Annotated in this window: 52 protein-coding genes and 1 tRNA gene; 23 read left to right on the top strand and 30 right to left on the bottom strand. The window is 46.3% G+C overall.

Features of this window, described 5'->3' with window-relative positions:
• Nucleotides 1-230: 230 nt before the first annotated feature.
• The gene (locus tag JNC77_RS13425) at nt 231-698 is read right to left on the bottom strand and encodes an OsmC family protein (RefSeq protein ID WP_374833334.1); all 468 of its coding nucleotides are present in this window, start codon (nt 696-698) and stop codon (nt 231-233) included.
• A 346-nt stretch (nt 699-1,044) separates the two neighbouring features.
• Between JNC77_RS13425 and uvrA the strand changes: the two genes are divergently transcribed.
• On the top strand, nt 1,045-3,966 hold the full coding sequence (gene uvrA, locus JNC77_RS13420) for an excinuclease ABC subunit UvrA (protein WP_374833332.1): 2,922 nt from the start codon (nt 1,045-1,047) through the stop codon (nt 3,964-3,966).
• A 1-nt stretch (nt 3,967) separates the two neighbouring features.
• Here the strand turns inward: uvrA and JNC77_RS13415 are convergent, their stop codons facing one another.
• Nucleotides 3,968-4,828 carry an NAD(P)H-hydrate dehydratase gene (locus JNC77_RS13415; protein WP_374833330.1) on the bottom strand — a complete coding sequence of 287 codons (861 nt, stop codon included), beginning with the start codon at nt 4,826-4,828 and terminating at the stop codon, nt 3,968-3,970.
• 228 nt (nt 4,829-5,056) lie between these two features.
• Between JNC77_RS13415 and JNC77_RS13410 the strand changes: the two genes are divergently transcribed.
• A complete protein-coding gene (locus JNC77_RS13410) occupies nt 5,057-5,395 on the top strand; it encodes a P-II family nitrogen regulator (protein ID WP_374833328.1) in 339 nt (112 codons plus the stop codon).
• Nucleotides 5,396-5,442: 47 nt separating this feature from the next.
• On the top strand, nt 5,443-6,852 hold the full coding sequence (glnA, locus tag JNC77_RS13405; protein WP_374833326.1) for a type I glutamate--ammonia ligase: 1,410 nt from the start codon (nt 5,443-5,445) through the stop codon (nt 6,850-6,852).
• 73 nt (nt 6,853-6,925) lie between these two features.
• Here the strand turns inward: glnA and JNC77_RS13400 are convergent, their stop codons facing one another.
• From JNC77_RS13400 to JNC77_RS13390, 3 genes are read right to left on the bottom strand one after another with little or no spacing between them, the layout of a single operon-like run.
• Entirely contained in the window at nt 6,926-7,711 is a 786-nt protein-coding gene (locus JNC77_RS13400; protein WP_374833324.1) for an ATP12 family chaperone protein, read from the bottom strand.
• Nucleotides 7,712-7,764: 53 nt separating this feature from the next.
• Nucleotides 7,765-8,667: a DMT family transporter gene (locus JNC77_RS13395; RefSeq protein WP_374833322.1), complete on the bottom strand. Its 903-nt coding sequence runs from the start codon at nt 8,665-8,667 to the stop codon at nt 7,765-7,767.
• Between the two features lie 47 nt (nt 8,668-8,714).
• On the bottom strand, nt 8,715-9,698 hold the full coding sequence (locus JNC77_RS13390) for an RluA family pseudouridine synthase (RefSeq protein WP_374833320.1): 984 nt from the start codon (nt 9,696-9,698) through the stop codon (nt 8,715-8,717).
• Nucleotides 9,699-10,053: 355 nt separating this feature from the next.
• Between JNC77_RS13390 and JNC77_RS13385 the strand changes: the two genes are divergently transcribed.
• The gene (locus JNC77_RS13385; RefSeq protein ID WP_374833318.1) at nt 10,054-11,853 is read left to right on the top strand and encodes a glucan ABC transporter ATP-binding protein/ permease; all 1,800 of its coding nucleotides are present in this window, start codon (nt 10,054-10,056) and stop codon (nt 11,851-11,853) included.
• A gap of 46 nt (nt 11,854-11,899) precedes the next feature.
• Here JNC77_RS13385 and JNC77_RS13380 read toward each other — a convergent pair whose 3' ends face one another.
• The 11 genes from JNC77_RS13380 to cckA form a co-directional block, all read right to left on the bottom strand.
• Nucleotides 11,900-12,721, bottom strand: a complete 822-nt coding sequence (locus JNC77_RS13380) for an MBL fold metallo-hydrolase (RefSeq protein ID WP_374833316.1) — start codon at nt 12,719-12,721, stop codon at nt 11,900-11,902.
• A gap of 18 nt (nt 12,722-12,739) precedes the next feature.
• The gene (locus JNC77_RS13375) at nt 12,740-13,525 is read right to left on the bottom strand and encodes a TatD family hydrolase (RefSeq protein ID WP_374833346.1); all 786 of its coding nucleotides are present in this window, start codon (nt 13,523-13,525) and stop codon (nt 12,740-12,742) included.
• Between the two features lie 49 nt (nt 13,526-13,574).
• On the bottom strand, nt 13,575-15,122 hold the full coding sequence (gene metG / locus JNC77_RS13370; RefSeq protein WP_374833314.1) for a methionine--tRNA ligase: 1,548 nt from the start codon (nt 15,120-15,122) through the stop codon (nt 13,575-13,577).
• Between the two features lie 91 nt (nt 15,123-15,213).
• The gene (locus JNC77_RS13365) at nt 15,214-16,296 is read right to left on the bottom strand and encodes a DNA polymerase III subunit delta' (protein WP_374833312.1); all 1,083 of its coding nucleotides are present in this window, start codon (nt 16,294-16,296) and stop codon (nt 15,214-15,216) included.
• Nucleotides 16,286-16,948, bottom strand: a complete 663-nt coding sequence (gene tmk, locus JNC77_RS13360; RefSeq protein ID WP_374833310.1) for a dTMP kinase — start codon at nt 16,946-16,948, stop codon at nt 16,286-16,288. The genes JNC77_RS13365 and tmk overlap by 11 nt, the downstream gene beginning before the upstream one ends.
• A gap of 83 nt (nt 16,949-17,031) precedes the next feature.
• The gene (locus JNC77_RS13355; RefSeq protein WP_374833308.1) at nt 17,032-18,258 is read right to left on the bottom strand and encodes a D-alanyl-D-alanine carboxypeptidase family protein; all 1,227 of its coding nucleotides are present in this window, start codon (nt 18,256-18,258) and stop codon (nt 17,032-17,034) included.
• Complete coding sequence (locus JNC77_RS13350; protein ID WP_374833306.1) at nt 18,233-19,486, bottom strand: septal ring lytic transglycosylase RlpA family protein; 1,254 nt, start codon at nt 19,484-19,486, stop codon at nt 18,233-18,235. Before JNC77_RS13350 ends, JNC77_RS13355 begins: the two co-directional genes overlap by 26 nt.
• Before the next feature lie 190 nt (nt 19,487-19,676).
• Entirely contained in the window at nt 19,677-19,925 is a 249-nt protein-coding gene (locus JNC77_RS13345; protein WP_374833304.1) for a helix-turn-helix domain-containing protein, read from the bottom strand.
• A gap of 313 nt (nt 19,926-20,238) precedes the next feature.
• Entirely contained in the window at nt 20,239-20,775 is a 537-nt protein-coding gene (locus JNC77_RS13340; protein WP_374833302.1) for a BA14K family protein, read from the bottom strand.
• Between the two features lie 150 nt (nt 20,776-20,925).
• A complete protein-coding gene (locus JNC77_RS13335) occupies nt 20,926-22,167 on the bottom strand; it encodes a TIGR03862 family flavoprotein (RefSeq protein ID WP_374833300.1) in 1,242 nt (413 codons plus the stop codon).
• Nucleotides 22,167-24,755 (bottom strand): cell cycle histidine kinase CckA, encoded by a 2,589-nt coding sequence (gene cckA, locus JNC77_RS13330; protein WP_374833298.1) that lies wholly within the window; start codon nt 24,753-24,755, stop codon nt 22,167-22,169. The genes JNC77_RS13335 and cckA overlap by 1 nt, the downstream gene beginning before the upstream one ends.
• A 510-nt stretch (nt 24,756-25,265) precedes the next feature.
• On the opposite strand from cckA, the gene JNC77_RS13325 reads away from it, so the two are divergent.
• Nucleotides 25,266-26,564, top strand: coding sequence for a hypothetical protein (locus JNC77_RS13325; protein ID WP_374833296.1), 1,299 nt, complete (start codon nt 25,266-25,268; stop codon nt 26,562-26,564).
• A gap of 72 nt (nt 26,565-26,636) precedes the next feature.
• On the opposite strand, the gene dksA is transcribed toward JNC77_RS13325, so the two are convergent.
• Nucleotides 26,637-27,053 (bottom strand): RNA polymerase-binding protein DksA, encoded by a 417-nt coding sequence (dksA, locus tag JNC77_RS13320; RefSeq protein WP_184223117.1) that lies wholly within the window; start codon nt 27,051-27,053, stop codon nt 26,637-26,639.
• Between the two features lie 329 nt (nt 27,054-27,382).
• On the opposite strand from dksA, the gene JNC77_RS13315 reads away from it, so the two are divergent.
• From JNC77_RS13315 to JNC77_RS13300, 4 genes are all read left to right on the top strand, one after another.
• Nucleotides 27,383-27,907 carry a SixA phosphatase family protein gene (locus JNC77_RS13315; protein WP_374833294.1) on the top strand — a complete coding sequence of 175 codons (525 nt, stop codon included), beginning with the start codon at nt 27,383-27,385 and terminating at the stop codon, nt 27,905-27,907.
• A 104-nt stretch (nt 27,908-28,011) separates the two neighbouring features.
• The gene (locus JNC77_RS13310) at nt 28,012-29,475 is read left to right on the top strand and encodes a YcjX family GTP-binding protein (RefSeq protein ID WP_374833292.1); all 1,464 of its coding nucleotides are present in this window, start codon (nt 28,012-28,014) and stop codon (nt 29,473-29,475) included.
• Nucleotides 29,472-30,548 (top strand): YcjF family protein, encoded by a 1,077-nt coding sequence (locus JNC77_RS13305; protein WP_374833290.1) that lies wholly within the window; start codon nt 29,472-29,474, stop codon nt 30,546-30,548. Before JNC77_RS13310 ends, JNC77_RS13305 begins: the two co-directional genes overlap by 4 nt.
• 144 nt (nt 30,549-30,692) lie before the next feature.
• Nucleotides 30,693-31,226, top strand: coding sequence for a hypothetical protein (locus JNC77_RS13300; RefSeq protein ID WP_374833288.1), 534 nt, complete (start codon nt 30,693-30,695; stop codon nt 31,224-31,226).
• Nucleotides 31,227-31,296: 70 nt separating this feature from the next.
• Here JNC77_RS13300 and folK read toward each other — a convergent pair whose 3' ends face one another.
• The 3 genes from folK to folP all read right to left on the bottom strand — a co-directional run bounded on the left by folK (nt 31,297) and on the right by folP (nt 33,101).
• Nucleotides 31,297-31,761, bottom strand: a complete 465-nt coding sequence (gene folK, locus JNC77_RS13295) for a 2-amino-4-hydroxy-6-hydroxymethyldihydropteridine diphosphokinase (RefSeq protein WP_374833344.1) — start codon at nt 31,759-31,761, stop codon at nt 31,297-31,299.
• Nucleotides 31,762-31,829: 68 nt separating this feature from the next.
• Complete coding sequence (gene folB / locus JNC77_RS13290; RefSeq protein WP_374833286.1) at nt 31,830-32,189, bottom strand: dihydroneopterin aldolase; 360 nt, start codon at nt 32,187-32,189, stop codon at nt 31,830-31,832.
• A gap of 69 nt (nt 32,190-32,258) precedes the next feature.
• Nucleotides 32,259-33,101 carry a dihydropteroate synthase gene (gene folP / locus JNC77_RS13285; RefSeq protein ID WP_374833284.1) on the bottom strand — a complete coding sequence of 281 codons (843 nt, stop codon included), beginning with the start codon at nt 33,099-33,101 and terminating at the stop codon, nt 32,259-32,261.
• Between the two features lie 207 nt (nt 33,102-33,308).
• Here folP and JNC77_RS13280 point away from each other — a divergent pair, with 207 nt between their 5' ends.
• Nucleotides 33,309-33,926: a DUF922 domain-containing Zn-dependent protease gene (locus tag JNC77_RS13280; RefSeq protein WP_374833282.1), complete on the top strand. Its 618-nt coding sequence runs from the start codon at nt 33,309-33,311 to the stop codon at nt 33,924-33,926.
• A 66-nt stretch (nt 33,927-33,992) separates the two neighbouring features.
• Here JNC77_RS13280 and JNC77_RS13275 read toward each other — a convergent pair whose 3' ends face one another.
• Entirely contained in the window at nt 33,993-35,276 is a 1,284-nt protein-coding gene (locus JNC77_RS13275; protein ID WP_374833280.1) for an O-acetylhomoserine aminocarboxypropyltransferase, read from the bottom strand.
• 177 nt (nt 35,277-35,453) lie between these two features.
• Entirely contained in the window at nt 35,454-35,885 is a 432-nt protein-coding gene (locus JNC77_RS13270) for a CoA-binding protein (RefSeq protein ID WP_374833278.1), read from the bottom strand.
• A gap of 101 nt (nt 35,886-35,986) precedes the next feature.
• Here JNC77_RS13270 and JNC77_RS13265 point away from each other — a divergent pair, with 101 nt between their 5' ends.
• The 5 genes from JNC77_RS13265 (at nt 35,987) to JNC77_RS13245 (ending at nt 39,635) form a co-directional block, all read left to right on the top strand.
• Nucleotides 35,987-36,400: a PaaI family thioesterase gene (locus tag JNC77_RS13265; protein WP_374833342.1), complete on the top strand. Its 414-nt coding sequence runs from the start codon at nt 35,987-35,989 to the stop codon at nt 36,398-36,400.
• 234 nt (nt 36,401-36,634) lie between these two features.
• A complete protein-coding gene (gene rplM / locus JNC77_RS13260) occupies nt 36,635-37,099 on the top strand; it encodes a 50S ribosomal protein L13 (RefSeq protein WP_184223136.1) in 465 nt (154 codons plus the stop codon).
• Between the two features lie 2 nt (nt 37,100-37,101).
• Complete coding sequence (gene rpsI, locus JNC77_RS13255) at nt 37,102-37,575, top strand: 30S ribosomal protein S9 (protein WP_374833276.1); 474 nt, start codon at nt 37,102-37,104, stop codon at nt 37,573-37,575.
• Nucleotides 37,576-37,850: 275 nt separating this feature from the next.
• Nucleotides 37,851-38,780, top strand: a complete 930-nt coding sequence (gene argC, locus JNC77_RS13250) for an N-acetyl-gamma-glutamyl-phosphate reductase (RefSeq protein WP_374833274.1) — start codon at nt 37,851-37,853, stop codon at nt 38,778-38,780.
• Nucleotides 38,781-39,635 carry an aminoglycoside phosphotransferase family protein gene (locus JNC77_RS13245; protein WP_374833272.1) on the top strand — a complete coding sequence of 285 codons (855 nt, stop codon included), beginning with the start codon at nt 38,781-38,783 and terminating at the stop codon, nt 39,633-39,635. It begins immediately after the preceding gene.
• Nucleotides 39,636-39,639: 4 nt separating this feature from the next.
• Here the strand turns inward: JNC77_RS13245 and JNC77_RS13240 are convergent, their stop codons facing one another.
• Nucleotides 39,640-40,701 carry a COX15/CtaA family protein gene (locus tag JNC77_RS13240; RefSeq protein WP_374833340.1) on the bottom strand — a complete coding sequence of 354 codons (1,062 nt, stop codon included), beginning with the start codon at nt 40,699-40,701 and terminating at the stop codon, nt 39,640-39,642.
• 285 nt (nt 40,702-40,986) lie between these two features.
• Here JNC77_RS13240 and JNC77_RS13235 point away from each other — a divergent pair, with 285 nt between their 5' ends.
• Nucleotides 40,987-41,208, top strand: a complete 222-nt coding sequence (locus JNC77_RS13235) for a DUF2842 domain-containing protein (RefSeq protein WP_374833270.1) — start codon at nt 40,987-40,989, stop codon at nt 41,206-41,208.
• Here the strand turns inward: JNC77_RS13235 and JNC77_RS13230 are convergent.
• Nucleotides 41,162-42,214, bottom strand: coding sequence for a tyrosine-protein kinase family protein (locus tag JNC77_RS13230; protein WP_374833268.1), 1,053 nt, complete (start codon nt 42,212-42,214; stop codon nt 41,162-41,164). The two genes, JNC77_RS13235 and JNC77_RS13230, sit on opposite strands and share 47 nt — an antisense overlap.
• Before the next feature lie 279 nt (nt 42,215-42,493).
• On the opposite strand from JNC77_RS13230, the gene JNC77_RS13225 reads away from it, so the two are divergent.
• Both JNC77_RS13225 and JNC77_RS13220 read left to right on the top strand, forming a co-directional pair.
• Entirely contained in the window at nt 42,494-43,084 is a 591-nt protein-coding gene (locus JNC77_RS13225; protein WP_374833266.1) for a polysaccharide biosynthesis/export family protein, read from the top strand.
• Nucleotides 43,085-43,225: 141 nt separating this feature from the next.
• The gene (locus JNC77_RS13220; protein ID WP_374833264.1) at nt 43,226-44,722 is read left to right on the top strand and encodes an undecaprenyl-phosphate glucose phosphotransferase; all 1,497 of its coding nucleotides are present in this window, start codon (nt 43,226-43,228) and stop codon (nt 44,720-44,722) included.
• 65 nt (nt 44,723-44,787) lie between these two features.
• Here the strand turns inward: JNC77_RS13220 and JNC77_RS13215 are convergent, their stop codons facing one another.
• Nucleotides 44,788-45,762 carry a quinone oxidoreductase family protein gene (locus tag JNC77_RS13215; RefSeq protein WP_374833338.1) on the bottom strand — a complete coding sequence of 325 codons (975 nt, stop codon included), beginning with the start codon at nt 45,760-45,762 and terminating at the stop codon, nt 44,788-44,790.
• Entirely contained in the window at nt 45,762-46,526 is a 765-nt protein-coding gene (gene pcsA, locus JNC77_RS13210) for a phosphatidylcholine synthase (protein ID WP_374833262.1), read from the bottom strand. Before pcsA ends, JNC77_RS13215 begins: the two co-directional genes overlap by 1 nt.
• A 227-nt stretch (nt 46,527-46,753) precedes the next feature.
• On the opposite strand from pcsA, the gene JNC77_RS13205 reads away from it, so the two are divergent.
• The gene (locus JNC77_RS13205; protein ID WP_374833260.1) at nt 46,754-47,962 is read left to right on the top strand and encodes a UbiH/UbiF family hydroxylase; all 1,209 of its coding nucleotides are present in this window, start codon (nt 46,754-46,756) and stop codon (nt 47,960-47,962) included.
• 78 nt (nt 47,963-48,040) lie between these two features.
• On the opposite strand, the gene JNC77_RS13200 is transcribed toward JNC77_RS13205, so the two are convergent.
• Nucleotides 48,041-49,591 carry a DEAD/DEAH box helicase gene (locus JNC77_RS13200; protein WP_374833258.1) on the bottom strand — a complete coding sequence of 517 codons (1,551 nt, stop codon included), beginning with the start codon at nt 49,589-49,591 and terminating at the stop codon, nt 48,041-48,043.
• A gap of 308 nt (nt 49,592-49,899) precedes the next feature.
• A complete protein-coding gene (locus JNC77_RS13195; RefSeq protein ID WP_374833256.1) occupies nt 49,900-50,676 on the bottom strand; it encodes an NAD kinase in 777 nt (258 codons plus the stop codon).
• A 156-nt stretch (nt 50,677-50,832) separates the two neighbouring features.
• Here JNC77_RS13195 and JNC77_RS13190 point away from each other — a divergent pair.
• The 4 genes from JNC77_RS13190 to JNC77_RS13175 all read left to right on the top strand — a co-directional run bounded on the left by JNC77_RS13190 (nt 50,833) and on the right by JNC77_RS13175 (nt 54,031).
• Nucleotides 50,833-50,908, top strand: a tRNA-Thr gene (locus JNC77_RS13190).
• Between the two features lie 511 nt (nt 50,909-51,419).
• Nucleotides 51,420-51,686 (top strand): hypothetical protein, encoded by a 267-nt coding sequence (locus tag JNC77_RS13185; protein ID WP_374833254.1) that lies wholly within the window; start codon nt 51,420-51,422, stop codon nt 51,684-51,686.
• A 332-nt stretch (nt 51,687-52,018) separates the two neighbouring features.
• Nucleotides 52,019-52,786: a hypothetical protein gene (locus JNC77_RS13180; RefSeq protein WP_374833252.1), complete on the top strand. Its 768-nt coding sequence runs from the start codon at nt 52,019-52,021 to the stop codon at nt 52,784-52,786.
• 750 nt (nt 52,787-53,536) lie between these two features.
• A complete protein-coding gene (locus tag JNC77_RS13175) occupies nt 53,537-54,031 on the top strand; it encodes a DUF2165 family protein (RefSeq protein WP_374833250.1) in 495 nt (164 codons plus the stop codon).
• A gap of 76 nt (nt 54,032-54,107) precedes the next feature.
• On the opposite strand, the gene JNC77_RS13170 is transcribed toward JNC77_RS13175, so the two are convergent.
• Both JNC77_RS13170 and JNC77_RS13165 read right to left on the bottom strand, forming a co-directional pair.
• Nucleotides 54,108-54,581: an OsmC family protein gene (locus JNC77_RS13170; protein ID WP_374833248.1), complete on the bottom strand. Its 474-nt coding sequence runs from the start codon at nt 54,579-54,581 to the stop codon at nt 54,108-54,110.
• 262 nt (nt 54,582-54,843) lie between these two features.
• Nucleotides 54,844-55,578, bottom strand: a complete 735-nt coding sequence (locus JNC77_RS13165; protein WP_374833246.1) for a GGDEF domain-containing protein — start codon at nt 55,576-55,578, stop codon at nt 54,844-54,846.
• Nucleotides 55,579-55,839 lie beyond the last annotated feature (261 nt).

Here is a 55,839-nt window from a genome sequence, read left to right as displayed (position 1 = left end):
GCTGCAAAATCTGTCGCATCTCTAATTTGCCCAAGTGTCGCATCTCTATATAGCTGTTATAAATATGAATTTGATAATCCATCTTATGGAACATATATATTTATTAAACCCTTTGGCAATAAAAGGATATTATTCATTTCAAGCTGTTTTGTAAGGAAGATAATCCTTATAAATATTGCACTTGATGCCGTAGTTGATTCGGTGAACCTACGGCATCATGCATCTCTGCATCAGTTATGCTGTTTGACAACTTGAATGTCAGTTTTGACAGAATTGGCAATAAAGCATTGCTCATGTGCCAAATGATGCAGCTGCGCTTCCAGTTCAGCACTTGGCTTATCTCCATCATAAGTGATGAGCGGTTTTAACTCGACACGGCTTACGAGGATCTTGCCATCAATCTTTTCCATTATGCCCACGGCCTTATCGGTATAGCTTTCAACAACGATACGTTTAGCAGCTGCAACACCAAGAAATGTCAGCATATGGCAACTGGAAATAGCCGCGATATAAGCCTCCTCCGGATCAACATTGGCTTCGACGGAATAAGGCAGCGGAATGACATGCGGAGATGATGAGGCCAGAACAACCTGACCACCATCAAAGCGCCAAATATGCCCGCGGCTATATTTCTTATCCGTAAAAACAGCGCCTTCACGTTCCCAATGCACTTCCACAGACATTTCCATAATGTCCATAATGCGTGTCCTTTATATGGTCATCTGCTCGTCATATTATGCCAGCCGCGTTGATAGAGCCAGTATGAAGCAGAGAAAAATATATACTCGAAAATCTAAGCTAATATCGTATTAGAGTTTTCATAGTTTAAAAACGTGTGAGGATGAAAAATAGACTTGTTCGATCTTTGTTCTCATGTTAATCCAGAGAAATAAAGCTGTCACTGCTCTTAAAACTATGGCTGCGCAGTTCCATATAAACGAGCAGTATGAAGCAAGAAAGTAACCGGACACCATGATGACCCTGCCCGCAAGCAGCGTTCATGCAAGCTGGTTTGGCATGATTTTAAGCAGGCAGAACGCAAAAATGAGTGAGCATAAATTCATCTCCATCCGTGGCGCACGGGAGCATAACCTCAAAAATATCGATCTGGATCTGCCCAGGGACAAGCTGATCGTCATGACGGGGCTATCCGGTTCCGGCAAATCCTCATTGGCTTTTGATACGATTTATGCTGAAGGTCAGCGTCGTTATGTTGAAAGCCTTTCAGCCTATGCACGCCAGTTTCTGGAGATGATGCAAAAACCGGATGTCGATCAGATTGACGGTCTTTCGCCTGCCATCTCGATTGAGCAAAAAACCACCAGCCGTAATCCGCGTTCGACTGTTGGTACGGTTACAGAGATTTATGATTATTTGCGTTTGTTGTTTGCGCGCGTAGGGGTGCCCTACTCGCCAGCCACCGGATTGCCAATTGAAAGCCAGACTGTCAGCCAGATGGTTGACCGTGTTTTGATGATGGAAGAAGGCACACGTCTTTATATCTTGGCGCCGATCGTGCGTGGCCGTAAAGGTGAATATCGCAAAGAACTGCTGGAATTGCAGAAAAAAGGCTTTCAGCGTGTCAAAATTGACGGCGAGTTTTATGAAGTCGCCGATGTGCCGCCGCTTGATAAGAAATATAAGCACGATATTGATGTCGTTGTTGATCGCCTTGTGGTGCGCTCTGATATCGGCTCGCGTTTGGCGGATAGTCTGGAAACCAGCCTGCAACTGGCAGAAGGTTTGGCGATTGCCGAATATGCCGACAGGCCTTTGCCGGATTCCGAAAAAGCTGGACAGTCTGCTAATAAATCAAAGAATGAAACGCATGAGCGCGTGATGTTCTCGGAAAAATTTGCTTGTCCGGTTTCCGGCTTTACCATTTCCGAGATCGAGCCACGTTTGTTTTCCTTCAACAATCCTTTTGGTGCCTGCCCGACTTGCGATGGTTTGGGTACACAGCAAGCGATTGATCCGAATTTAATTATTCCGGATGCTGGTCTGGCGTTGAAAAATGGTGCTGTGGCACCATGGGCGCGTTCTTCATCACCCTATTATAATCAAACGCTTGAAGCATTGGCGCAAGCATATGATTTTGCAATGTCTGATAAGTGGAGCGAATTGCCGGAAATTGCAAAAAAAGCCATTCTTTATGGTACAGCCGGGCGCGAAATTACCTTCTCTTATAATGATGGTACACGTTCTTATCAGACGACCAAAAGTTTCGAAGGTGTCATTCCCAATCTGGAGCGTCGCTGGAAGGAAACAGATTCTGCCTGGTCACGTGAAGAAATTGAGCGCTTCATGTCTTCAAGTCCCTGCCCTTCTTGTAAAGGCTATCGTTTGAAGCCAGAGGCACTGGCTGTAAAAATCGGTGATCTGCATATTGGTCAAATTACAGAACAGTCCATTCGCGTGGCAGATGAGTGGTTTAAGAATGTCGATGCCGTTTTCAATGATAAACAGCGCGAAATTGCAGCACGTATTTTAAAAGAAATCCGCGAGCGTCTGCGCTTTTTGAATGATGTCGGGCTGGAATATCTGACTTTGTCGCGCAACTCCGGCACATTGTCGGGCGGTGAAAGCCAGCGTATCCGTTTGGCATCGCAGATTGGTTCCGGTTTGACCGGTGTGCTTTATGTGCTGGATGAGCCGTCAATCGGTTTACATCAGCGTGACAATGCCCGTCTGCTTGATACGCTGCGTCATTTACGTGATCTCGGTAATACCGTGATCGTTGTCGAGCATGATGAAGATGCAATTTTAACCGCTGATTATGTGGTTGACATCGGGCCTGCCGCCGGTGTGCATGGTGGGCAGATCATTGCGCAGGGCACACCGCAGCAGATAATGCAGAGCAAGGATTCATTGACCGGTCAATATTTATCAGGTTCATTGAATGTTGAGGTGCCCGCCGAGCGACGTCCTTTGTCGGATACAAAACGCCTTAAAGTGATTGGTGCGCGTGGCAATAATCTTAAAAATATCTCGGCAGAAATTCCACTTGGTACTTTTACGGCGGTGACAGGTGTTTCAGGTGGTGGTAAATCTACCTTCCTGATTGAAACCTTGTTTAAAGCGGCATCACGTAAAATTATGGGCTCGCGTGAACATCCGGCCGACCATGACCGGATTGAAGGTTTGGAATTTCTCGATAAAGTGATTGATATTGATCAGTCGCCTATCGGCCGTACGCCAAGGTCAAACCCTGCCACTTATACCGGTGCTTTCACCCCTATTCGTGATTGGTTTGCAGGTCTTCCGGAGGCAAAAGCACGCGGTTATCAAGCTGGGCGTTTCTCGTTCAACGTCAAAGGCGGGCGTTGCGAGGCTTGTCAGGGTGATGGCCTGATCAAAATTGAAATGCACTTCCTGCCCGATGTCTATGTCACTTGTGATGTGTGTGACGGCAAGCGCTATAACCGCGAAACGCTGGAGGTTTTGTTCAAAGGCAAATCTATTGCGGATGTGCTGGATATGACGGTGGAAGAAGGTGCTGAATTCTTCTCGGCTGTGCCATCTGTCCGCGACAAACTGGAAACTTTGGTCAAAGTCGGATTGGGTTATGTCAAGGTCGGGCAGCAGGCCACGACATTATCGGGTGGTGAGGCGCAGCGCGTTAAGCTTGCTAAGGAGCTTTCCAGAAAAGCCACCGGTCGCACCCTTTATATTCTTGATGAACCGACAACCGGTCTGCACTTCCATGATGTTGCAAAACTTTTGGAAGTGCTGCATGAGCTGGTCGATCAAGGCAATACGGTTGCGGTTATTGAGCATAATCTCGAAGTGATCAAAACGGCTGACTGGATTATCGATATCGGCCCCGAGGGCGGTGATGGCGGCGGTCAGGTTGTGGCGATGGGACGGCCTGAAGATATCGTCAATGTTCCGGCCTCCTATACAGGAAAATATCTGAAAGAGCTTTTGAAGCGTCGCCCTCATCAAAAAACACAAGCGGCTGAATAAGTTAGCTGGTTTCAAGCGCAATCAGACATTGCGGTAACATCAGGGGCAGCTCTTCAGCAATGAGGCCTGCCCCAAACTTTTTGGCCGCTTCACAATGCAGCCAAACGGCCGCAGAAGTCGCCTCAAAAACCGACATATTTTGTGCGAGCAATCCTGTTACCATACCAGCTAATACATCACCTGATCCTGCAGTTGCCAGCAAAGGTGTGCCATTTTCATTGTAACAATATCTGCCATCAGGGTGCGCAATAATCGTTTGTGCACCTTTATAAATCACACATGCCCCTGCACGTGCTGCGGCTTTCAATGTTTTTTCAGCCTTTGTCAGTTTGCTATCACGCGAAAGATCTGGAAAGAGCCTCGAAAATTCACCTTCATGGGGTGTTAATACGGTTTCAATATTTGAAGCATGAATAGTCTTAAATAAATGATCGGATGCATTTTCAAAGCTTGAGATTGCATCTGCATCAAGAACTAAGCGATTGGCGCTCGCTTTATTTAGTAAAGTGATGCAATCATGTTGTGTTTTAACGCCCAACCCATATGCAGGGCCAATTAAGGCTGCTGTCACATGGCGCTTTTCAATATAATCAAGTGCGTCTTGTATTGTTCTTGTTTCACGCAACATGATGCTGGTTAAGTGTGCGGCATTAACCAATAGCGCATCGGATGGCGACAACACTGTAACCAACCCTGCCCCGATCCGCGCAGCGCTCATAGCCGCAAGGCGCGCCGCCCCTGTATTGGTGAGGTTGCCAGAAAATATGAGGGCATGGCCGCGTTTATATTTATGCGCGTCTTTCGCAAGGCGTGGCAATGCATCTTTCCATAATTTGGGTTCATTCAAGAATGCATTTTCCATGTTTCACCACTGCTTTTCTGATTGTGTGATTTGATAATAAGCATGATGCCTAAAAAACAGGCACATGGCTATTTTCCCCATACTTCTAATGAGAGGTTAAGCCAGATCATTTCTGGCAACAACTGCTTTTTAAGCGCGCATTTGAACGAAAAAATTAAAAAAATTCTACTTGGCACGAAACATGCTTTCTTATTCTGTAAGCGGATCAAATAAATGGAGCCTGCGCAAATGAAGAAAATTGAAGCTATTATAAAGCCGTTCAAGCTTGATGAAGTCAAAGAAGCGCTTCAGGACGTTGGCTTGCAAGGCATTACCGTCATTGAAGCCAAAGGTTTTGGTCGCCAGAAAGGCCATACCGAGCTTTATCGTGGTGCAGAATATGTGGTGGATTTTCTGCCGAAAGTAAAAATCGAATTGGTTGTCACGGATGAAGCGCTTGAAGGCGCTATCGAAGCCATTCGCAAAGCCGCTCAAACCGGCCGCATCGGTGATGGTAAAATCTTTGTTTCCAATATTGAAGAAGTCATTCGTATTCGTACCGGCGAAACCGGTCCGGATGCCATTTAATAAAGCTCAACCTCCCTTCAGTTCATAAAGCCCAAGGACAAAATATAATGACGACGTCTCACGATATTTTAAAATTGATTACCGACAACGAAATCAAGTTTGTTGATTTGCGTTTCACGGATCCAAAAGGCAAGCTGCATCACCTGACCATGGATGTCAGCTTTGTTGATGAAGACATGTTTATTGACGGTGTCATGTTCGATGGTTCATCCATTGCGGGTTGGAAGGCTATTAATGAATCCGACATGGTGCTGATGCCCGATCCTGAATCTGCCCATATTGATCCATTTTTTGCCCATCCGACACTGGTGCTGTTTTGCGATATTCTGGATCCCATTTCCGGTGAGGCTTATGCCCGTGATCCGCGCACGACAGCCAAAAAGGCTGAAGCATATGTCAGTTCTTTGGGTTTTGGTGACACGGTTTATGTCGGTCCTGAAGCCGAGTTTTTCCTGTTTGATGATGTGAAATATAAAGTCGATTCCTACAGTACCGGCTTCAAACTGGATTCTTATGATCTGCCAAGCAATAGTGATCGTGAGCTTGAAAGCGGCAATCTTGGCCATCGCCCGCGTAAACAGGGCGGATATTTTCCGGTTCCCCCAATTGATTCAGCACAGGATATTCGCTCCGAAATGCTGACTGTTTTGAACGAAATGGGCGTGACAGTTGAAAAGCACCATCATGAAGTGGCAGCTGCACAGCATGAGCTTGGCCTGAAGTTTGATACGATTGTTCGCAATGCCGACAAGATGCAGATTCATAAATATGTGGTGCATCAGGTTGCCAATTCTTACGGAAAAACGGCAACATTTATGCCAAAGCCGGTTTTCGGTGAAAGCGGATCGGGCATGCACGTGCATTTGTCAATCTGGAAAGACGGCAAGCCGACATTTGCAGGCAATGAATATGCAGGTCTTTCAGAAACCTGCCTCTATTTCATCGGTGGTATTATCAAACACGCTAAAGCAATCAATGCTTTCAGCAACCCTTCAACCAACTCTTACAAGCGTCTGGTGCCAGGTTATGAGGCCCCTGTTCTGTTGGCTTATTCTGCCAGAAACCGTTCTGCTTCCTGCCGTATTCCGTTCGGCTCTTCTCCGAAATCGAAGCGCGTTGAAGTTCGTTTCCCTGATCCATCCGCCAACCCCTATCTCTGCTATGCAGCGCTTCTGATGGCTGGTCTTGACGGTATCAAGAACAAAATCCATCCGGGTCAGCCAATGGATAAAGATCTTTATGATCTGCCGGCAAAGGAATTGAAAGAAATTCCGACGGTGAGTGCTTCCTTGCGTGAAGCTCTGGAAAGCCTTGATAAGGATCGTGAATTCCTTAAAGCTGGTGGTGTTTTTGAAGATGATCAGATCGATAGCTTCATTGAATTGAAAATGGCAGAAGTGATGCGTTATGAAATGACCCCGCATCCGGTCGAGTTCGATATGTATTACTCTTGCTAATATTTAAAAAAAAGCCCCGATGAAAATCGGGGCTTTTTCAATTATATCAAATATTTATATAATTTTCTTCAATTTACGATATAGCTTTTAAGAGTGCATCTGTGGCAAACATTTCTGTGGCTCGTTTCTGGCGGCGCCAGTGAGCCTCTTCATCTTCACCCCAATTTTCAATCGTCCAATCTTCATCCAAATGCGCCAGTTTCCACGCTTCTTCAGCTGTCAGATGCTGTTTGTAAACAGCCAACGCCAATAAAGCGGAGCCGGTAAGCGTGGTGAATGTATGCAGCACTGCCAAGGTGAACGGATCGTTCGCACTTGATAAATGGGCGCCATATGCAGCAATTGCTTCCCGTGGCTGTTCCACATGCATCACGCCTTCAGCAAGGTTAAAGCGTGCGCCCAAGCTTTGTGCCCAGTCAATAATCGGATCCCATTGTTTGGTCTGGCGATCCACCAATTCTTGCGGGCTGTCGGCGCGGTAAAACAACATATCACATGAAGCAAAACGCAAGATATCTTCAAACACCGCCTGATGATCAAGTGCGATACCATCAATGGCGGTATTGACCAGTCGGGTAACCGGCATTGTTTCCGCATTCACCACTTCTTTTTGCGCTTCGAACTCATCAGCGACCAGCTGTGCAGCGGCACGGGTTGGTAAGAGCAATGGTTGGCGAGCAGGTGTACGCACCAGTTTGCCATCAAGTTGAACCGTAAAACCGCCTTCGGCCTCGACGACTGCTGCTTTTTCATAAAACCGTTTCGGCAGTGGCGCTTTCATCTGGATTTGGGCGCGGCGCACCGGATCCGGATCGGAAAGTGTTGGTCCTGCTTCAAGATCAGATAAAATATCACGCATGTTGAGTTTCCGTCTTTGATTAAAATGTATTGGCGGCCTTGCAAGCGCGCTTATCATGCAGCCTTGTGACTGCCGGTTCTGACAGGCCGATTAATGATAATCAACCCCAAAGCGATTAAGATCAATGCTGCAAAAATCTTCCAGCCAAGTGCTTCGCTGAGCAAAATTCCACTCATCAGAACACCAAATGCCGGTGTAAGAAAAGCAAAATTGGAAAGTTTCGATACAGGATAACGTCGCAGCATCCAAAACCAAAGCGGATAGGTGAACGCGACCACGAATAAGGCCTGAAACAGAAACGCAATGATTGACCACATATCGGGTGAACGCATGAGTGAACCGCTTAAAGCCATAAATGGTAAAGGCACTATGGAAGCCACGGCCAGCTGATAGAGTAAAACTTTTTCAGGAGCCGCACGGGTGAGTGAACTGCGTTTGATGACAATATTGGTCATGCTCCACATAATGCCACCGGCCAGAGCCATCAGGTCACCAATATAAGCATAAGCACCGACGCTTGAGACACGGTCCGAGAAAACCAGAAATACACCGGCAAATGCGATCAGCATCCCGATAACCGCCTGTAACGACATACGTTCGCCCAGCAAATAATGGCTGCCGATAGCAACCCAAAACGGCATCATGTTCATCATCAATGTGACGCGGCCGACATTGGTATAATCCATCGCCATAAAGATAAGGACAAACTCGCTGCCAAATAAAAGGCCTGCCAGAATGCCCGGCCAGAATGTACCATCTGGATTAAAGAGTGGTATTTTTTTATACTGACACCATAGAAAAACCAGCCCGCCACCAAGCACAGAGCGCGCGCTTGCCATCAGCATAGGGTTAAATCCCTGATTGCCGACTTTGATCGCGACTTGATTGAGCCCCCATGTAAACATCAGAAACAACACCAGAGCGAGTGCCATGCCGTCAAAAGGTGCCGGCTGCATCCCTGGTGCTGGTTTTACAATGCTAGAGCCCGACTTTGGCATTGCGCTTAATCTTCCGAGTTTTCCATATCGAAGCTCAGCAGGTTCCATGTCTGCACCATATGAGGCGGCAATGGTGCGGTGACATCTAAAGTTCCGCCTGAAGGGTTTGGAATGCGGATGCGTCGGGCATGCAGATGCAGCTTGTTTTGAATACCGCCCGGGAATTCCCAGTTCTGATCGGCTTCAAAATATTTCGGATCGCCAATAATCGGATGACCGATATAGGCTGCATGCACTCGCAACTGATGCGTGCGACCGGTATAAGGTTCCATTTCCAGCCATGTCAGACCGTTACCGGCTTTTTCAATAATACGGTAAAAGGATACTGCATGATCTGAATCCGGTTCGCCATGTTTGCAAACACGCATTTTATCGCCATCAGGCGTAGTTTCTTTAACCAACCATGTGGAGATTTTATCTTCCTTTTTGCGTGGCAAACCTTTGACCAAAGCCCAATAGGTTTTCTTGGTGTCACGCTCACGGAAAGCGGCGGTCAATGACTGTGCCGCGCCTCGTGTTTTGGCCACCACCAGCACACCGGACGTATCTTTGTCGAGACGGTGGACAAGACGCGGTTTCTCTCCACGTTTGTTACGCCATGCTTCCAGCATACCGTCGACATGACGGGTGAGACCTGAACCGCCCTGCACTGCCAAACCTGCCGGTTTATTGAAGACGTAAACCTTTGGGTCTTCATAAAGCAGCATTTGTTTAAGCACATCGCTGTCGGTCTGACTGCGAATGCTTTTACCCGTCAACCCTGATGTTTCGGCTTTATCTTCAAGGCCAAGCGGCGGAATGCGGATGGATTGGCCAGCCTGCAAACGGCTGTCGCTTTTTGCACGGCCGCCATCGACGCGGATTTGACCCGAACGCAGCAATTTTTGCAAATGTCCAAAGCCCAATCCCGGATAATAGACCTTCATCCAGCGATCGAGTCGCATTCCTGTTTCATCCGCGGCAACGGTTTTAATTTCTACGCCAGCCATAAGCTTAACCCAATATTTTTACGCAAAAGCTGCTTTGAAAAGCTGATGCTTTTTGCCACGCCATCCATAAATGGCGTATTTCATCATTTGTTATTTTAAGCTCCTAGCACTGCTTTACACATCTTGCGAGTTAAGAATGCGAAAGTTTGGTCAAACAACACCAAAATTTAACGTTTCTATCACGCAGCATTACAGAGCGTTGTAATTTATGGTTGAAATGGCCACTTTCATGCCATTCTTGAAACCCAACTCTATTGTGTAAATTTCACAAAAGTCCCATCTCATGGCGGATGCAGCACAATGTGAATGTAAAGCACTTATGCCAGCATGCCTGATGAATGGCCGGAGTTGAACTGTGACCTTATTTAAAATCTATTGGCGCTCCATGACCTATTTAGCTGCTGAAAAGCGCGCCACAATCATCATGTGTATTGCCAGCACATTGGTAGCACTGGTGACATTGGCCGAACCTATTTTGTTCGGGCAAGTGATTGAGGCGATTTCAGAGCGTGCCAATGTCGTCACTCAACTGGCATTGTGGGCAGCTCTTGGTATTTTCAACATTATTGCGGTCGTTTTTGTGGCGCGTGGCGCCGATCGTCTGGCGCATCGCCGCCGTCTTGGCGTATTGACGGAATCCTATGAGCGCATCATTACCATGCCGCTTGCATGGCACCAAAAGCGTGGCACATCACACGCATTGCACACACTTATCCGTGCCACAGATTCCCTTTTTACATTATGGCTTGAGTTTTTACGCCAGCATTTAACCACTGTTGTTGCTCTCACCGCGCTTATTCCGCTTGCTATGCAAATGGATATGCGCATGTCTCTTGTTCTTGTGGTGCTGGGTGTCATATACGTGATGATCGGCCAATTGGTGATGCGCAAGACCAAAGATGGTCAGATTGCCGTTGAAAAACATCATCATAAAGTCTTTGAACATGTCAGCGACACAATCAGTAATGTGTCTGTTGTGCAAAGCTTCAACCGCATCACCACTGAAGCAGAAAACTTGCGCAAATATGCCGCTGACTTACAAAAAGCGCAAAATCCAGTTTTGAACTGGTGGGCATTGGCAAGCGGTCTCAACCGCATGGCCTCCACTATATCGATGGTAATTGTGCTGCTGCTTGGCGCTTATTTTGTTTCCAAAGGCCAGTTGCGGGTTGGTGAAGTGATTGCCTTTATCGGCTTTGCCCAACTGATGATTGGTCGTCTTGACCAGATCAGTGCCTTTATCAACCAAACCGTTTCCGCACGCGCCAAACTTGAAGAGTTTTTCGAGATGGAAGACGCAACTGCTGATCGTTATGAACCGGAAGATGCACTGGAGCTGAAGGATGTCACGGGTGAGATTGTCTTTGACAATGTCACTTATGAATTCCCGAATTCCGGTCAGGGCGTATATGATGTTTCCTTCACTGTTGAACCGGGACAGACAGTTGCTATTGTCGGGCCGACAGGTGCAGGTAAAACCACACTGATCAACTTGTTGCAGCGTGTTTATGAGCCTGCTGCCGGACGTATTACCATTGATGGTCATGATACACGTCAGGTCAGCCGTAATTCGCTTCGCCATTCGATTGCAACAGTGTTTCAGGATGCCGGTCTCTTTAACCGTTCGATTGAAGAAAATATTCGTATTGGCAATAAAGATGCCGATAATGATGCGGTTCATGGTGCTTCCAAAGCAGCGGCTGCCCATGACTTCATTTTGTCGAAAAGTGAAGGTTATGACACCAGAATTGGTGAGCGTGGTTCCAATCTTTCCGGTGGTGAACGTCAGCGTCTGGCCATAGCGCGTGCAATTTTGAAAGATGCGCCAATTTTGGTTCTGGATGAAGCGACTTCCGCTTTGGACGTTGAAACTGAAGCAAAAGTCAAAAAAGCCATTGATGATTTGAGCGAAGGTCGCACCACTTTCATCATTGCGCATCGCTTGTCGACGGTTCGCTCGGCCGATCAGGTGCTATTTCTCGACAAAGGTCATGTGATTGAGCGCGGCAGCTTTGATGAACTGGCGGCCAAAAACGGCCGCTTTGCTGCCCTGCTTCGTGCAGGTGGCCTGATGGCTTCTGATGATGAGAAAGATGACAAAACCGCATCCGGCAGCAATGTGATGCCCTTTCCCGTTAAGGAAGCGTCAGCTTAAAAAATGTGACATAAAAAAACCCCGAAATTCGGGGTTTTTTATTGCTTTAAATCTTGATCTTAAAATCGATATGCATACCGTCATAAGCGGGTTCCACGTGTTCAGGCACTTGGGCTAGCACAGTTTCATAATCAAGTGGGATATGCATATGGGTTAAAATTGCCCGTTTAGGCTTTAAGCGCTCAATCCATTCAAGCGCTTCTTCTAATGAAAAATGGCTGACATGGCGGCGATATTGCAGTGCATCAATAATCAGTAAATCCAGGTTCTCAAGCGTTTCGGTGCTGCCTTCCGGAAAGGCACTGACATCAGTGCAATAGGCGACATCACCAATCCGAAAGCCTAAGCTTTCAATATCACCATGTTGTTGTGACAAAGGCTGAAAACTGATCGGACCACCTGCCCCGTCAATCGTGAAAGGTGTTTGATTATCAATCTCGTTGGCTTTTAAAATCGGCGGATAATTGGAGCCTTTAGGCGTGACAAAACAATAGCCAAAGCTTTCATCAAGGTGCGCTTGCGTGATGGCAGTCGCATAAATATCCATCAAAGCCTGATTGTCATTCACGTAGGTGCGCAGATCATCAATACCGTGAATATGATCGGCATGGGCGTGCGTGTAGATGACAGCATCAAGCTTGCTGACTTTCGCATCAATCATTTGCGCACGAAAATCAGGCCCTGTATCAATCACCACTACGGTTTTGTCGTCCGACGGATTAATGCGCTCGACCAACAGCGACGCACGTCTGCGATTATTTTTCGGATTTTGCGGATCACAAGCACCCCAGTCGCCGTTGATGCGCGGCACACCAGGTGAAGAGCCACAGCCCAAAATGGTCAATCGCAGTGTTGATGCGTCGCTCATGAGATACCTTCTTAGACTTTACTCTAAAGGTCTGGGCATTTTTGAAAACAGACGGAAGACATTATCACTGGTGATTTTGGCAATGTCTTCTGAAGAAACACCAATCACATCCGCCAGCACATCAGCCGTATGTTTGACAAAGGACGGTTCATTGCGTTTGCCGCGATGCGGCATCGGCGCCAGATATGGTGCATCCGTTTCTACCAGCAAACGATCATGCGGCACGATCTTTGCCGCTTCACGAATTTCGACCGAATTCTTGAAGGTAATAATGCCGGAAAACGACACATAACCGCCAAGTTCAACCCCAGTGCGCGCCAGATCAATGCCGGAGGAGAAGCAATGCAGAATAAACGGAAACGCGCCTTTAGCGGTTTCATCCCGCAAAATCTGCGCCATATCGTCATCAGCACTGCGCGCATGGATCACCAGTGGCAATTGTGTGCGGCGTGATGCTTCAATATGGGTCAATAGACCTTGGCGCTGGGCTTCCGGCGTTGAATAATCATAATGATAATCAAGCCCCGCCTCACCGATTGCCACGACTTTTTCGTGTTGTGCCAATTCAACCAGTTGATCGGCGGTCACATCCAGTTCTTCATGGGCGTTGTTCGGATGCGTTCCGACCGAGCAATAAACTTCGTCATATTTTTCAGCCAAAGCCAAAATATGATCGAACTTTTTTACCCGTGTCGAGATGGTGACCATCCGGCGCACGCCATTGTCAAAGGCGCGCTGCATGATGGCCTCGCGCTCTTCGTCAAAGTCGGCAAAATCCAAATGGCAATGGCTGTCGACCAGCAAAGGCATCCGGATTTCACCTTTATTCATATCATTGGCAGACATCAGACAATCACAATCCGTCTTCTGTTTCCACATAGCGCGGGAAAACCGGCTGTGGAGTCGGCAATGGCTCACCGCTTACCAACGGATGAGCAGAAATATCGGCGAAATTGCGCTGATCTTCAGCAATTGCGAGAACATCCAACAGCTTAGCGGATGATGCAGGAATGAAAGCCTGTGTCATGATGCCAACGCGACGCAGTATTTCAGCCGTCACATAGAGAACGGTTTCCATCCGTGCCGGATCTGTCTTGCGCAGTGCCCAAGGCTCCTGACCTGCAAAATAACGGTTAGCTTCAGCAACAACGCCAAAGATCGCCGCCAATGCATGGTGGATACCTTCCTGCATCATTTGCTTGCGGGCGGTTTCAAGCGCTGCATCAGCCATATCGAGAATGGCTTTATCGTCAGCACTGAATTCACCCGCTGCCGGTACTTTAGCTTCACAGTTTTTAGCGATCATCGACAATGAGCGCTGTGCCAGATTGCCCAGATCATTGGCCAAATCGGCATTGGTGCGGTTGACGATTGCTTCATGACTGTAGCTGCCATCTTGACCGAAAGGCACTTCACGCAGCAAGAAATAACGCAGCTGATCAAGACCATAGCGCTCGACCAAGCTCTGCGGGTCAATCACATTGCCGAGTGACTTCGACATTTTTTCGCCGCGGTTAAACAAGAAACCATGCGCGAAAACGCGTTTCGGCAGTTCGATGCCAGCAGACATCAAGAATGCAGGCCAGTAAACCGCATGAAAGCGCAAAATATCTTTACCGATGATGTGGGTATTGGCCGGCCAAAAGCCCCATTTATCGGTTGTCATATCCGGATAACCAAGGGCGGTAATATAGTTGGTCAGCGCATCGACCCACACATACATGACGTGTTTTTCATCACCTGGAACCGGAATACCCCAGTCAAAAGTGGTACGCGAAATCGACAGATCTTTCAGGCCGGATTTGACGAATGAAATCACTTCATTACGACGCTCGGACGGCATGATAAAATCTGGCTGGTTTTCATAAAGCGCCAGTAATTTGTCCTGATAAGAAGACAGTTTGAAGAAATAACTTTCTTCTTCCACCCATTCAACCGGTGTGCCCTGCGGGCCATAACGCACATTGTCGGCACGCACTTCGGTTTCTTCTTCGCCGTAATAGGCTTCGTCACGAACCGAATACCAACCGGCATAGCCGCCTTTGTAAATATCACCATTGGTCTGCATGGCAGACCAGATATGCTGACAGGCTTTATAATGGCGCTCTTCAGAGGTGCGGATATATTCGTCATGAGACGAATTCAGATAGACCGCCATTTTCTGAAATTCAGCCGTATTTCGGTCAGCCAGCTCACGCGGGGTGATGCCCTCTTTGCGCGCACTTTGAAACATCTTGATACCGTGCTCATCAGCGCCGGTCAGAAAGTGAACATCCTTACCGTCAAGGCGCTGAAAACGAGCTAATGCATCGGTTGCGATCAGTTCATATGCATGTCCGATATGTGGCTTGCCGTTCGGATACGCGATCGCGGTGGTGATGTAATATTTTTCGCGGTTCATAACTTCACATTACTTCGTTTCAAATCTTGTTAGCTGTGACATATCCTATGTGGCAGGCTGTGTCACTTAATCTTGTAATCTCTGCGTTAAATCACATCACACTGATAAGGTCGCCATGATTGGCGAGATGTGTTTTTTGCAAAATAATCATAACCGCTTGTTTGCGGTCAAGGTTATAGGTCATTGTTTCCGCTGTTTCATCCGAAATCTTATGCCAAAAACGTGACCATGCATCGGCAGCGCCGACAAAACCATCTTCAGCATATTTGCAAGCCTTTGAAGCAATCAAATTGAGCATATGCTCCATAAATAACTGATATTGTATTTCTGCTTCACGGCCATTTAAAATCTGCGCCAGATTTTGCGCTTTCGGTACATCAAAAACGGGCGCCGCTAAAATGGCATCAGCTGTATCTGCAATTTCAATACCGCCATTGGCCACCATCAGCAAGGCGCGCCGCACACTGCCTTCAGAGCGCACAAATAACGACTGCATATAACCGGCATTATTGGTATCAAGGCCTACCTGCGCACCGATAAGACTTAATGCAGATTGCATTGAACCATTATCAAGCGGCTTGAAGCGCAGTGCCTGACAGCGTGAGCGAATTGTCGGCAGCAAACGACCGGCAGAATGCGAAATCAGGATAAAAAGTGCCTTTGCCGGCGGTTCTTCCAGTGTTTTCAGCAAAGCATTGGCCGCATTGCGGTTCATGTCGTCTGCCGGATCAATGATGACAATCCGCCAGCCATCATCGGATGCGGTGCGCGTCAGAAAATGCGTCACTTTGCGAATTTCATCAACTGTAATCACGGTGCGGAATTTACTGGTCTTTTGATCAAATGGTCTACTGATATGCAAAACCGCCGGATGCATGCCGCCAGCAATCTGACGATAAAGCGGGGTGTCGAAATCCGGCTTGCTCAGTTGCAGCGGTGCATGAGCCGCTTGCGGATATTGTAAAATATGCCCCGCCAGCTGAAAAGCAAAGGTTGCCTTGCCAATCCCCTGTGGCCCTTCCAGCAGCAAAGCATGATGCATACGCCCACTTTGATAGGCTTGTACCAAAAATTCCACATTATCATCATGGCCGGTCAGAAAGTCATTTGCGGAAGGTGCCGGAATGCCTTCAATCGTATCATAGGTCTGCGGGCTGACTATCTCACTCATCATCAGCTGCCTTTGTAAAATCTCTGGCCTTCAACAAGGCTGCCATTTCGGCGATGATATCCTGATTAATCGCTTCAACAGGTCTGTCGGCATCAATCACTTTGCAACGTTCTGGCTCATTGGCAGCGATACTGAGAAAAGCCTGACGTCGTTCTTCTTGTGTAAAAATCTGTTCTTTTTCAAAGCGATCTGCAATTTCGTTACCACGACGCTTTAGCGCGCGCGCCATGCCTTTTTCAGCTGGAATATCCAGAATAAAGGTCATATCCGGTTTAACACCGTCAATCGAAATGCGCTCCAAAGTCGTCATAAAACCGGCATCCAAATTACCTGTCACGCCCTGATAGACACGGCTTGAATCGATGAAACGGTCGCATAATACAATGCGTCCTTCCTCTAAAGCCGGTCTGATCAATTGTTCGATATGATCATTGCGTGCAGCTGCAAAGAGAACTGCTTCCATAGCAGAACCATATTCTTCCGCAGCACCGCTTAAAATGACATGGCGCACGGCCTCAGCTCCATTTGAGCCACCTGGCTCACGGGTAATCAGCGGATCAAAACCTGCACTTTTCAGGTAATCAGCCAGCAAGGCAATTTGCGTTGATTTTCCAGCGCCCTCGCCGCCTTCGAATGTTATGAACAATCCGGCCACCAGCTATGCGCTCCTTGCAATAAAATTGATATTCATCACCGTCTTATGCGGCTTAACTTTGAGACGCAAGAGCCGAGCGACAATCAGAGCAATTTACGTATCCATCCGGTTGCAATTTCAATTAATGCACCCAATGACCGCTCTTCAAGATTACCAAGAGCAACAGTATTTTGTGTAAAAACAGGAAGTTCCCGCACAATATGCTCGCCGGATTTGACTTTCAAAGTTCCGACCATCTCATCGGCCTTGACGGGGGCATTTAGAGGTCCGCGATATGTTATTTCGGCACTTAGTCCGGAGCGGCCATCTTTGGGCAGCAACAAATCAACATTATCTTTCACTACGAGAGGCACTGAACTTTGGGCACCGTTAAACACTTGTCCCTGTCCTATAATTGCATTTTTATTGAAAAGCCGCACATCGTCAAAATTATTCATACCCCATTCAATCAACTGACGGGCTTCTTCGCTGCGGTCTTTCTCATTTTTCAAACCGGCAAGACTTAAAAATAAACGGCGTCCGTTTTTCTCAGCCGATGTGACGAGCGCAAAACCGGTTTCTGTTGTGCCGCCAATACTCATGCCATCGGCATTGATATCCATATATAATAGCGGGTTGCGGTTGCGCTGGAAGATTTTATTCCATGTAAAATCCGTCTGCGCATAATAGGGATAATATTGCGGATATTGATGATAAATATGGCGTGCTAAAAGGGTAAGATCAGCAACAGTGACATGCTGTCCTTCGTCGGGCAAACCAGTTGAATTAACAAAAACAGAATTTTTTAAACCAATGTTTTGCGCGCGTTCATTCATACGCTCAACAAATTTTTGCTCATCACCAGTGATGCCTTCAGCCAAAATAATGCACGCATCATTGGCCATTTGCACAATCATCCCTTGCACCAGATCTTCAACAGTAGGCGAAGATTTAATCTTGGCAAACATGGTGGAGGTACGTGAGGGTGCTCCACCGGTGCGCCATGCATGTTCACTCACCACATAGCTGTCTTGCAAGCTGATTTCTTGTTTGTTTAAAGCATCAAATACAACTTCAGCCGTCATCAATTTTGCAAGTGATGCAGGCAGAAATTTTTGGTCAATATTGCGTGAGAAAAGAACAGTGCCGGTTTTATCATCCAGCAGTAAAATTTGCGGCGCTTTTAATTGCAAATCAGCGGCGGCAAAAGCTGGTTGAGCCGCAGATAATGTCGCAATTAATAGCGATGCTTTTAGTATTGCGCAGGGTAATTTGCGCAATACTAATTTGAATGGCTGATGACGTTTAACGGACACGCACGACAAAGGCATCGACCGCTCCAGCCTTCCAAGCCTGACGCAACAGAGCATCATTATCGCCGCTATTAGCAACGGCAGTTAGTGTGAAAATTTCACTCTGCTCGGTTGGAATATTAACATGACTGACTTTACCATAGGCTTTCAAAAGTTCAGCCATTTTGTCAGCCTGTTGCTTGGTGGTAAAAGATCCCAAATTTACATAATCAACATCAGCTGGTTCTTGAACATGCTGCTTGCGCCATGAAGCGGAAATCGCATCAGCGGACAAAATTCCACCATAGGTCTGCTGTTCTTTAAATGATGCAGTGGCGATACGATCAGATGCATAACCTGCCATGCCGGCAAAACCATTATGATTTGCATTGGCTATACCAAAACCGGCAGCCGGCCGCGGCATCGGCAGAGGAATAGCGGAAGGCAAAGTTGCCTCAGGAGCAAAAGCTGCCGGTGCGGCCTCATTGCTGAACGCAAATGGTGATTGACTGGTGGCAAATGGATTATTTTCAGGCCGTGCTGTCGGAGTCGGGCCATTCATGGCCATCATCACGCCCGTTGCTGGTTGACCGATCGGATCGGAACCATCGCGAAATGATGCCATCAGGAATTGATCATCCTGCCCGTCAAGCGGCGCGCGCCCGACATATTCAACTTTAACATCCGCGGTGCCGTGGTGCGTATAATCCAGCATATCGGCTGCTTGCTTGGAAAGATCAATAATGCGGTCATTTGAGTAAGGGCCACGATCATTGACGCGTACAATCAATGAACTGCCATTGGCAAGATTGGTTACCTTGGCATAGCTTGGCAGCGGCATGGTTGGATGAGCCGCTGTCAGATGGTGCATATCATAAATTTCGCCGTTTGCTGTCAAACGGCCATGAAATGCATCACCATACCAAGAAGCGCGACCCGTTTTCTTGTAATTGGGATCTTCTTTTGGTTTATACCACTTGCCGCGAACCTTGTAAGGTTTGCCGACTTGATCACGCCCGCCACCACGCGGCAAAGGCTTGCCTTTTTGCGTGGTTACGCGCGGGCTAGCCTTTACGCCATATTGGCTTTCAGCGAAATATTCTTTCGAGCGGGCTTTCGACTTTGACTTCTGATCGGCTGATGGGCCTGCACAGGCTGTCAGAACGCTACCGATAACCGCAATAACAACACAGCGACCCGATAGTGCTATCAGGCGCTTTTCATTCATTATAGTGCCGGCTTTGTACCAACCAGATTTATTTTTCATAAATGCCGTACGCTCACTTATTAAAAAAACATAGTTTTGAATATCAAAACCATGTTTTCAGATACCCATAACAGATGGCAGCCAATTATTGACAGTTCATTAAAACTTTATCTGCGACAGGAAGCAAGAGGGATTATACGGCATTAATACCTCCTGTTTGCGAATATGGTAAACAATTAGCTTACCGATTTTAAGACGCTTTAACCATTATCTTGTCAATGGCCTCAGGCTGGAAACCAGCTGCACTGGTAATGCGTGCAAGTTTTGAAGGCTCAACCTGATCACTATTTTCAAGTAAAGTGATCTCATCACTGGTCAGGCCGCAGACAATAGCCAACTCTTCGATCGAATAACCCAATGATTGACGCAGTGCCTGCACAATATGCACGCCGTGACCAACTAAATTTTGAATATTTTCTAAAACTGATTTAGACGACATTAAACACCTTTTGTTTTTAAAACCGCTGTCGAATTGCTCAAAATTCAACGAATCGATTCAATTTGCCGGTTGTAACCGACAGTTTACGGTGAGACAGGCTCTCACCTGAAACTGAGCATAGATGGTAAATATCAAACTTATACGACGGCACTGCCTTCGTTGACAGTTTATTTTTACCATTAATAATGTGCTAACGAATATATTGATTTGCAGATGATGGCAAACCTTCATCGCACTATAACAAGATTTTGATGTAAAAAGTCCGCTTTCAACATCTTGAAAGCGGACTTTGGAAAAAGATTTATATATGTGATCAGCTATATGGAGAATAGCAGAGTTTGCGAGGGCCATTATATGGTTGGAAACTATTGTCGTAGGCACGGTATGAACGATATTTGTTGGCGCACCAATTTATATGTGCCTGACTCATTGTTGGACGGGCTGGCTGTTTAGGCGTTGTCGCACCAACAATAGCTGCACCTAAGGCAAAGGCTGCAATCGGATACCACCAACCGTCGCTGTGGCGTCGATAACCCGGACGAGAATGCTGATAACCATTATGTCCGTTCCAATATCCAGGACGTGACGGCTTGTGTGAATGCTGTGGCGGGCGTGGTCTATGCGCATTATTTTGCGGCGGACGAGGCTTGTGATTGTTGGAATGCTGCGGCGGGCGCGGTTTACGATTGTTGGAATGTTGCGATGGACGTTTATGCTGAACATTAACAACATTGGACGGTTGTGTCAGTGAAGAGGGCAAAACGGGTGCGGCCAATGAACTTGCAACAGATGAAAGAACGATGCCTGCACTTATACCGGTGGCGCAAAAGATGGTAACAAAACGTTTCATTTTTAAGAACTCCTTGAGAAACAGACAAAGCACTGAAAGAAGTGACTAACTTAAATTATCTTTAGCCGGATGAACTGACGATGAACGAAAATACTATAAAAGATGAAGAATATGTAATGTTAATTTTAATCGCCACTTAATCTATGGCTACTAAAGAAGCTGTTGATGTTCCTTTACCCATTTCATTGCCCCACATGCGCTATGCAATCCGGTGGCAAAACAAGCGGTTAAAAGATAGCCGCCAGTTGGCGCTTCCCAATCCAACATTTCACCGGCAATAAAAATACCGGCCATATTTTTCAGCATCAAATCACTATTCATTGAATTAAACCTGACACCACCAGCAGAAGAAATAACCTCTTCTATCGGACGCGGTCTTTCAACCTGAAGCGGATAATTTTTAATGCGATCTACAATATTTTCATCAGTCGTAAGCTTGGGAAGCTCGCGCAACAGAGCAATTTTTACTGGGCTTAAACCAACCGCTTTTCGCAATTTCGTTGACAGGCTGGCTTTCGGATTTTGACGTTCGAGTGATTGCGTAATTTTTTGTAGCGATAATGCAGGTGCCAAATCAAGTGTCAGCACGGCTTTTCGACCCTGAAGTAATTCGTCGCGCAAATGAGCCGAAAAAGCATAGATGAGGCTGCCTTCAACACCATGAGGCGTAATAACAAATTCACCTTGTAATATTTGGCCTCCAGCACTTGCTTGTACAGTTTTAACCGGTTCACCGGTAAAACGCTCTTTAATTGCAGAACTCCAATCGACATCAAAACCGCAATTTGCTGGTTTTAACGGTTCGATATCTACGCCTTGTTCAAAGAACTGCTGCTGCCATCCACCATCAGAGCCAAGTTTTGGCCAGCTGGCACCGCCAAGGGCAAAGATCGTAGCATCAGCTTTTATGAAGACATCACCGTTATCGGTGCGAAAAAGATGATCACCATCCTTAAAACCCAGCCATTGATGACGGTTTTTTATTACGACGCCCTGCTCTTGCAGCCTGTTGAGCCAAGCGCGCAACAGCGGCGAAGCTTTCATGACTTTGGGAAAAATTTTTCCGGACGTGCCAACATATGTTTCAGCTCCCAAATCATCCGCCCATTGGCGCAAATCAGAAGGGGTAAAAGCATCAATAATCGGCTTTAAAAGCGGTAACCGGTCACCATAACGCGTGATGAAACGCTCAAAATCCTCATTATGCGTAAGATTAAGCCCGGATTTTCCGGCCATTAAAAATTTACGGCCAACGGTTGGCATCCGCTCATAAAGTGTAACACTTTGCCCATGACGGCTTAAATAATCAGCCGCCATCAAACCGGCAGGCCCGCCACCGATAATTGCGAAATCTGCAATTTGCGGGGCGGATTTCAATTTTTTGGCCTGCATCAGTCTTCTTTCTCGAGCATTTCCTTCACGGCTGTTGCCAGCTGCTTCAACGAGAATGGCTTAGGCAGGAATCCGAATTTGGCGTCTTCCGGCAAATTGCGGGCAAAAGCATCTTCCGCATAACCGGAAACGAAAATGAATTTGATGTCAGGATAATGTACACGCAATTCACGCAGCAAGGTCGGCCCGTCCATTTCCGGCATCACGACGTCGGAAACAACGATATCGACCTGCCCGCCCAGCTCTTCCAGTACTTCCAAAGCTTCGACACCGGAAGCGGCTTCATGCACCGTGTAGCCTCGCGACTGCAAGGCACGCACGCCGCCCATACGCACCGCATCCTCATCTTCAACCAAAAGCACAGTTGCTGAACCTGAAAGATCTGCATTTTTCTCTTGCTTTTTCTCTTTTATAGCAGGAGCTTGTGCACTGCCTGCTTTGTGCTCCACCACATGGCGAGGCAAAAAGATTTTAAAGACCGTTCCGGTACCAAGTTCGGAATCACAATATATGAAACCACCGGTCTGTTTAATGATACCGTAGACCATCGAAAGCCCAAGACCTGTACCCTTGCCCACCTCCTTGGTGGTGAAGAATGGTTCAAAAATCTTTTCCAGTACATCGGGCGCAATACCACTGCCGCTATCTTGTACTTCAAACATGACGTAATCGGCTTCCGGCAATTCGTGATATTGCAGCGCGGCAACTTCTGCCAGCGGCATATTACGGGTGCGAAGCGTAATCAAACCGCCTTCCGGCATTGCATCGCGCGCATTCACGGCAAGATTGACCGCAACCTGCTCGAATTGGCCAAGATCGGCGCGTACCGGCCAAAGATCACGGCCATGTTCGATTTTCAGATCGATGTCTTTGCCCACCAATCTTGCGAGCAGCATGCGCAAATCAGCCAATACATCCGTTAAATCGAGCACTTCCGGACGCAATGTCTGACGGCGCGAGAATGCCAGTAACTGGCGCACTAAAGAAGCCGCACGATTGGCATTCTGTTTGATATTCATAATATCAGGGAAAGATGGGTCTGAGGCTCGATGATTGCTGAGGAGCAGATCAGAAGACATGATAATGGCGGTCAGGACATTATTGAAGTCATGCGCGATACCACCAGCCAATTGCCCCACGGCCTGCATCTTCTGGCTTTGCGCCATCTGGCCTTCAAGCACTTTTTGCTCGGTCGTTTCAACCGCTGATACGATCGCGGCCTCATCGGCATCTTCGCCGCCAATATCGGTAACTGGGCTGATATAAAAGCGTATATGCCGCTCTTCATTACCGGGTAAGACGGTATCAATAGGGGAAATGCTCGCCTGCCCCGCAAAAGCTGCTGCTAGAGCGCGTGAAAATGCTTCACGATCACGTTCATGCACAATCGCTTCTACCGGAAATTGACGCTCTATCGCATCCGGTTCGACTACTGTTGAAAATATATCCAGAAAACGCGCATTGGTACGTAATGTATGGCCTTTGCTGTCAACTGCGGCAATCGCCATCGGTGCAGAGTTAAAGAAGCGGGTGAAACGCACTTCGGCCGAGCGCAAGGCAGCGGAAGCATCATCGCCTTCAGCACGGTTGAGTACAATGGTACGGCTGGTGCCGCGCAAACCATCGCGCAACATCTGCACGCGATGATAAAAGCGAACCGCCAGACTTTGGCCATTACGCTTGGCCAAATCCAGATCAATCACCGAATTGCGGCTTGAACCCGGTTCTGCTTTAACAGAATTGACCAATGCCATGCCGTTACCGGCCACAATATCATTGAGTGTTAACGAGCCCGGCACAAAAGCCGCCAGATCAATGCCCAGCCATTCGGCCAATGTTGCATTGAGATAAATAATTCGACCGCCCGCATCGGCGGAAAAGAAACCGGCAGGCGCATGATCAAGATGATCGATTGCTTCCTGCAAATCCTGAAAAAAGCGTTCCTGCTCGGCACGCTCATGAGAAATATCCGAAATTTGCCAGGCTACCAACGGGCCTTTATGCCTTTCATTACCCGCAACGGGGCGCGCTTTGATGCGATACCATGTTGGTGTGAGGCTGGTTGCATTCAAACTATGACTGTGAACAAGAGGACCACGCAGGCGGATTTCTTCTTGTGCAGAAAAACCATCACGAACAGCATTGGACAAACGATAAATGGCATCAGATCCACCGGATTCAGAGGTCAGAATCGTATCAAGTGTGCGCAATTCTTCACGGCTTGCTGCACCGGTCATCTGTGCATAGGCCTGATTAGCGTATACGATATGGCCTTTAGTATCAGAAACAATCGTCCCTTCAGGCATCGTATCCAAAAAGGAGTGAGAAAGATTGGCATCTTTCACGCCACGATTAAATTTGATCAGACCAATGGTAGAGCCAATCAGATAAAACACGCCCAGCATGGCAAGAAGACCAAGAATCGCCAGCACGAAGCCCTCGCCCAACTGATCGCGGAACAGCAAGAAGAAAACAGTCAATCCAATCAGTACAAGACCGAGCACCAACAGCCGCAGTCCTGATCCTGCAGTTGGTTTTTCATTCACAGCCGGTCGTGAAAAAAGTTCGGTTTTTGTCTGCTGAGACATACGCCCCGCCACCCTGTCTTTAGATTATATTGCATCACTGCTGATGTGATAACGAATTTTAACGTGCTTAACTACTCTTGCTTTGAAATTTACCGCAGCCTTTACACTGATAACCGGATAGCGGGCGGAAACCAGCTATTTTTTCCGGCCCTCTAGTGCTCATTGATGGTTAGTCTCTCACATGTCTGATGCTATAATTTGCAATGTCTGAACATAAAGAACCGACGATTCGCAGTCATGACGATATTTTTTTAACATTTTATGCTAATATAGCTTTCAAACATGTTTTTGGGTCATTTCAGCCTTTTGAAGAACCGGAACATGATTTTAACCACATTTTTTATAGAGTGCAGTTAACTTAACCCATTGTGCTGTGATTGATCTCTTGTAGATATGCAAACTGCACAACAGATCGGGCATCTTGATTACAATGATTGTAACAAACAGACAGCCATCAAGGTCTGCATTTTATTGTTTAAGTCCTGATCGGAAATTTAAAGGGGTCACAGGATGAAGGAATCGCTTAGCGGCATTCTTGGTGAAGGAACCGCCAATATCGTACTGTTCATACTGTTATTTGCCGCCATTTTAGTGGGCATTTTCATTGTCTATGCAATTATTAAACGTTTTAGCGGCACAACAGCTGGTTCGCAGTCATTTACACATAATCACCATGAACCCTCATCCCGCCTTGCTGTCGTTGATGCCGCGAATGTCGACAATCAACGTAAATTGGTTCTGGTTCGTCGTGATGATGTAGAGCATCTGATCCTGATCGGCGGCCCGACCGATGTTGTTGTTGAACAAAATATCACAGCTGACAGTGATTATGCCCGCGGCTCCCGTATTACCGAAGCGCAGATTGCCCGCTATCAAAATAATCAGACTGATGATTTTAATCTTGAGGCCCCTGCTCGTCCGGCAGCCCATCAGCGTTCCGAAACGCTGGCATTAGATTATGTATCAAGCACCCCGGCATCGGCACCTTCATTTGCAGCTCAAATGCCGGTTGAAGCCCTTAAACCAATAGTGCAAAAGCCATTAGTAATGAGCGAGCCGGCTCCAATGCAGACTGCCGCCCTGCACCAGCAGACCATATATCGCTCCGAGCATGTGGTTTCGCCTGTACCTGCAAAAACCGTTCCGACACCACCGGTCTTTGTAAAGCCTGTCCCCGAAGCACCGGTGCAAAATGTCAAGGCTGCCACGCATCAACCGCGTACAGTCATGCCGGCAGCACCTGTTGCAAAGCCTACAACCCATCGCGCCCATCCGGCCTATCCGCTTAGTCAGGTTTCACAAGGTGTTCTGACGTCGACGTCGGCTTCATCTGCATCTGCATCTTCATCTACGTCTGCTGTCGCAACTGCTGCAACTGCAACGGTAGCAGCCACAGCTGCAACCGCAGCCAATGGTCGTTTAGATAGTGTTACCCCGCAAAAAGCTGCTTCGCTTGATGATGTAAGACCAGCTTCGGCAACACCAAGCTTTGCACCGCAACAGGCCTCAAAGCCTGAACCAGGTTTTGATCCTCAGCCATCCAATGAAGCAAATAATTTTGCCTCACTCGATGATGCACTTGATCAAGCACTGTTCAATGATTTGAATACAGATTTCTTTGAACCGGCAAAATCTTCTGCGAACAAGGCTGAGGATGAAATGTCTCTGATGCTGGAAGAAGAACTATTGTCATCCCTCGATATGGAAATGGATCTGAGGGAAATGGATATCGAGGCAGAATTATCCGTTGATATCGAAGATGAAATGGAAAAACTACTCGGCGAATTATCCATTAATCCGGAACGCTAAAACCAGCATATAAAAAAGGGGCTGTGAATTTCACAGCCCTTTTAAAATCATAATAATGATAACATTGACAGTTTAATCATCACGGTAAATTTTTTCCCGACGTTCATGGCGTTCCTGCGCTTCAATTGAAAGCGTAGCAATCGGACGGGCATCCAAACGCTTCAGACTGATTGGGTCACCGGTCTCCTCACAAAATCCGTATGTACCTTCATCAATCCGTCCCAAAGCTGCATCGATTTTAGAAATCAGCTTGCGCTGACGATCACGGGCACGAAGCTCAATTGAGCGATCTGTCTCGGACGAAGCACGATCAGCCAAATCAGGATGGTTTGAATTTTCTTGTTGTAGCGTTTCTAGTGTTTCACGGGCTTCACGTAAAATATCATTACGCCAAGCAATCAGCTTGCCACGGAAATACGACTTCTGCCGTTCATTCATGAACGGTTCGTCATCGGCAGGCCTGTAGTCAAGGTTAATTAATTCACTCATCTGAATCACCCCACACCTAGGAGACGAGGTGTCTCTATAAATCGACATTCACATCGGCACAACATCAAATAAGCCTTTATTGCCACTTTTTAGTGTGTATCCCAAGAATATTCACCCAATGAAAGGAAAGGTTGTATTTTCTCCTTATCCGGCTTGAATTATCTGAAAAAACACCGCTTTAATAGTCGCATAAGGTATAATGGGGCTTGTAACATCGCAGATACAAAATCTTGCGACCATGATAAATTTTGCATGCTTCGATAAAAACTGGCAATTGTGACATCAAGCACCGCCTCATCCGTTCCATTTTTTGTAAACTCAGGCAGAACATGACAAAATCAACTTCGAAGCGTCTTTTTCTATTGCGTCATGCCCTGGCCAGCTGGCCATCTATTGGAGCGAAGGATTTTGACCGCCCGCTTGACCCGTCTGGATTTGCGATCATTGATGACTTGGCACAAGCGATGGCCAGAAAAAGCATGATACCGGAAGCCATTCTGTGTTCCGCCGCCCTGCGCACAAGTCAGACATTGGAGCATTTACAAAAACATTGGAACGAAACACCGATGATTGAGTTCAGTGACAGGCTTTATAGCGGCAGTGCTTCGGATTATTTGCAGGCAATACGAGACTTTGGCTATCTTTTTGAAGAATGTCAGTCACTTATGCTGATCGGCCATAACCCAAGTATTGAAGACCTGACCTTTGCTTTGACCGGCAACCAATCCGGCATCGCATTCGAGCGTTTGCGTGCCGGTTTCCCCACAGCTGGACTAGCTGTATTTGATTTTGATGTGCCATTTACTGAAATCGGCCCGCGTAATGGGCAACTTATGTCCTTCCCTACACTTTGATAAAATCTGATTGTTACCCATATTGCTTTTGCCATCATGCCGGATTGCTAATTCGTTGCGGCATCATATATTTAAGTCACTGCAGATATTGATGAGGCTGACATTTGGCAAAAATGACCACATTGACCGACGAGGCACTGATTGCTTTTGATACGCTGGCTGATCGGTCGCGTTCGCTGTTATCACCATCATTGCGGCTTGGAGTAACCGGTCTGTCCCGTGCCGGTAAAACGGTTTTTATTACATCTCTCATTCATAATCTCATTCATGGCGGACGTTTGCCGCTGTTTGAAGCCTATCAGTCGGGGCGTATCAGCCGTTGCTATCTGGAGCCGCAACCAGATGATGCAATTCCTCGTTTTCAATATGAAGAGCATCTGCAAGCTCTTATCAATGAACGTATCTGGCCGGATTCGACCCGTGCTATTTCGCAGTTGCGCATTACGATTGATTATCAGTCGGCCTCGTCATGGGGGCGTATGCTGTCTGCCGGCAAGCTCTCACTCGATATTGTCGATTATCCGGGGGAATGGCTCCTCGATCTGCCCTTGCTTGGCAAAAGCTATAAGGAATTCAGCGCTGATTCTTTTAAATTGGCGCAAGAGGCTACGCATCGCGATTTAGCCGACCAATGGTTGCAGGCAGCCAATTTAGTGCACCCTTCAAAACCTGCGGATGAAATAACAGCACAACATCTGGCGCGCATCTTTACAGAATATTTGCGTGCCGGAAAAGCCGATGAACGCGCACTTTCCACGCTGCCGCCCGGGCGCTTTCTCATGCCCGGTGATCTGGATGGTTCGCCAGCGTTGACATTTGCACCACTCGCCAATCTCAAGCAGGAGGATTTCAATTCCGGCTCTTTGGCATCGATGATGGAGCGGCGCTACGAATCTTACAAAACACATGTGGTAAAGCCGTTTTTCCGCGAACATATTGCCCGCCTTGATCGCCAAATTGTGCTGATCGACGCGATGCAAGCACTCAATTCCGGTGGAGCGGTGGTTGCCGATCTGGAGCGCGCCCTCACCGATATTTTATCCTGCTTCCGTCCGGGGGGCTCAAGCCTGCTGACAGGATTGTTTCAACGCCGCATCGGTCGCATTCTGGTGGCTGCTACCAAGGCAGACCATTTGCATCATGAAAGCCATGATCGTCTGGAAGCAATTGTGCGTCGCCTTGTCGAACGTGCGATGCAACGCGCGGATTTTTCCGGTGCAGATATTGATGTTTTGGCGATGGCAGCAGTACGCGCAACACGTGAAGCGACAGTCACCCAAGGCAAAGATGTTTTGCCTGTCATTGTCGGCACTCCGTTAAGGGGTGAAAAAATTAACGGCGAAATCTTCGATGGTGAAACAGAAACTGCTATATTTCCTGGAGACTTACCAAAAAATCCTAATGTAATTTTTGAAAAGAATGAAGTTTTTCATCAAGATGATGCGCTGCGCTTTATCCGCTTCCGTCCTCCTAAAATTGAAAGCACCTCTGACGGTATCACCCTCTCCTTGCCGCATATCCGGCTCGACCGTGCATTGCAGTTTTTGATCGGAGACCGCCTTTCATGAGTGAAAATCGCAAGCCCGGCTCTTTTCAAGTCACGGAGCAAAAAACAGCGCAAGCGCCTGAACAACAGCAGCAAACTATTCGCAAACCACGCGCAGTCTCTGATCCAAGCCAAATCATTCCGGAGCCGGTTGATATTTTTGAGCTGGATGCCGATGAATTGGCGGCCATTCAAAATCTGGATGTACCGGAAGCGGAATATAAGAAAAGTCGGATATCTCTGCGTTCGGTGCTTTTTGCGGCCCTTGGAATTTTATTTTCTTTTGCCGTCGGGCTTTGGGTTGAAGACCTGATCCAAGCCATGTTCAACCGCACCAGTTGGCTCGGCGTGATAACGCTTGTCGTTGCGATCGTGGCTCTTGTCAGCTTTGTCATTTTAATCACCCGAGAGCTGATCTCGTTGCGCAGGCTTGCCTCTGTTGCATCGTTGCGCGTGGCAGCGCATGAGGCCGCACAAAAAGATGATATCAAGGCTGCACGTCACGCAGTTTCACAGCTTGTATCTGTTACATCCAGCATTCCGGCAACAGCGCGCGGTCGTAAATTGCTCGATGATACCAAAGACGACATTATCGACGGCCGCAATCTGATCAAGCTTGCCGAAACGGAGCTGTTGAAGCAACTTGATACGCAAGCACGATCATTGATCATGCATTCAGCCAAACGCGTTTCGATCGTCACTGCAGTCAGTCCTCGTGCGTTGGTTGATATTGCCTATGTGGTGTTTGAATCAGCGCGGCTTATTCGTCGCCTGTCAGAGCTTTATGGTAGCCGCCCGGGCAGCCTTGGCTTTTTAAAACTAACCCGTAATGTAATTGCTCATTTGGCCGTTACCGGCACTGTTGCGATGGGTGACAGCGTTATTCAGCAACTGGTCGGGCATGGGCTTGCCTCCCGCCTTTCCGCAAAACTTGGTGAAGGTGTCATCAACGGGTTGATGACGGCACGTATCGGCATTTCTGCGATGGATATTGTGCGGCCATTTCCGTTTCTGGCTGAAAAGCGCCCCGGAATTGGTGATTTTGTCACCGACCTGACCTCGCTCAATAATATTCGTAAAAACAATGAAAAATAAACGGGAATATGTTGACATTTACAGCAATGCAAACGAAGCATTAACCATTAAAAGCGATTATCAGTCTATCGAAGCAGTTGCTAATAGAGGCTGACTTTATGGCTTTTGCCTCCCCCTTTGATAAAATTTGGAACCAAAACTGTGATGAAAAATCGTTTAGCTGCTTGCCTCTTTATGTTGCCTGCCACGACATTTTCAGTCTCGGCTTTGGCTGCTGATAATGATCAGCAGTTTTTCCGTCAAATCGAAGGTCAATGGAGCGGCTCTGGTGAGATCGTTGCCGGAAAATATAAAGGCACCAAATTTGTCTGCAATCTGGCCGGAACAACACCGGAAACCACCTCAGGCATGACATTGGATGGCTCTTGTCGCGTTGGTGTTTTCTCACAAGCGATGAAAGCTGTGATTTCACGCGAGGGTAAAAACTATACCGGCGCCTTCAATGATGGCGCTGCCGGTAAAGGTTTGGATGTTGTTTCCGGTAATGTCAGCGGCAACCGTATTGTGTTAGGCTTGAATCGTAAGCAGCTTGATGGTGCAATGCTCGCCCGCGTTGCCGACAATAATACAATGAATGTAACTGTTTCAGTTCGTGTTGAAAAAGAACTGGTTCCGGTTATCGGCCTTAACCTGAAACGCACAAGCGGCAGTGTTCCAAGCAATATTGCCCGCAATTAGTAATCGGTCATAGAGATTTAAAAAGCGACTTCAGATTATTATCTGAAGCCGCTTTTTTAGTGTCGGTCATTTAAATTTTTCGCCACCAGTCCGCATTGCTGTCGGCAATTTCGATACCTTGCACATCACTGACTTGAGCCGCCTGTGCGATCACTTGCCCCTCAACTTCCAAATAAGGCGCAATATCTGCCAGTGGCACAAGCACAAATGCGCGCATCATCATGCGTGGATGCGGTAAGTTCAAAAGCTCTTCATCAAGTGTGATAAAGTCAGCATTTTTTTCCTGCATTACCAAAATATCAATATCGAGCGTGCGCGGCCCCCAGCGTTCAATCCGCTCGCGCTTCATATCTGCTTCAATGGACAGACAAGTTTCAATCAATTGCAATGGCGGCAGGTTGGTTTCAAGCCGAGCGCAAGCATTGTAAAACCAACTTTGGTCGGTTTTGCCCCAAGGGGGGGTCCGGTAGAGTTTTGAGACAGCACTGACTTTGCTGTCCTCGCGCCTGTCCAGCATATGAAGCGCACGAGCCATTGACGAGACAGGATCGCCTAAATTGCCGCCCAAGCCTAACCATGCGCTATATTTGAAATTATCTGCACTCACTGTTCGTGAACCACCACTACTTCAACAAAGTCCAGAACGCCCGCCACTGGCGCATGCGGTTTGCGCACTGTAATTTCCGCGCGTTTGATCTGCTTGAAATGATCAGACAAGGCTTTGGCAATATCAAGTGCCAAAGTTTCGATCAGATAACGACGCTTGCCGGTGACAATTTTCTCAATCAGTTGAAATGCCACGCCATAATGGACGGTCCCTTCAATACTGTCTTCTTCCAGTGCGTTGCCGGCATCGACGGTCAAAACCGCATCGACATAAAAGCGCTGACCAAGCTTTTCTTCTTCATCAAAAACGCCGTGACGTGCAAAAAAAGCACAGTTCATCATCCGGATCGTGTACATTTTCACTCTCTTTTGCCTGTCAGACGATTATCATTGTTGATGATCATCGTATTTTAAAGGCTTTTTTGCTTAAAGCATGCTGCCCTTGCTTTGTAGAATGGTATCCGCAACTGCAAGAGCCTGCGCATTGACTGATACATTATGAACACGGAATATATCCGCACCATCCAAACGTAAAGTGACAGATGTGGCGCTTGTGGCCACATCACGCTGTAACGGGTCAGTTATACCGCTTATTTTGCCGATAAAACGCTTGCGCGATGTCCCCACCAGTACAGGGTAAGGAAACTGCGCCATTTCTTTAAAACGGGCAAGCAGTTCAACATCTTCCTCCAATGAACGGGTAAATCCAAAGCCCGGATCAAGCACAATCTGGTTATCTGCAATACCTGCTTTATGTGCGATCTCTATCGATTTTTTAAAAAATACTACTTGATCCTCAAGCGGATCAGCTTCGCATTCACGCTCGCGACTGGTATGCATCAGCACAAGCCCTGCACCCGTCGCTTTGGCGACATTGGCAATATCGGGTTCACGATGCAAACCCCAGACGTCATTGACAATATGGGCACCTGCTTCAATTGCGCGTTTTGCAGTTTCTGCGCGATATGTATCAACTGAAATGATGCAATCACCCTGCTCTGCCAGCATTTTTATAATCGGCAGCACACGTTTTTGCTCGGTCAGGGCATCCACCGCTTCAGCATTGGGCTTGGTTGATTCACCGCCCACATCGATAATCCGTGCGCCATCTTCAATCATCTGGCGAGCTTTTTGCAAAGCGCTATTCGCTTGCAGATGTTGCCCTCCATCCGAGAAAGAATCCGGTGTGACATTTAAAATACCCATGATGATGGCCTGAGCACCAAGCTCCAACGTCTTTCCGTGTGCCAGTTGCCATTGTTTCAACATTTATGAGTGCTCCAACTCAATGCATTAATCATAACTGCGGTTAGTGTGATAAAAGCAGATTATTATCTACGCATTCTCAAATCTATCGCGTTATAACTTACTTGAACATTTTGTGTGCTGATATAATCGAGTAATTCTTTATGTCAGGCACATGGAAATAAAAAATATTATCATGATAAACACACGCGTTTTAAAAGGGTTGCTGGGATGATCAAAAAGTTCAAAATTCTGATCGCAGCTTCCGTTTTGTTTTCGGCCGCGCTACCGGCGCAGTCTGCCTCTATTTTCCGCGAGATTAAATATTATAATATTAGCGGAAAAACGGCAGAAGATTTAGATTATGCACTTTCCAATAAAGGGCCTTTTCTCAAATCTACCGGTCAGCATCATCCAGGTGCTGCAGAAATCCGTTTTGATGCCAAAGTACGTTATGGCAAAGAGAATGGCAAAGCCTGTAAAGTCACGGGTGTTTACGTCAATATCCACGGCAAAGTGTTTTTGCCGCGCTGGAAGCAGCGCAAACGCGCACCTTTGGAATTGGCGCTGATTTGGGATACTTTGTCGAGCGACATCAAACGCCATGAAGAAAGCCATCTGGTGATTGCGCGCGCTCATGCCAGTGAAATGGAGCAGCAGATCGCCAAACTTTACAGCCGCAAGGATTGTGCTGATTTACGTGACGACATCAATCGCGTGACTGAAAAGATCATGGCGAAACACGATAAAGAACAACAGCGCTTTGATCGTGTTGAGACAATTAATTTTGAAAACCGTTTTGAGCGTCTTTTGACCTATCGCTTGGAACAATTGGCCGACAGCCTTTAAAATTCAGCACATAAAAAAGACCGCACTTTGGATAAAAGCGCGGTCTTTTCTGTTTGTATGGAAAATTTAGATATTCGCCAAAGCCTGTTCCAAGTCTGCAATAATATCATCGGCATCTTCAATACCGATTGAGAGACGGATAACTTCCGGCCCTGCACCTGCGGCCACTTTTTGCTCGTCGTTTAGCTGACGGTGTGTGGTGGAAGCCGGATGAATGACCAGTGAGCGTGTGTCGCCGATATTAGCGAGCAGCGAGAACAATTCGAGATTGCCGACGAACTTAACACCTTCGTCATAACCACCCTTCAAACCAAAGGTGAAGACAGCGCCTGCACCCTTTGGTGCATATTTCTGCTGCAAGGCATGATATTTATCATCAGGCAGACCAGCATAGTTTACCCAAGCGACTTTATCATGCGCTTTCAGCCATGTGGCTACTGTCAGCGCATTGTCGCAATGGCGCTGCATACGCAGTGGCAATGTTTCTGCGCCAGTCAGAATCTGGAAAGCATTGAATGGCGAAATAGCAGGCCCCAAATCACGCAGACCAAGAACGCGCGCCGCAATAGCGAAGGAAATATTGCCGAAAGTTTTGTGCAGTTCCATGCCGGCATAGTCAGGACGTGGTTCGCTTAAGAGCGGGTAGTTGCCGGATTTTGCCCAGTCAAACGTGCCGCCATCAACCAAAATACCGCCCATGGAGTTGCCATGACCACCGATGAACTTTGTCAATGAATGCACAACAATGTCGGCACCATGCTCGATCGGGCGCAGCAGATAAGGCGAGGCAAGCGTATTATCAACAATCAATGGCAGGCCATGCTTATGCGCAATTTCGGCAATCGCAGCAATATCAACAACAATACCGCCCGGATTCGCGAAGCTTTCAACGAAAATCGCGCGGGTGCGGTCGTCAATTTGTGCCTCAAAAGAAGCCGGATCGGTAGCCTCTGCCCAGCGCACCTGCCAATCAAAGGATTTGAAAGATTGACCGAACTGGTTAATCGAACCGCCATAAAGTTTGTTACCGGCAATGAAATTATCGCCCGGCTGCATGATGGTGTGGAAAACCAGCATTTGGGCTGCATGGCCGGATGCGGTCGCAACAGCCGCGGTACCACCTTCCAGTGCTGCAACGCGCTCTTCCAAAACAGCAGTGGTTGGGTTAGTGATGCGGGTGTAAATATTGCCGAATGCCTGCAAGCCAAACAATGAGGCTGCATGATCTGCATCATTAAATACAAATGATGAGGTCTGATAAATCGGCGTTGCCCGTGCGCCTGTGGTCGGATCCGGTTTCGCTCCGGCATGAATTGCCAGTGTTTCAATTGCAGGTGCGCGCTTTGACATTAAATCCCTCCATAGGCGAATATTTTCGCAATGCCGTTTTTATTGCTAGTGAACTTATGGATAAACCATAAAAAAGCAAATGATCCGATGCTAGAAAGCTTGCCTTTACGCAAAATATTTTCTTAAGAAATGTAATTTTAAGAAAATAAAACCAGATCAGCATTCAAATGCGTAAAATCAGCCAATTAGTCGCGGATATTCTATCGCCGGACAGTGGTTCATAACCACTTTGAGCCCTGTTTTATGGGCGCGTTTTCCTGCGTTTTCATCAACTACACCAAGCTGCGTCCACAGCACTTTCGGCAGTATTCTCAAAGTCAGAATTTCGTCAACAATACCAGCAACCGCATTGGATGCACGGAAGACATCAACCATGTCGACAGGTTCAGTTATATCGCTCAAAGTAGCATAAACAGTCTGCCCCAATATTTCCTTGCCTGCCTGCCCCGGATTAACCGGCAAAACGCGATAACCTTTTTGTAGTAAAAACTCCATCACGTGATAGCTCGGCCGGTCCTCATTGGGGGATGCGCCAAGCAGCGCAATTGTTTTCACATCAGACAAAATTTCGCGCAATTCCGCATCGCTGTCATTCAAATACGTGCTCATCAATAGCCCTTTAGTAAGGTTTGCTTTGTTTAATGAGTATGACATGTTTTGCGTCAAATTTAAGAGGGAAAAAAATTGTGCAGGTAAATTTAAAACCCGTTATGTCGGTGGAAGAATTGGAAGGTTTTCTAAGCCGCGAGTTTCCGCAATTGCACGAAACCGGTCGCGATTATCATGTGTCTTCCATCAAAGAAGGCACGGCTATCATGACACTTAATGCAGGTGCCAAACATTTGCGCCCTGGCAATACGGTTTCCGGTCCTTCTCTTTTTATGTTGGCGGATGTCAGTGCCTATGCTGTGATTTTGGCTCATATCGGCCCTGTTGCACTGGCTGTGACCACAAATCTGAATATCAATTTTTTACGTAAAGCCGAGGCCGGATTACTCACGGCAGAGGCAAGATTACTCAAACTTGGCAAGCGCCTTGCTGTTGTGGACATTTTCATCACAGACAGTAATGACGCTTTAATTGCTCATGCAACCACCACATATTCAGTGCCGCTAAACCGATAAATTATAAGGTATTATAATACCATAAAATTAAGTGACTGATTTTATTGAGTAATTTATAATACATTGATTTTAACGCGCTTGACGAGCGTCGCACAGTTGTGTATGGGACACCCAGAATGTGTGAAGTTAACTTTGCGCATTTGTTTATGTTGTGAATGCTCCATTCGGAACGCTCATAATACAAGCAACAAAAAATGCCTTCCATGCAGGAAGGATTATCCAAGGAAAACTTTTATGGCAACTTTCTCTCAGAAGCCAGCCGAAGTTGAGAAGAAGTGGATTTTGATTGACGCCGAAGGTCTCGTCGTTGGTCGTCTTGCCACTCTCGTCGCCAACATTCTGCGCGGTAAGAACAAGCCAACCTTCACCCCACACGTTGATGATGGTGACAATGTCATCGTAATCAATGCTGACAAGGTTGTATTCACCGGTAAGAAATATACCGACAAGAAATACTACTGGCACACCGGCCATCCGGGCGGAATCAAAGAGCGTACAGCTCGCCAGATTCTTGAAGGCCGCTTCCCTGAGCGCGTATTCGAAAAGGCCGTTGAACGTATGGTTCCACGTGGCCCGCTCGGTCGTCGTCAGATGAAGAACCTGCGTGTTTATGCAGGCACCAGCCACCCGCACGAAGCTCAGCAGCCTGAAGTCTTGGACGTAGGCGCGCTGAACCGTAAGAACAAAGGGATTGCATAATCATGGCTGAGCTAAACTCGCTCGAAGATCTGGGCACAGTTGTTGCAACTGAAGCCGCAGCTCCGGTTCATGTACAGAAGCTCGATAAACTTGGCCGTGCATACGCAACCGGCAAGCGTAAAGATGCTGTAGCTCGCGTTTGGGTAAAGCCAGGCAGCGGCAAGATCACTGTAAACGGTAAAGATTTCACCGCTTACTTCGCACGTCCAGTGCTTCAGATGATCCTGCAGCAGCCAATCGTTGCTTCAAACCGTAACGGCCAGTTCGATGTTATCGCTACCGTTGCCGGTGGTGGTCTGTCCGGTCAGGCTGGTGCTGTTCGTCACGGCATCTCCAAGGCTCTGACCCACTACGAACCAGGCCTGCGTGCAGTGCTGAAAAAAGGTGGCTTCCTTACACGTGATAGCCGCGTTGTTGAACGTAAAAAGTACGGTCGCGCGAAAGCCCGTCGTTCTTTCCAGTTCTCGAAGCGCTAATACGCTTTTCGACTTCGAACAAGAAAGCGGGTCTTCGGATCCGCTTTTTTTATATGTTTTATTGCATGACAGAGAGATACAGGAACCTACTGTTTACGACACTCTAATGAAATCATACAAATAGAATATAATCGCGATGATTGTGCAGTGATTATATTGTATGAATGAAATTGCAGACTCAAAACTGCCCCTTATAAACACGTTTGTTTTTCTAAATTGAATTATAAGAAAACAATCGTAACTTGTTGTAATTTATAAAGATAAGGCAAAGAAGAATGAAACCGAAAATCTTCATTGATGGCGAACATGGCACAACCGGCTTGCAAATCCGCACCCGACTGGCTGGCCGCACCGATCTTGAAGTTATTTCGATTCCCGAGGAAGAACGCCGCAACAAGGATATGCGCGCTGATTATCTGCGCGCTGCCGATATTGCCATTCTTTGCCTGCCTGATGACGCTTCCAGAGAAGCTGTCAGCCTTTTACACGGCCACAATGACACCCGTATCATTGATACATCCACAGCGCATCGTATCCATTCCGACTGGGCTTATGGTTTTGCCGAGCTGGAAAAAGCACAGCGCGAGCGCATCAAGTCTGCGCGCCTTGTGGCCAATCCCGGTTGCTACCCGACCGGCGCCATTGCGCTTGTTCGTCCATTGCGTGATGCAGGGTTACTGGATGCCGATCATGCGATCAGCGTCAATGCTGTTTCGGGCTATACCGGCGGCGGCAAACAAATGATTGCACAAATGGAAGATCCAAATAATCCGGAACATATCAGCGCCAACAACTTCCTTTACGGCACCACGCTGCGCCACAAGCATGTACCGGAATTGCAAATGCATGGCCGTTTGGAAAAGCGCCCCATTTTCAGCCCAAGCGTTGGTCGCTTTGCACAGGGCATGATCGTTCAGGTTCCGCTTTTCCTCGATCAAATGCAGGGCAAAGCCTCGCTTAAAAGCATCCATGAGGCGCTTACCGCTCACTATGCAGGGCAAGATATTGTCCGCGTTGTACCACTGGAGGAAAGCGTTCAAGCTGGCCGCATTGATGCAGAAGAGCTTTCTGGCACCGACGGTATGAAGCTTTATGTCTTTGGCACTGAAGGTGATGGTGAGGTTAATCTCGTCGCCGTTCTCGATAATCTGGGCAAAGGTGCGTCAGGGGCAGCTGTCCAAAACATGGATTTGATGCTGAGCTAAATGATCATACCAGCCTTCCCGCAAGACTGGGCAATTCTGGAGCACGAGCTACTGAATGAAACTTTTAGTAGTTTCATCTGGAAAGTCCGGCTCCTGAATGATGAGATTGCCATCGTCAAAGAGATAAAAATATTTGACGATGATGAAGACGAGTTACGTGGTTTTCATTATTTAAAATGGCACAATGGCGGCGCTTGCGTGCGTCTGCTTGATTTTCAAGGCCGCCGGATGCTGTTGGAATATGCAGGTGACAAAACCTTAAAACAGGTCATTACCGAGCAGTCCGATAATGATGCCACGGATATCGCTGCAGAGGTCATCAAAGACCTGCTGGCACAATCAGATAAAATGGCAGACAAACCGATTCCGGCGCAACTACAGCCATTGCGTGATCGTTTTAAAAGCCTGTTTAATAAAGCCGATCAAGAACGCATAGACAACGCCGAAAGCTTTTACATCAAAGCCGGAGCTATCGCTGAGCGCTTACTTGATAATCAGCGAAATTTACGGGTATTGCATGGTGATATTCATCATGAAAACATCATGCTGGGCAAACGTGGCTGGCTGGTCATTGACCCAAAAGGTCTTTATGGCGACATGGTCTTTGATACAGCCAATATGTTTTATAATCCGCTCCATCAGATAGATTTAACGGCTGATCCGTCACGTATTGGAAAAATGGCTGAATGTTTTGCCACGGCACTTAATCAATCACCACGCCATATTTTGGATTATGCTGTGAGCTATGGTGCCTTGTCCGCAAGTTGGCACGCTGAAGATGGCAGTATAGAGGATGAGGAAAATGCATTGCAGGTTGCGGCTGCGATCATGCACAGCCGCAATCATTTCTTTTGAAAAATCAATAAGCACCTTTAGTTGCACGCCAATGTGCAACAGCAAACGCCAATACGACCAAAGCAAAGCCTTGATGCAACAGCCCCCAGTGCAGCGGCACCATGGTCAGCAAAGTTGCAATACCAATACCTGCCTGCACCAAAATAAGGCATGTCAGCACGAGAGCGCGTCTGGCGTGCGTTGTGCCAGCCGCATGACGCATGGTTTGCACCACATGCAAGACCGCCAGCAGCAATACCGTATAAGCCACCATACGATGAATGAACTGAACGGTTTTCGGGTTTTCAAAAATATTGCGCCACAATGGTGACTGGCTAAAAAGATCAGACGGTATAATCGCACCATCCATCAGCGGCCATGTGTTGAAGGTAAGCCCTGCATGGAGACCTGCAACCAGACCACCCAGATAAATCTGCACCAGAACCGCAAAAACCAGCCAACCGGCAAAGTGCTGGATATTTCGATCAGCTTTACTGTCCGTATATTCCACCAAGCCCCGTGCCACATAAAAGACGGCAGTGATAATGATGCAGGCCATGGTTAAATGCACAGCCAAACGATATTGGCTAACATGGGTGAGAACACTCAAGCCTGATGCAACCATCCACCAGCCGATGGCACCTTGCAAAGCGCCAAGAGCCAAAATACCAAGCATACTGGTTTTCAGGCCACCTTGCAGACGGCCACTAACCCAAAAAAAGATCAATGGAATGGCAACCAGAAAGCCGACAAAACGCGCCAGCATACGATGCGCCCATTCCCACCAGAAAATATACTGAAACTCATAAAGGCTCATACCTTTATTGATTTGTTCATATTGCGGAATTTGACGATATTTCTCGAACTCTTCGAGCCACTCTACATGATTGAGCGGCGGAATAACCCCGTGGATAGGTTTCCACTCAGTGATGGAAAGGCCGGAACCGGTCATGCGGGTTGCGCCCCCCACCATCACGATCGCTATCAACACGACAAAAACCGCATAAAGCCAATATTTGACGAGGTTACGGTCACGACGCTGCTTTTCGGTCAAGCCTGCGCCATTCGTTGTTGGATAGTCCGGCATCGAAGCAATTGTCATTTTAAAACCCTGCGCTCACGCTAATTCGCGTGAATGGTTGATTACAAAGTAATTTTCATCACTTGAAGCAAATTTTACGTCCCAGCTTTAGCGTATTGCCAGCGTGGACGTAAACATCGGAGAATAAATGACAAATCAATCACGGGCTGACAAGTCAGCAACACGCGACAGATAGGCACGTCATTCATGATGAATCTGTACTCCGGAAATTACTATCATTATAAGCGGGCCACGTTATAATGAACTATAAAATTCTTCGGGAGAGAAACATTGCCAGTGCGTTTGAAAAAACTGATCGGAACTTTTTTGCTGGTTTCGCTGGTGATAATTTATGCATTACTGGCAACAATCATTGCGGTTGCCCATTTAGGTGATGCAAGTGTCTGGGTGCATTTGCTTTATTTTGCCATTACCGGTCTGCTGTGGATTATACCGGCTATGGGCATTATCTGGTGGATGGCGCAGCCGCCTCGCTCGCGTGCAGACGTATAAAAGATATATAGCCGTTTTGGGCTAAATCCTTTGCATGGTCTGAGATGATTTCGCGTTCACTATTATAAATGGTGAGCGCGATTTGCGTTTTATCGGTAATGAGAGCCGTAATATCTTCTGCCCATGATGGCCCGCATTCCAGTACCACACAATCATAAACTGTCTCGAGCGCACCAATGATAAGGCTCAAATCTTTTTCATTGAGCATTGCTTCAGACGGATTTGAAGAACCAAGTGGCATTACATGGGCGTCAGAATAATGATCGGCATGAATCGCATCGGCAAAGCGCACACGGCCAATTAGCAGATCGGTCAAACCAGCCTCATAATGACCATCAAGCATAGTAGCGCTGACGGCTCCCGTTCCGGTCATATCAACGAGAATTACACGTGAACCACGATCGGCAAGTTCACGCACCAATTCAAGGGTTACCACGGCACCGTCATCACCTTCGGCCGAGATTGTCACAATCCGGCTGATATCCAAATAATGCAATGCACGAGCAAAAGAATTGATCGTATAATCAATATCCATTTTATCGAATGTCGAGCCAAAATCAGATAGATTGATGCCACTTTGCAGCTTTGGTTTTTCTTCGCTCATCACATTATCTTCATCAGATTTTTTCACCAGTGATCCGTTTTGCAAAGACCCACGCAGCTCATCTTCAATCACATTTTTTTGTTCGATGAAAGGTGCAATCAGCGCTCGTCCGCTCATCAACTCCGACAAAATAACCATCGTGGCAATAAGCAAAAATCCACTAATACAACAAGCACTGATGATTTTAAACGATAAAACAGCATGCGAGCTGCCGGTTTTGAGGCTGGCTGCAATTAAAATATCCGGGTAAATCAAATAGCAGACAACCCAAGCAATCAGCCCCATGAGAGCCGCACTGCCAATAATCAGATATAAATTATGTAAGATGCTTTTAAAAAGAACGGTGCTGTCAATGTCAGCTTCTTTAAATGAAAAGCCTCTTTTCATGTCCTTACCGGACATCCCCTAACTCCACTGACGTCATACTCCCGATATTCGAGAGAAAATCTAATTAAACTTCATCACTTAAGCATTAACGTCAAACTGGCAAGAGACAAATTTTTATATGATTTTAAACGAATGAGTTGATTTTTATGATAAAATCAACATCATCCCACATTCTTTACTCTGCATTAACCTTAATTATTTGATAAAGGGTGTGAAGCTTTATGATAAATAATCGGGAATCGATGTTTCAAGCTATGTAAATTAACACAGGCTTGATACTCCTAAGGGGCAGTGATGTTTGGTCAGCTAAAATCAAATAATGGCAAAACAAAGTGTGCATTTCTTGCCATTGCTGCTGTTTGCCTCTCACTTAGCGGCTGCTCCGGCTATCGCCTTGCTCCCGATAGTTTCTACAAAGTACTCAATCAACCTTATATATTGGATGCCGGTGACCGCATTCGGGTCACTGTCTTCGAACAAAGTGATCTGACCAATACCTATAATGTGGATCCGGCCGGTTTTATTTCCTTCCCACTGATTGGTAATATTCCTGCCCGTGGCAAAACTTTGAAACAGCTAGAAGCAGAAATCAGCAATCATTTACGCAATGGCTATTTGCGCCAACCGAATGTCAGCGTTGAAATTGACCGTTATCGCCCTGTCTTCATTATGGGAGAAGTGGGGGCAGCCGGACAATATAGCTATGTGCCCGGTATGACTGCACAAAAGGCAATTGCGGCCGCTGGAGGCTTTAGCCCTCGCGCCAACCAAAGCGATATCGACATTACGCGTCAGATTAAGCAAGAAATCATTACAGGACGCGTGATGATTTCCGCACCTATTATGCCGGGTGACACAATTTATGTACGCGAGAGACTATTTTAACGTAAACATATCTAATATTTTTTGCAGTTGTTTTTCTGCCGTTCATACTGTTTTTAAATAAAAAATCACAGGATTTTTACACTATAGCATGTTAAAGCCTTAGGTTCTGATCTATCATTTTTCCGATGTGAGGCTTTCTGCGTGAGTGACAATACAAATGGCCAGTCAACGAACACCGAACCGGTGATCCTCAATCCGATGGCTGCGCAAGTTGCCGAGCAATACAGGAGCAATACTTATTCTCCTGTCATGTTTTGCGGTTTGACCCGTATTGCAGAATTTGCTGCCGTCACCATTGTCGGCCTTGCTTGCTTTTTCTTATATGTTGGATTTTCTTCCAAGGTCTGGTTTTATTATCCATTTGTCAGTCTTTGCGGGGCGGCATTTTATCTCGCTTTCATGGAAATCAATGATTGCTATCAGCTTTCGGCATTAAGAACACCGCTCAAACAAATCAGTCGTATGTTTATCGCTTGGGTTTCTGCATTTACAGTGCTGACGGCGGCTGCCTTTTTGCTCAAGGTTTCGGCAGATTTTTCGCGTGGCTGGTTTTTGCTTTGGTTCGTTTCTGGTTTTATTATCCTAACCTTGATGCGTGCAATTACCGCTTATAAAATCCGCTTATGGGTGCGTGATGGTACCATGGAACGGCGCGCCGTGATTGTCGGTGGTGGCGGTAATGCCGAGACATTGATCCGCTCTTTGGAAGCACAACCTGAAAATGATATCCGTATTTGCGGTATTTTTGATGACCGTGATAACCGACGTTCACCACCTATTGTGGCCGGTTACCCCAAGCTTGGCAATATATCCGAACTGGTTGAATTTGCCCGTATCGCCCATATTGATATGCTGATTGTATCGATACCCATTTCTGCCGAAGAGCGCGTCTTGTCGCTATTGAAAAAGCTGTGGGTACTGCCGGTTGATATCCGCTTATCTGCACATAATAACCACCTGCGTTTCCGCCCGCGCGCTTACTCCTATATCGGCAACCTGCCGATGCTCGATGTGTTCGACAAACCAATTACCGATTGGGATTCTGTCGCTAAACGGATTTTCGATATTGTTTTCAGCATTATCGGCATTATCATTTTTTCACCGATCATGTTGCTGACAGCCGTCGCGATCAAACTAGACAGTCGCGGCCCTGTGTTTTTCAAACAAAAGCGTCACGGCTTCAATAATGAAGTGATTGAGGTATGGAAATTCCGCTCAATGCATCATGAGCAAAGTGATTTCAACGCGAAAGTAACAGTTAGCCGCAATGATCCACGCATAACCCGTGTGGGGCGCTTTATCCGTAAATCATCCATTGATGAATTGCCGCAGTTTTTTAATGCGCTGGGCGGCTCACTGTCTCTGGTCGGCCCTCGCCCGCATGCGGTTTCTGCTATTTCGCACAATCTGCTTTATAATGAAGTGGTGGATGGCTATTTTGCTCGCCACCGCGTTAAACCAGGCGTGACTGGCTGGGCACAGATAAATGGCTGGCGCGGTGAAATTGATAATGCCGAAAAAATCCGTATGCGCACTGAATTCGATCTTTATTATATCGAAAACTGGTCACTATGGTTTGATCTGAAGATTTTGCTTCTAACCCCCATCCGGTTGCTCAATACGGAAAACGCCTATTAAAACGGATAATAAAAAAGCGGCTTTGATCATTCAAAGCCGCTTTTTTATAAATTATCATTCACGTTTTAAGGGATCAGGATTGTTCCGCCGGTGGTTTTGCGCCCCTCTAAATCCTCATGCGCCTGACGGGCATCTTTCAGTGCATAGGTTTGGTTGATATTGATTTTCACCACACCTTTAGCCACCACATCAAACAGATCCTGAGCCGTTCTTTCCAGCTCTTCACGCTTGGCGATATAATGGAAAAGTGTTGGACGAGTTACAAACAACGAACCTTTTTGTGACAAAAGCCCCAGATCAAATGGCGGAATAGAACCGGAGGACTGGCCGAAACTCACCAGCATGCCGCGGAATTTCAACACATCCAGCGAACCCATATAGGTATCTTTTCCGACGGAATCATAGACGACATCAACACCTGCACCATTGGTGATTTCTTTAACGCGCTCAATGAAATTTTCTGTATTATAATTGATGACATGATCAAAACCATGCGCAAGGGCAAAATTGGCTTTTTCTTCCGAACCGGCAGTACCGATAACGGTTGCGCCTAAATATTTTGCCCACTGCCCGGCAATCAAGCCCACACCACCGGCAGCGGCATGGAACAAAAGCGTAGTACCTTTTTGAACCTTAAAAGTCTGGCGCAGCAAATATTGCGCGGTCATGCCTTTGAGCATCATGCCAGCTGCTTGCTTCAAATCCACTTCATCCGGCACAATCACCAAACGGTCGGCTGCAACAATGCGTTCATCCGCATAAGAACCGGGAGAGCCGACATAAGCAACGCGGTCACCAACCTTTACATTCGTGACACCTTCACCGACAGAAACCACAATACCTGCACCTTCATTACCGGGGGTAAAGGGGAGCTTTTCTGCCTTGTAAAGGCCGGTACGGAAATACACATCAATGAAATTTACACCAACCGCGACATGACGAACTTTGGCTTCACCTGCTTGCGGCTCGCCGATTTCCACTGTTTGATATTTTAGTTCTTCCGCGCCACCCGTTTGCGATACGCTGATTGCATTGATCATCATATGCTACCCTTCAAACTTTTACCTGAACTACCAAGTTTTGGAAAAAACTGCATAATCGCACCGATGCAATACATATAAAGACCTGCAACGGAAATTGCTACACGCAGCCATAATGGTGCATCAAGCATGTAATAAAGTGCGGCGATCCCCAGCACACACCAGAGCAGGAAAATGCTCAAATTAAGCTTACGCAAGCGCACAACCCGCACTGGGTGCAGAAAGTAAATCGGCAGGAACGAGAGAATGGCCGAAACAACGACAATGCTGAAAGCGACCCATTCGCCCGGGCGCACGATAAACAGCGTGAAAACCACCATATTCCACACAACCGGAAAACCTTTAAAGAAGTTTTCGCGCGTTTTCATCCCCGTGTCGGCGTAATAAATCGCACTTGAGACAACGATAATGGCACCGGAAATGAAGGACAGATTTTGTCCCATAAAACCGCTTTGATAGAGCGCAAAAGCGGGAATTAAAACATAAGTCACATAGTCGATAATATTATCGAGCAATTCGCCCGACCAATTTGGCAGGACATATTTGACTTCGAGTTTGCGGGCAATTGGTCCGTCGATACCATCGACAAAGAGTGCCAAGCCTAACCACCAGAACATTGCTGTCCAGCGCCCATCGCTGGCGGCGACGATTGACAGGAATGCCAGAAACGAGCCGGATGCGGTGAGTAAGTGAACCGAAAAAGCCTTGGCCTGTGGTGCCGTAACTTTTTTCACTTTGATCTTATCTGCAAATTTGCTTTTCACGCTCTTAACCGTTTCTGTCTTTATCTCTTATAAGCTGCAATATCAGCATGAATTCAGATGGTTTTCTATCAGCCTTTGGCGATAGCATGCAAACCACAAAATAAAACTGCCATTAAATGCACGTTTTCTCTCATTAGCCTTTACACCGTTAAATGCTATAAAAGCCAGCAAGACTTATATTCTGTTGAGGAATCAACGAAAGCGTCTTCATATTGAGGATAAGTTTAATGGAACATGGCCAGACAAGAGATATTATAATCAATGGTGGCGGACCTGCCGGTATGATGGCAGCGTTAGCGCTAACAGGACGTGGCTATCATGTCACCCTGATCGGCCCTGAAACCGATAAAGATGACCGGCGCACGACTGCTTTGATGAATCCGGCAATTCAGTTTTTGGAAAGCATCCATGTCTGGGATGCAACTCGTCCCAAAGCTGCCGCTCTTTCTTCCATGCGTATTATTGATGGCACCAAACGCTTGGTGCGTAGTCCGACCGTCACCTTCAGAGCATCCGAGCTTGGTGAGGAAACCTTTGGTTTCAATATTCCAAACGCGCACCTCAATGAAAAGCTTAGTGAAGCAGTCGCAACTGATTCTCGTATTGAGCGCATTTATGCGATTGCAGAAAGTTTTATCTCCCATAAAGATCAAGTTGAACTGACCCTATCGGATGGTCAACTATTCAACACACGGCTTTTGATTGCCGCAGATGGCCGCAACTCAGGCGCCAGAGATGCTGCTGGTATCCACACACATAAATGGGCTTATCCGCAAACGGCGGTTGTTTTATGCTTCAGCCATGAACGCCCGCATGAAAATATCTCCACAGAATTTCATACCGAAACCGGCCCGTTCACTCAAGTTCCCCTCCAAGGCAATCGCTCCAGTTTGGTATGGGTCGTGGATCCGGCACAAGCAACCACACTTTTGACAATGAGTGCGGAGCAGCTTTCCCGTGAAATTGAAAAACGCATGCAATCCATGCTCGGCGGGGTGAGTGTGGAAACTGTTCCGCAAGCCTGGCCTCTTTCAGGACTGGTACCTCATGTTTTTGCCGCCAAGCGCACAATTTTAATTGGTGAGGCAGCGCATGTGTTTCCGCCAATCGGTGCACAAGGGCTTAATCTGGGTACGCGTGACATTGAAACCATCCTGATTGCCTTAAAAGCTGATATCAGCGATCCGGGCAATGATCGGGTTATCCGTCAATATGATCGTTTACGCCGCCCTGATATTTTGGCGCGCACCGGCTCGGTAGACGCTCTAAACCGTTCATTGCTGTCACCAATGTTGCCGGCACAGATTGCACGTAATCTGGGTTTGGAAATGTTGCGCAATTTCATGCCATTACGCTCATTCTTCATGCGTGAAGGTTTGCGTCCGGGCAGCGGCTTCAACAAGCTTTTGCCCGCCTTTTCGAAACGTAAAGCATAAATAAAGAACAGAAATAAAAAAGCCGGTCTAATGACCGGCTTTTTTTATTGGCAATCGGCTTTATTGATAATCAGATTATCAGTTTGAATGACTGTTACCGATATTGATTTCAATCAGCATGAATGCCGGAATATCATTACCGAAACCAATTGGAGACGGGAAATCATCATGGTCACGACGATGATTGTTACGACGATTTTGCTGATCGTTTTGAGTACGCATGCGGCGTTCTTCATTTAATGCACGGATCTGATCACGACGACTGCCGGCATCGGCTGCAACATTTTTATGCTGGCCTACAAAAATCGGCACATCATCAATAATCGGCTGGGCTGCCTTGCTCAAATCTTGCGGCATCTCTTCCGTCACGCGTGGCTCTTTTTCAATGGCACGCAGGTCTTTATCCGTATTATGCACTTTTTTAGATTTATTTTTATGATCACGACCGCGGCGATTACTGGTTTTTTCCTCGGTTTCATCAACCGCAGGCAAGGTGGACAAATCACCATCCAGCCATTCGATTTTTTGGTTGATCATCTCTTCAATCGCTGAAAGCGGTTTCAGATCGGCTTGTGTTACGACAGTAAAAGCTTTGCCCGAACGGCCTGCACGACCAGTACGGCCAATACGATGCACATAATCTTCTGCATGGATCGGCACATCAAAGTTGAACACATGGCTGACATCAGGAATATCAAGACCGCGGGCTGCCACATCGGAAGCCACCAAAAGCTTCAAACGACCTTCTTTGAAGTTACTCAGCATCATCGTACGCGAGCGCTGATCCATGTCGCCATGCAACGCACCGGCATCAAAACCATGTTTGACCAGTGAGCGGAACAGCTCGGAGACATCTTTTTTGCGATTACAGAAAATAATCGCATTTTTCAGATCAGCTTCTTCCGCATTAATAATATCACGCAAGGCTGCGCGCTTATCCCATGGCTTTTTGCCGGATTTGATCAGGCGCTGCGTTACTGTCTTTGCGGTTGAAGACGCTTTTTCCGTTTCAATCCGTACCGGTGAATGCAGGAATTGCTCGGTCAGCTTGGTAATTTCCGGCGGCATGGTGGCCGAGAAAAACAAGGTCTGACGGGTAAACGGAATAAGTTTACAAATACGTTCAATATCCGGAATAAAGCCCATATCCAGCATACGGTCAGCCTCATCAACAACGAGGATTTCCACGCCATTGAGAAGCAATTTACCGCGTTCAAAATGGTCAAGCATACGGCCGGGTGTTGCGATCAAGACATCGGCACCCCGTTCAAGCTTACGTTCCTGCTCTTCAAACGACACGCCACCGATGAGCAGAGCCACATTGAGACGGTGGTTGATACCGTATTTGATGAAGTTTTCTTCTACCTGTGCAGCCAGTTCACGGGTTGGCTCCAGAATAAGTGTGCGCGGCATACGGGCACGGGCACGACCTTTTTCGAGCAAGGTCAACATAGGTAAAACGAAAGAAGCAGTTTTACCTGTTCCTGTTTGTGCAATTCCCAACACATCTTTACGTTCAAGGGCTGGCGGAATAGTGCCTGCCTGAATGGGTGTTGGGGCTGTGTAGCCTGCCGTTTCTACAGCTGAAAGCACTTTCGGGGAAAGTCCGAGTTCGGCGAATGTTGTCAATGGAGGCTTAGCTCTCTTAGCTTGGGTTTAGTGATCATATTAATCTGAGTTAGCATTATAAAATGCTAAAAATGACAGAAAGAATATGCTTATAAATGTACAGACATTTATCTTTAGCTTTCCGTTAAAAGGAAGAACTGCAAAAGTCAACAAAAATGGCGTTTTTGTTGGATTTTGACCCGTCAATTCATGAATTTTGCTTAAATTTTAACCTGTAATGGCCGATTTAATATAAAAAACACAAATAAGACATTTGATCTCTCTCTTGATGAGATGAACAATTTATCTGCTCATTATACTGTGCGTCATCAATTATGCCGGAATTGCTCGGTCAAAATCCGTTCATCCCATGAATGGTTTTTATCAAACAGAATATTGATTTTGCTGTTACGGGCTTCACGGATCGTGACACTCAATACGGATTTGACTTCCTTATTATCCGCAACTGCATTCACGGGCCGCTTGTCTGCCTCCAATATATCAAAACGTACAGTCACATTTTTAGGTAAAAGTGCCCCGCCCCAACGGCGCGGTCGATAAGGGCTTACAGCCGTCATTGCCAAAAGCGGTGCTTCCAGTGGCAAAATCGGTCCCTGCGCCGACAAGTTATAAGCGGTGGAGCCCGCAGGCGTTGCCAGCATGACACCATCACAAACCAGCTCTTCCAGCCGCACTTTATCATCAATGGAAATCTGTACCTTTGCCGCCTGATACGATTGGCGGAACAAAGAAACTTCATTGATGGCCATTGCGACCACCTCGCCCCCGCTTGCCGCTTTGGCACGCATTCTTAAAGGCCGGATCGTTTCCAATTGTGCATCAGACAATCGTTCAGGCAGTTCCTCAACATGAAATTCATTCATCAAAAAACCAACAGAGCCGCGATTCATCCCATAGACCGGTTTTCCAGTATTCATAAAGTCGCGTAATGTCTGCAACATCAAACCATCACCACCAAGGGCGATAATCACATCTGCATCTTCTATTTTTACCTGACCATATCGTGCAACACACAAAGATTCGGCTTCAAGCGAATCTTTCGTGCCGGAAGAAATGAAATGATAGGTCTTAAATTCACGCGACATATGTTTTTACAGGCTCCGTAAGTGCCAAACTGTGGACGAGTTGGTGAGTTTATCCATAAAAAGGGGTAGCACAGCTAAAAAAACTTAGCCAGTCGACGTTTTTTTAGATTTTGGCCTTTACTCTTTGAATTAATATGCTATTTCAGCATCAAGGTTGCCCTTATAGCTCAGTTGGTAGAGCACCTGATTTGTAATCAGGGGGTCGCGAGTTCGAGTCTTGCTGGGGGCACCACTTTTCTCTTTAAATGTTGCATTAATATAATAATATTAGTCACTTAGCATTATGTGACAGTATTAAATCCTAAATTATCAAGTCTGAAATACCACTGATTTCATCGATGCTTTGGTTTTTCGCCCTTCACCTTTCACAAGCTATAAAAAAAACAGCGCCACTTAACAAGCGTGTTTGATTCGACCTGTTTGTGTGTAACCTTTAAAATAAAATTTGACTCTTATTTACATATAGAACAAATTGGGAACAAGTTTCCATAAGTGATAAATATACCTATTAATGGACATAGTTTTACAAAGCAGATTGCTTTGTTCTGATTTTGGATCGACTAAATGCGAATACCTGCCTGCTATTATCTGGAAAAACCAATAGTACAATTGATGGTCTTAATAATCGCTATTCCAGAACGCTTGCCAGCTTTGACGAATGGAAACCACCGCCAGATGAGCAATTCAGCGGCAAAATCGGTTATATCTGTATTCTGTCGCCTGACGATTTCCGGTGAAGTTAAATGACATCTTCTCCAAAAGGATGGAAAACCCGCTATAAGGCCAGCGACCTTGCAGATCATCAAAGGCTGGAGATGACCTGCAAAAAATGCGGCCGCCTTGTCTATATTAATAAAGCTATCATCAGCTCCATTAAAGGGCATGAACAACTTTATCTGGATGAAGTGGAGCAACGTGCGCGCTGTAAGGCGCAAGGTTGCCGTGGCTCAATGCGGATGGCGATGGTACGACTTGATGAGCTAAGCGGTTTTGTCGGCGGAATTGCATGAAAATCGGCAGTTTTTAACTTGACGCAGAGATATGACGCTTTTTGTAGAAAACACCATAAAAATGCTTGAAACTCCGATAGCGGATATCTTTTAGTCAATCATGTCAGCAAGAATTGCAATATTTCTTGTTTTTGATCATGATCAAGACCTGACATAATCGCTTTAAAGCAGACATAGCCGAGATACTGTTCGTTCATGTTATATAAAAAACAGACATTCCGGTGCCTTTACATCTGCGTATGTTATGAGCGAAACAATCCACAAACTATTAAAGATTCTTGCTCTAAAGATTACGACGTAATTTTTAAAATGTGAATGAGTGTACCTTCAGCATGGATAAACTAAAACAAAACTACCGCAATGCTCTGGAAAATGCTTTACGCGCGCAAGATCCGTCTACCGCTGATGCTATTGAAAAGGTTATCAATAACCTGCAATCGACAAATGAGAAAATGATTTCCAAAAAGGAAGCCACACTCTCAGCTGAAAAAATTGAAAAAATCCGCTCAGTATTTGATCAGGCTGCAAACGAATTCAGAAATGAACACAATAAAAAATCTGCAAGTTTTAAAGAGGTTTTTGAAAAGTCCGTTAAAGGTTTTGAAACAAAAATCTCTTTGCTGAAAGGTGTTATTATTGGCGTTGCGGCCACTGTGGCTACCGTTATTTTACTGAACGAAGTTAGCCTGATTTATATTTCGTTCAAAAATGATATCAAGGCACAGACAGAACTTTATAATAATTATACCAAGGAGAGAAATCTCGCTCGTCTTGCCAATGAATATTTAATTAAGGTCACAGATGAAATTAAAAACCTACAGGCTACCAAACCAGATGAGTTAACCAAAATTGCTGGTAAAAACTTTGTTTCACTGAATAAAATAGATGAAGCATTATTTAAAGCCCGACCTAAACAACTAGCGGGCTCAGAAAATATTATCGTACGTGCTGACAAAAAAGCTTATAAAGTCCTTATGAATTCAAACTTGTGCTCTGTTATAGCAATTGATCAACCCAAATTAGTGGATCCAAAACGCAAAAATAAAAAACGGACTTGCATGCATTTTGGTTACTGGAATGAAGCAGGTCAGAAATTGTAACGAATTAATCGACCTTAGTTGCGTTCGCGTACCCAGAGGTACCAACATATGCATTTGATTAATTGGGATAGTCAGTTGTGATCAACATTGAAAATGAGCATAATCCTTAATGTGGAAAATTTAAGAGAAACAGAAAACATCCTCTTAACACAACGGCAAAATTTGACCTTACGAGTCTTGGAGATGACTGCCATGGTCTGCCTGAAATGCAAGCACGACCATGAAACTACCATAATAACTAGTAATGATCTTCATAAAGCTGCCGGGCTTTCCGGTTTATTGGCATAATCAGCCTTCCTGCTCAATTGTGCAAAGCATCCGTGATCCTTACGCAAGTGCCGCATCAGCCAGTTTATCAAGGTTCCAAATAATGTCATCTGTTTGGGTGCCAATTAATGCAACCAAGACATAAGCCTATAAGGCAGAAAATCCGCCTGTCAGTTATTGTTTATTTCGTATCGATACTCTTTCAAGGCCAGAATTATCATCATTCAGATAGATTTCTTTGAACGGGATTAACTGTGTTCAACTTCTAATCCCCCTCAATAAATTTTGGTTTGATTGCCATCATAAAATAAACTTAGACAGGTTCACGCGCCCATTAACCTTAAAACTAAGTTATGATTGATGCTTTTTTTCACTGGATCTATAAAAAAGATGCAAACCGTGTTGAGGTTTTCGTATCGTACGCTTTCGGAATAGCGATTACTAACTCACGCCCTTTAACTTTCGTAGATACGGATTTATAAAATGGTTTTACGACTATCTAAAGCCCTTATGGTGCTGGCAATCGCATTCTTCGCTACACTTGTAGCTTTTGGAAATATCACCGATTACGGATCAAATTTTGCATTTGTGCATCATGTGTTCCTAATGGACACAATCTTCCCTGATGCAACAATCAAGTACCGTGCGATTGAAAGTGAATGGCTCCATCATACCGGCTACATAGGCATCATCACTCTTGAAACACTGACGGCTTTAATGTGCTGGATTGGTGGTTTTAAACTTTTGATTGCACGTAATGACAGCGCCGCATCGTTCAACGCTAAGAAGAACTGGGCAATTGCCGGTTTGACACTTGGCTTTTTGACATGGCAGGTTGCATTTATGTCTGTTGGTGGGGAATGGTTCGGCATGTGGATGTCGAAACAGTGGAATGGTGTTCCAGATGCATTCCGCTTCTTCATCACCATCATTACTGTTCTGATTTATCTTGTACAGCCTGATAAAGACCACGCATAATAGCAACAAGTATAATTATAAAACCGCCCCATCCCTGTCGGGCGGTTTTTTTTAACAAAATTAACGGCTCTGACAATCAGGCCACTTTACGCAACTCGATATTTTTCCATTCGCTTGAAAATTTGACACCACTTCCACGGAAAAGTTGTGTTATCGGGCAACGTCGTTCAACTTCATATGCGAAGGCTGCAAATTTCTCAGCGTCCAAATTGGTTTCAACTGTAATATCGAGATGGACATCAGAAAAATTAGAAACACCCTCTTCACCAAAGACCAGTACGCTATTATCAAGATGACTGTTGAGTTCAATCGACCACTCACCAAGCTTAATAGACGGATCTTGTGAAGCAATGATCTGAGACGTTACCTGCGTGCAGGAAGACAAAGCAGCAAGGGCATAATCAAGCGGGCTTGGCGCACTATTATCGCCGCCAAAGGCACTGTGGCCAACAACATCAATGGTGAGCGGAGTGCCATTAATCTCCAGTTTTTGCTTTACAACCGAACCTTTGCCAGTAAGTGAAAATGGTATTTTTGAACCTTTAGACATAGCCATCCCTTTTGATCGTTAAGGCAAGCTTTAGAAGGTTCGGCAAAAGCAAACAAGAAATACAAATTCTGCTATAATGTTATGATTAAATGCAATTTCCTTGACCGCATATATATGTAGTTTCTACAGCTCATTTTAATAGTTAGTGCCACTAATAAGAATAAGACTCGATCTTCTAAAGCTTAATTAGGCGCTTTTCTTATCCCGCTTAAAACGTAATTCCAGTCAAATACATTCGACTATATTCGACTATATTCCGTCTTCAACTCACTAATGGAATTTTTAAATTTCTCTCGCTCTTTTTACGGTAAAGCTTCTTATCTGATAAAGACATAACATCTTCGAAACTTTGGCCTGTTCTCACTGCAATATATCCGACAGAAACAGACAAACCCTGATCAACTTCCAGACGTTTTTTCTGCAACAGCTTGTCAGCTTGTTTGCTGATAAGTGCGACGGTATTATCAAGATTACTGCATGAAGCTTTCGGAATAAATGCGCAGAACTCATCACCACCGATACGAGCGATCAAACAATCAGGTGGGAGTACACTCTGCATAGCTTCTGCTACAGCAATCACTGCATCATCGCCAACGGGATGGCCATATTGATCATTGATATCTTTCAAATAGTCGATATCAGCAATTAAGAACCAGCCTCTCACACGAGCTATTGTCGCCGCCTTAAATTGCTCTATAAAACTTCGCCGATTAAGCAATCCGGTTAAGGGATCAACGTTAGCGAACAGAGCTAGCTCATTGGCTTGCTTGACTGCATTACGATACGATTCTTCTAATCGCTCCAAGCGTGAAAACCAGAATATTCCCAAAGGGACAGCAATAAGAAAAGGCAAACTTAAACGAACAATAATCGTAATTGTATCAGAGTTAGCACCTGTTAAATAACGAACAAATGTGGATATTGATATGGATGCAGCGGCAGCAATTACAGAAATTACTACTGTACGCTTCCAAACATATGTTGATGGTAATCGCAATCCCGCCCCCAAGATGAGAAACCATAATACGAAGAAACACCTAACTATGACATATGTATATATGTTACGTCCGCGTTTAAACCCTCAGCCGCACTACTCTTTAGTAGGAGTTTTTATACGTACGAAATGCTATTCGATGTATGGTCATATGACTTCAGCTGACCATCAATTTTTAAGAAGAATATTTCTTTCTCATCCCGCCACCATACGGGAAGTATTCTAAAAATGCTAAATATAATCAATGCTTTAATTTAGAATGGT

Source organism: Paenochrobactrum pullorum, assembly GCF_041929845.1.
Taxonomy (GTDB): domain Bacteria; phylum Pseudomonadota; class Alphaproteobacteria; order Rhizobiales; family Rhizobiaceae; genus Paenochrobactrum; species Paenochrobactrum pullorum.
This window is presented reverse-complemented; position numbering and strand designations above follow the sequence as displayed.

Coding starts and splice junctions, on each gene's coding strand:
- JNC77_RS13425 (WP_374833334.1), bottom strand. CDS start 698: ATGGACATTATGGAAATGTCTGTGGAAGTGCATTGGGAACGTGAAGGC.
- uvrA (WP_374833332.1), top strand. CDS start 1,045: ATGAGTGAGCATAAATTCATCTCCATCCGTGGCGCACGGGAGCATAAC.
- JNC77_RS13415 (WP_374833330.1), bottom strand. CDS start 4,828: ATGGAAAATGCATTCTTGAATGAACCCAAATTATGGAAAGATGCATTG.
- JNC77_RS13410 (WP_374833328.1), top strand. CDS start 5,057: ATGAAGAAAATTGAAGCTATTATAAAGCCGTTCAAGCTTGATGAAGTC.
- glnA (WP_374833326.1), top strand. CDS start 5,443: ATGACGACGTCTCACGATATTTTAAAATTGATTACCGACAACGAAATC.
- JNC77_RS13400 (WP_374833324.1), bottom strand. CDS start 7,711: ATGCGTGATATTTTATCTGATCTTGAAGCAGGACCAACACTTTCCGAT.
- JNC77_RS13395 (WP_374833322.1), bottom strand. CDS start 8,667: ATGCAGCCGGCACCTTTTGACGGCATGGCACTCGCTCTGGTGTTGTTT.
- JNC77_RS13390 (WP_374833320.1), bottom strand. CDS start 9,698: ATGGCTGGCGTAGAAATTAAAACCGTTGCCGCGGATGAAACAGGAATG.
- JNC77_RS13380 (WP_374833316.1), bottom strand. CDS start 12,721: ATGAGCGACGCATCAACACTGCGATTGACCATTTTGGGCTGTGGCTCT.
- metG (WP_374833314.1), bottom strand. CDS start 15,122: ATGAACCGCGAAAAATATTACATCACCACCGCGATCGCGTATCCGAAC.
- JNC77_RS13365 (WP_374833312.1), bottom strand. CDS start 16,296: ATGATGAGTGAGATAGTCAGCCCGCAGACCTATGATACGATTGAAGGC.
- JNC77_RS13355 (WP_374833308.1), bottom strand. CDS start 18,258: ATGCCTTTGTCGTGCGTGTCCGTTAAACGTCATCAGCCATTCAAATTA.
- JNC77_RS13350 (WP_374833306.1), bottom strand. CDS start 19,486: ATGAAAAATAAATCTGGTTGGTACAAAGCCGGCACTATAATGAATGAA.
- JNC77_RS13345 (WP_374833304.1), bottom strand. CDS start 19,925: ATGTCGTCTAAATCAGTTTTAGAAAATATTCAAAATTTAGTTGGTCAC.
- JNC77_RS13340 (WP_374833302.1), bottom strand. CDS start 20,775: ATGAAACGTTTTGTTACCATCTTTTGCGCCACCGGTATAAGTGCAGGC.
- JNC77_RS13335 (WP_374833300.1), bottom strand. CDS start 22,167: ATGCAGGCCAAAAAATTGAAATCCGCCCCGCAAATTGCAGATTTCGCA.
- cckA (WP_374833298.1), bottom strand. CDS start 24,755: ATGTCTCAGCAGACAAAAACCGAACTTTTTTCACGACCGGCTGTGAAT.
- JNC77_RS13325 (WP_374833296.1), top strand. CDS start 25,266: ATGAAGGAATCGCTTAGCGGCATTCTTGGTGAAGGAACCGCCAATATC.
- dksA (WP_184223117.1), bottom strand. CDS start 27,053: ATGAGTGAATTAATTAACCTTGACTACAGGCCTGCCGATGACGAACCG.
- JNC77_RS13315 (WP_374833294.1), top strand. CDS start 27,383: ATGACAAAATCAACTTCGAAGCGTCTTTTTCTATTGCGTCATGCCCTG.
- JNC77_RS13305 (WP_374833290.1), top strand. CDS start 29,472: ATGAGTGAAAATCGCAAGCCCGGCTCTTTTCAAGTCACGGAGCAAAAA.
- JNC77_RS13300 (WP_374833288.1), top strand. CDS start 30,693: ATGAAAAATCGTTTAGCTGCTTGCCTCTTTATGTTGCCTGCCACGACA.
- folK (WP_374833344.1), bottom strand. CDS start 31,761: ATGGCTCGTGCGCTTCATATGCTGGACAGGCGCGAGGACAGCAAAGTC.
- folB (WP_374833286.1), bottom strand. CDS start 32,189: ATGTACACGATCCGGATGATGAACTGTGCTTTTTTTGCACGTCACGGC.
- folP (WP_374833284.1), bottom strand. CDS start 33,101: ATGTTGAAACAATGGCAACTGGCACACGGAAAGACGTTGGAGCTTGGT.
- JNC77_RS13280 (WP_374833282.1), top strand. CDS start 33,309: ATGATCAAAAAGTTCAAAATTCTGATCGCAGCTTCCGTTTTGTTTTCG.
- JNC77_RS13275 (WP_374833280.1), bottom strand. CDS start 35,276: ATGTCAAAGCGCGCACCTGCAATTGAAACACTGGCAATTCATGCCGGA.
- JNC77_RS13270 (WP_374833278.1), bottom strand. CDS start 35,885: ATGAGCACGTATTTGAATGACAGCGATGCGGAATTGCGCGAAATTTTG.
- JNC77_RS13265 (WP_374833342.1), top strand. CDS start 35,987: ATGTCGGTGGAAGAATTGGAAGGTTTTCTAAGCCGCGAGTTTCCGCAA.
- rplM (WP_184223136.1), top strand. CDS start 36,635: ATGGCAACTTTCTCTCAGAAGCCAGCCGAAGTTGAGAAGAAGTGGATT.
- rpsI (WP_374833276.1), top strand. CDS start 37,102: ATGGCTGAGCTAAACTCGCTCGAAGATCTGGGCACAGTTGTTGCAACT.
- argC (WP_374833274.1), top strand. CDS start 37,851: ATGAAACCGAAAATCTTCATTGATGGCGAACATGGCACAACCGGCTTG.
- JNC77_RS13245 (WP_374833272.1), top strand. CDS start 38,781: ATGATCATACCAGCCTTCCCGCAAGACTGGGCAATTCTGGAGCACGAG.
- JNC77_RS13240 (WP_374833340.1), bottom strand. CDS start 40,701: ATGCCGGACTATCCAACAACGAATGGCGCAGGCTTGACCGAAAAGCAG.
- JNC77_RS13230 (WP_374833268.1), bottom strand. CDS start 42,214: ATGTCCGGTAAGGACATGAAAAGAGGCTTTTCATTTAAAGAAGCTGAC.
- JNC77_RS13225 (WP_374833266.1), top strand. CDS start 42,494: ATGTTTGGTCAGCTAAAATCAAATAATGGCAAAACAAAGTGTGCATTT.
- JNC77_RS13215 (WP_374833338.1), bottom strand. CDS start 45,762: ATGATCAATGCAATCAGCGTATCGCAAACGGGTGGCGCGGAAGAACTA.
- JNC77_RS13205 (WP_374833260.1), top strand. CDS start 46,754: ATGGAACATGGCCAGACAAGAGATATTATAATCAATGGTGGCGGACCT.
- JNC77_RS13195 (WP_374833256.1), bottom strand. CDS start 50,676: ATGTCGCGTGAATTTAAGACCTATCATTTCATTTCTTCCGGCACGAAA.
- JNC77_RS13185 (WP_374833254.1), top strand. CDS start 51,420: ATGACATCTTCTCCAAAAGGATGGAAAACCCGCTATAAGGCCAGCGAC.
- JNC77_RS13180 (WP_374833252.1), top strand. CDS start 52,019: ATGGATAAACTAAAACAAAACTACCGCAATGCTCTGGAAAATGCTTTA.
- JNC77_RS13175 (WP_374833250.1), top strand. CDS start 53,537: ATGGTTTTACGACTATCTAAAGCCCTTATGGTGCTGGCAATCGCATTC.
- JNC77_RS13170 (WP_374833248.1), bottom strand. CDS start 54,581: ATGTCTAAAGGTTCAAAAATACCATTTTCACTTACTGGCAAAGGTTCG.